Origin of the sequence: Brachybacterium sp. ACRRE, from assembly GCF_022346485.1 — a bacterium.
Taxonomy (GTDB): Bacteria; Actinomycetota; Actinomycetes; order Actinomycetales; family Dermabacteraceae; genus Brachybacterium; species Brachybacterium halotolerans.
Window position 1 is genome coordinate 1 of sequence record NZ_JAKRMO010000033.1, and the last position, 46162, is coordinate 46162.

General features: G+C 72.0%; 43 protein-coding genes, 1 tRNA gene and 2 pseudogenes. 26 read left to right on the top strand and 20 right to left on the bottom strand.

Annotated features, from left to right (window positions below; all coding sequences use genetic code 11):
• The 6 genes and pseudogenes from MHY49_RS10815 to MHY49_RS10840 form a co-directional block, all read left to right on the top strand.
• Nucleotides 1–367 (top strand): hypothetical protein (locus tag MHY49_RS10815; protein ID WP_239203983.1); only part of this gene is annotated, 367 nt, incomplete at its 5' end.
• Between the two features lie 8 nt (nucleotides 368–375).
• The gene (locus MHY49_RS10820) at nucleotides 376–849 is read left to right on the top strand and encodes an NUDIX domain-containing protein (RefSeq protein ID WP_239203984.1); all 474 of its coding nucleotides are present in this window, start codon (nucleotides 376–378) and stop codon (nucleotides 847–849) included.
• Nucleotides 846–1493, top strand: a complete 648-nt coding sequence (locus MHY49_RS10825) for a hypothetical protein (RefSeq protein ID WP_239203985.1) — start codon at nucleotides 846–848, stop codon at nucleotides 1491–1493. The genes MHY49_RS10820 and MHY49_RS10825 overlap by 4 nt, the downstream gene beginning before the upstream one ends.
• A 135-nt stretch (nucleotides 1494–1628) precedes the next feature.
• Nucleotides 1629–3002 (top strand): extracellular solute-binding protein, encoded by a 1374-nt coding sequence (locus MHY49_RS10830; protein WP_239203986.1) that lies wholly within the window; start codon nucleotides 1629–1631, stop codon nucleotides 3000–3002.
• Nucleotides 2999–3942 (top strand): annotated as a pseudogene (locus tag MHY49_RS10835) (carbohydrate ABC transporter permease). The gene MHY49_RS10830 and the pseudogene MHY49_RS10835 overlap by 4 nt, the downstream one beginning before the upstream one ends.
• Entirely contained in the window at nucleotides 3939–4874 is a 936-nt protein-coding gene (locus MHY49_RS10840; RefSeq protein ID WP_239203987.1) for a carbohydrate ABC transporter permease, read from the top strand. Before MHY49_RS10835 ends, MHY49_RS10840 begins: the two are co-directional and overlap by 4 nt.
• On the opposite strand, the gene MHY49_RS10845 is transcribed toward MHY49_RS10840, so the two are convergent.
• Nucleotides 4864–6168 carry an acyltransferase family protein gene (locus MHY49_RS10845; protein WP_239203988.1) on the bottom strand — a complete coding sequence of 435 codons (1305 nt, stop codon included), beginning with the start codon at nucleotides 6166–6168 and terminating at the stop codon, nucleotides 4864–4866. The genes MHY49_RS10840 and MHY49_RS10845 overlap by 11 nt on opposite strands.
• A gap of 121 nt (nucleotides 6169–6289) precedes the next feature.
• Between MHY49_RS10845 and MHY49_RS10850 the strand changes: the two genes are divergently transcribed.
• Together MHY49_RS10850 and MHY49_RS10855 are read left to right on the top strand one after the other, a co-directional pair.
• Nucleotides 6290–7576, top strand: coding sequence for a sensor histidine kinase (locus MHY49_RS10850; protein ID WP_239203989.1), 1287 nt, complete (start codon nucleotides 6290–6292; stop codon nucleotides 7574–7576).
• Nucleotides 7573–8232, top strand: coding sequence for a response regulator transcription factor (locus MHY49_RS10855; protein ID WP_239203990.1), 660 nt, complete (start codon nucleotides 7573–7575; stop codon nucleotides 8230–8232). The genes MHY49_RS10850 and MHY49_RS10855 overlap by 4 nt, the downstream gene beginning before the upstream one ends.
• 44 nt (nucleotides 8233–8276) lie before the next feature.
• On the opposite strand, the gene MHY49_RS10860 is transcribed toward MHY49_RS10855, so the two are convergent.
• On the bottom strand, nucleotides 8277–9497 hold the full coding sequence (locus tag MHY49_RS10860; protein ID WP_370646112.1) for a 3,4-dioxygenase subunit beta: 1221 nt from the start codon (nucleotides 9495–9497) through the stop codon (nucleotides 8277–8279).
• Between the two features lie 120 nt (nucleotides 9498–9617).
• A complete protein-coding gene (gene purU / locus MHY49_RS10865; protein ID WP_239203991.1) occupies nucleotides 9618–10556 on the bottom strand; it encodes a formyltetrahydrofolate deformylase in 939 nt (312 codons plus the stop codon).
• A gap of 148 nt (nucleotides 10557–10704) precedes the next feature.
• On the opposite strand from purU, the gene MHY49_RS10870 reads away from it, so the two are divergent.
• Nucleotides 10705–11214: a universal stress protein gene (locus MHY49_RS10870; protein ID WP_239203993.1), complete on the top strand. Its 510-nt coding sequence runs from the start codon at nucleotides 10705–10707 to the stop codon at nucleotides 11212–11214.
• A gap of 19 nt (nucleotides 11215–11233) precedes the next feature.
• Here the strand turns inward: MHY49_RS10870 and MHY49_RS10875 are convergent, their stop codons facing one another.
• On the bottom strand, nucleotides 11234–11890 hold the full coding sequence (locus MHY49_RS10875) for a DUF2249 domain-containing protein (RefSeq protein ID WP_239203995.1): 657 nt from the start codon (nucleotides 11888–11890) through the stop codon (nucleotides 11234–11236).
• A 109-nt stretch (nucleotides 11891–11999) separates the two neighbouring features.
• Between MHY49_RS10875 and MHY49_RS10880 the strand changes: the two genes are divergently transcribed.
• Entirely contained in the window at nucleotides 12000–12158 is a 159-nt protein-coding gene (locus tag MHY49_RS10880) for a hypothetical protein (RefSeq protein ID WP_239203997.1), read from the top strand.
• A 66-nt stretch (nucleotides 12159–12224) separates the two neighbouring features.
• Here the strand turns inward: MHY49_RS10880 and MHY49_RS10885 are convergent.
• Together MHY49_RS10885 and MHY49_RS10890 are read right to left on the bottom strand one after the other, a co-directional pair.
• Nucleotides 12225–13328 (bottom strand): annotated as a pseudogene (locus MHY49_RS10885) (winged helix DNA-binding domain-containing protein).
• A 411-nt stretch (nucleotides 13329–13739) separates the two neighbouring features.
• Nucleotides 13740–13813: transfer RNA gene (locus MHY49_RS10890), tRNA-Pro, on the bottom strand.
• Nucleotides 13814–13979: 166 nt separating this feature from the next.
• Here MHY49_RS10890 and MHY49_RS10895 point away from each other — a divergent pair.
• From MHY49_RS10895 to MHY49_RS10910, 4 genes are all read left to right on the top strand, one after another.
• Nucleotides 13980–14780 (top strand): class I SAM-dependent methyltransferase, encoded by an 801-nt coding sequence (locus tag MHY49_RS10895; protein WP_239203999.1) that lies wholly within the window; start codon nucleotides 13980–13982, stop codon nucleotides 14778–14780.
• Nucleotides 14781–14960: 180 nt separating this feature from the next.
• Nucleotides 14961–15404, top strand: a complete 444-nt coding sequence (locus MHY49_RS10900) for an FHA domain-containing protein (protein ID WP_200500655.1) — start codon at nucleotides 14961–14963, stop codon at nucleotides 15402–15404.
• 4 nt (nucleotides 15405–15408) lie between these two features.
• On the top strand, nucleotides 15409–16110 hold the full coding sequence (locus tag MHY49_RS10905) for a MerR family transcriptional regulator (RefSeq protein WP_200500656.1): 702 nt from the start codon (nucleotides 15409–15411) through the stop codon (nucleotides 16108–16110).
• 190 nt (nucleotides 16111–16300) lie between these two features.
• Nucleotides 16301–16882, top strand: coding sequence for a MerR family transcriptional regulator (locus MHY49_RS10910; RefSeq protein ID WP_323188839.1), 582 nt, complete (start codon nucleotides 16301–16303; stop codon nucleotides 16880–16882).
• Nucleotides 16883–17032: 150 nt separating this feature from the next.
• Here the strand turns inward: MHY49_RS10910 and MHY49_RS10915 are convergent, their stop codons facing one another.
• Nucleotides 17033–17824 (bottom strand): ParA family protein, encoded by a 792-nt coding sequence (locus MHY49_RS10915; RefSeq protein WP_200500658.1) that lies wholly within the window; start codon nucleotides 17822–17824, stop codon nucleotides 17033–17035.
• A gap of 122 nt (nucleotides 17825–17946) precedes the next feature.
• Between MHY49_RS10915 and MHY49_RS10920 the strand changes: the two genes are divergently transcribed.
• Nucleotides 17947–18987 (top strand): methyltransferase, encoded by a 1041-nt coding sequence (locus MHY49_RS10920; RefSeq protein ID WP_239204001.1) that lies wholly within the window; start codon nucleotides 17947–17949, stop codon nucleotides 18985–18987.
• 44 nt (nucleotides 18988–19031) lie between these two features.
• On the opposite strand, the gene MHY49_RS10925 is transcribed toward MHY49_RS10920, so the two are convergent.
• The 7 genes from MHY49_RS10925 to MHY49_RS10955 form a co-directional block, all read right to left on the bottom strand.
• Nucleotides 19032–19676 carry a TIGR03085 family metal-binding protein gene (locus MHY49_RS10925; protein WP_239204003.1) on the bottom strand — a complete coding sequence of 215 codons (645 nt, stop codon included), beginning with the start codon at nucleotides 19674–19676 and terminating at the stop codon, nucleotides 19032–19034.
• 74 nt (nucleotides 19677–19750) lie between these two features.
• Entirely contained in the window at nucleotides 19751–20752 is a 1002-nt protein-coding gene (locus MHY49_RS10930) for a sugar phosphate isomerase/epimerase (RefSeq protein WP_239204005.1), read from the bottom strand.
• Nucleotides 20753–20862: 110 nt separating this feature from the next.
• Nucleotides 20863–22029, bottom strand: coding sequence for a Gfo/Idh/MocA family protein (locus tag MHY49_RS10935; RefSeq protein ID WP_239204007.1), 1167 nt, complete (start codon nucleotides 22027–22029; stop codon nucleotides 20863–20865).
• Between the two features lie 77 nt (nucleotides 22030–22106).
• Complete coding sequence (locus MHY49_RS10940; protein ID WP_239204009.1) at nucleotides 22107–23228, bottom strand: Gfo/Idh/MocA family protein; 1122 nt, start codon at nucleotides 23226–23228, stop codon at nucleotides 22107–22109.
• Nucleotides 23229–23305: 77 nt separating this feature from the next.
• The gene (locus tag MHY49_RS10945) at nucleotides 23306–24043 is read right to left on the bottom strand and encodes a sugar phosphate isomerase/epimerase (protein WP_239204011.1); all 738 of its coding nucleotides are present in this window, start codon (nucleotides 24041–24043) and stop codon (nucleotides 23306–23308) included.
• Nucleotides 24044–24156: 113 nt separating this feature from the next.
• On the bottom strand, nucleotides 24157–25107 hold the full coding sequence (locus MHY49_RS10950) for a PAC2 family protein (RefSeq protein WP_239204013.1): 951 nt from the start codon (nucleotides 25105–25107) through the stop codon (nucleotides 24157–24159).
• A gap of 120 nt (nucleotides 25108–25227) precedes the next feature.
• On the bottom strand, nucleotides 25228–26475 hold the full coding sequence (locus tag MHY49_RS10955; RefSeq protein WP_239204015.1) for an MFS transporter: 1248 nt from the start codon (nucleotides 26473–26475) through the stop codon (nucleotides 25228–25230).
• Nucleotides 26476–26681: 206 nt separating this feature from the next.
• Here MHY49_RS10955 and MHY49_RS10960 point away from each other — a divergent pair, with 206 nt between their 5' ends.
• The 10 genes from MHY49_RS10960 (at nucleotide 26682) to MHY49_RS11005 (ending at nucleotide 36586) form a co-directional block, all read left to right on the top strand.
• A complete protein-coding gene (locus MHY49_RS10960; RefSeq protein WP_239204017.1) occupies nucleotides 26682–27692 on the top strand; it encodes a LacI family DNA-binding transcriptional regulator in 1011 nt (336 codons plus the stop codon).
• A 205-nt stretch (nucleotides 27693–27897) separates the two neighbouring features.
• The gene (locus tag MHY49_RS10965) at nucleotides 27898–29715 is read left to right on the top strand and encodes an ABC transporter substrate-binding protein (RefSeq protein WP_239204019.1); all 1818 of its coding nucleotides are present in this window, start codon (nucleotides 27898–27900) and stop codon (nucleotides 29713–29715) included.
• Nucleotides 29716–29724: 9 nt separating this feature from the next.
• On the top strand, nucleotides 29725–30735 hold the full coding sequence (locus tag MHY49_RS10970; protein WP_200500669.1) for an ABC transporter permease: 1011 nt from the start codon (nucleotides 29725–29727) through the stop codon (nucleotides 30733–30735).
• Nucleotide 30736: 1 nt separating this feature from the next.
• Complete coding sequence (locus MHY49_RS10975) at nucleotides 30737–31771, top strand: ABC transporter permease (protein WP_200500670.1); 1035 nt, start codon at nucleotides 30737–30739, stop codon at nucleotides 31769–31771.
• The gene (locus MHY49_RS10980; RefSeq protein ID WP_239204021.1) at nucleotides 31768–32718 is read left to right on the top strand and encodes an ABC transporter ATP-binding protein; all 951 of its coding nucleotides are present in this window, start codon (nucleotides 31768–31770) and stop codon (nucleotides 32716–32718) included. The genes MHY49_RS10975 and MHY49_RS10980 overlap by 4 nt, the downstream gene beginning before the upstream one ends.
• 5 nt (nucleotides 32719–32723) lie before the next feature.
• Nucleotides 32724–33584: an ABC transporter ATP-binding protein gene (locus MHY49_RS10985; protein ID WP_228358477.1), complete on the top strand. Its 861-nt coding sequence runs from the start codon at nucleotides 32724–32726 to the stop codon at nucleotides 33582–33584.
• Between the two features lie 124 nt (nucleotides 33585–33708).
• The gene (locus MHY49_RS10990) at nucleotides 33709–34014 is read left to right on the top strand and encodes a hypothetical protein (RefSeq protein WP_239204023.1); all 306 of its coding nucleotides are present in this window, start codon (nucleotides 33709–33711) and stop codon (nucleotides 34012–34014) included.
• Nucleotides 34011–34994 (top strand): GNAT family N-acetyltransferase, encoded by a 984-nt coding sequence (locus MHY49_RS10995; RefSeq protein ID WP_239204025.1) that lies wholly within the window; start codon nucleotides 34011–34013, stop codon nucleotides 34992–34994. The genes MHY49_RS10990 and MHY49_RS10995 overlap by 4 nt, the downstream gene beginning before the upstream one ends.
• Nucleotides 34995–35591 (top strand): hypothetical protein, encoded by a 597-nt coding sequence (locus tag MHY49_RS11000; RefSeq protein WP_239204027.1) that lies wholly within the window; start codon nucleotides 34995–34997, stop codon nucleotides 35589–35591. It abuts the gene before it with no gap.
• Nucleotides 35592–35770: 179 nt separating this feature from the next.
• A complete protein-coding gene (locus MHY49_RS11005; RefSeq protein WP_239204029.1) occupies nucleotides 35771–36586 on the top strand; it encodes an endonuclease/exonuclease/phosphatase family protein in 816 nt (271 codons plus the stop codon).
• Between the two features lie 64 nt (nucleotides 36587–36650).
• Here the strand turns inward: MHY49_RS11005 and MHY49_RS11010 are convergent, their stop codons facing one another.
• The 6 genes from MHY49_RS11010 to MHY49_RS11035 all read right to left on the bottom strand — a co-directional run bounded on the left by MHY49_RS11010 (nucleotide 36651) and on the right by MHY49_RS11035 (nucleotide 43167).
• On the bottom strand, nucleotides 36651–37484 hold the full coding sequence (locus tag MHY49_RS11010) for a GH25 family lysozyme (protein ID WP_239204031.1): 834 nt from the start codon (nucleotides 37482–37484) through the stop codon (nucleotides 36651–36653).
• 145 nt (nucleotides 37485–37629) lie between these two features.
• Nucleotides 37630–38652, bottom strand: a complete 1023-nt coding sequence (locus MHY49_RS11015) for a CPBP family intramembrane glutamic endopeptidase (RefSeq protein ID WP_239204033.1) — start codon at nucleotides 38650–38652, stop codon at nucleotides 37630–37632.
• A gap of 127 nt (nucleotides 38653–38779) precedes the next feature.
• On the bottom strand, nucleotides 38780–40162 hold the full coding sequence (locus tag MHY49_RS11020; protein WP_239204035.1) for a multidrug effflux MFS transporter: 1383 nt from the start codon (nucleotides 40160–40162) through the stop codon (nucleotides 38780–38782).
• An 83-nt stretch (nucleotides 40163–40245) separates the two neighbouring features.
• Complete coding sequence (locus tag MHY49_RS11025) at nucleotides 40246–41568, bottom strand: MFS transporter (RefSeq protein ID WP_239204037.1); 1323 nt, start codon at nucleotides 41566–41568, stop codon at nucleotides 40246–40248.
• Entirely contained in the window at nucleotides 41565–42341 is a 777-nt protein-coding gene (locus MHY49_RS11030) for a queuosine precursor transporter (protein ID WP_239204039.1), read from the bottom strand. The genes MHY49_RS11025 and MHY49_RS11030 overlap by 4 nt, the downstream gene beginning before the upstream one ends.
• Nucleotides 42342–42375: 34 nt before the next feature.
• A complete protein-coding gene (locus MHY49_RS11035) occupies nucleotides 42376–43167 on the bottom strand; it encodes a TetR/AcrR family transcriptional regulator (protein ID WP_239204041.1) in 792 nt (263 codons plus the stop codon).
• 220 nt (nucleotides 43168–43387) lie between these two features.
• Between MHY49_RS11035 and MHY49_RS11040 the strand changes: the two genes are divergently transcribed.
• A partial coding sequence (locus tag MHY49_RS11040; RefSeq protein WP_239204043.1) for an MMPL family transporter occupies nucleotides 43388–46162 on the top strand: 2775 nt, incomplete at its 3' end.

The window sequence follows — 46162 nt, forward strand, 5'->3', positions numbered from 1 at the left end:
CCGCCCGACCCGCCCTGAGGAGCAGACCATGAGCCAGTCCTGGCAGCAGGTGCCGCCGCCCCAGCCCCCGGGCCAGGGCGCTCCGCTCCCCACGCCACCGGTGCAGTACCCGGAGCGCCAGTCCCTGCAGACGCAGGCGATCGTGCAGATCGTCATCGGGGCGATGTGCGGGGCGATGATCCCGTCGATCCTCGGCATCATCGCGCTCGTGAAGCTCGACGAGCCCACCACGGCGCGCGCCCTCGTGAAGTGGGGTTGGATCTCGATGATCATCATCGCCGCGCTGATCGTCCTCGTCTTCCTGGTGACCCTCGTGGTGCCCCTGGTCATCACCCTGATCACCGTCGGCGCGGCGTCGACGAGCTGAGGGAAGACATGGCGACCCCCGACTTCGTCCTCGCGCTGCGCGAGCACATCGGCCACGACCTGCTGTGGATGTCCGGCGTCACCGCGATCGTGCTCGACGCCGAGCGGCGGCGCACCCTCGTGGTGCGCCGCGCCGACACCGGCGATTGGACCCCGGTCACGGGCATCATCGATCCCGGCGAGCAGCCCGCCCGCGCCGCCGTCCGCGAGGTCGCCGAGGAGGCCGCGCTCTCGGTGCGCCCGCTGCGGCTGATCGAGGTGCGCACGCTGCCGGAGACCACCTACGCCAACGGCGACCGCGCGCAGTACCTCGACCTCTGCTTCGTCCTCGAGCACGTCGACGGAGAGCCGCGGCCCGCGGACGGCGAGAACACCGAGGCGCGCTGGGCGGACGTCGACGACCTCCCGCCGATGCCCGGCCGGTTCCGCGACCAGATCGCGCTCGCCCTCGAGGACCGACCCGAGGCGGTGTTCCGGGCATGAGCGCCGCCGCCCGCGCCACTGCCCGCGCCGCGCGTCCCGGCGACGTGCTCGCCCTCGCGCTCACCCAGCACCCCGGGGACGAGGCCCACGTGCGCATGCTCCTGGACCAGCGCACGCTCGCGGATCGCGTGCCCGATGCCGCCGAGCACCTGGCGGTCTTCGGGGACGGCGTCCTGGTCGAGGTCCGGGTCGGCGAGCGCCTCGCGCTGCCGGGCGTCTGGGTCGAGCGCAGCGTGCTCGACCTGCGGCCGACGGGGGAGCGCGAGCCGGTGCGCGAGGAGGACCTGCGGCTGCCCGCGGCCGTGGTCGGCGGCACCGGGCAGACCTCCCTGGCCTGGGGCGAGACCCGCTGGCCGCTGCCTCTGGACGCGACCGTCGCGATCCCGTCCTCGTGCAGGCCCGGGCCCCACTCCCTCCCGGAGCTGCGGCGGCTCGCCCTGCATGCGGCCGGCCGCCGCGCCGAGATCGCGCTGACCCTCTGGCAGGACCCCGGCTTCGACGTGCCCTGGCGCGACGTGCGACTCGTCCCGCACGCCTCCTGGTGGTTCGAGATCGCGCAGATCCCGCCGGGGACCCGCTACGCCGACGCCGCCGCCCGCCAGGGCGTCGAGGCCACGCGGCTGCTCGTCGCCGCTCGCGACTGACCCTCCGGACACGCCAGCGCCCGGCCTCCGCGGCCTGCGGCGCCGCGCCTGTAGGCTGGCTCACAGCCACGCGCACCCCGCGGGAGGACCACGCGCCCCGCGGCTGCCGCCCCTCGATGTGGAGGAGCCTTCCCCATGGTCACCCCGGGACCCACCCGCCCCGACAGACGCACCTTCCTCAGGATCACCGCCGGCGCCGCCGTCGTCCTGCCGCTCGCCGCCTGCTCCTCGGACGCGGGAGCCGACACCGTGCGGATCGCCTACCAGCAGTTCGGCTCGGGCACGAACCTCAAGGACTGGCTGAGCGCGAGCGCGAAGACGTTCACCGCCGCCCGTCCGGGCCTCAGCGTCGAGCTGGTGCCGATCGTCGCCGCGGAGAACGACTACTTCACCAAGAACGAGCTGCTCATGTCCTCGCCGCGGACCTCGGCCGACGTCGTCTACGAGGACTCCTTCATCATGCTCTCCGACGTCGGCGCCGGATACCTGCGGCCGCTCGACGCGCACATCAGGACCTGGGACCACTGGGGCGACGTCGTGAAGGCCTCCCGCGAAGCCTTCACCGCAGAGGACGGACACGTCTACGGCGCCCCGCAGACCACCGACACCCGCGCCCTCTTCTACCAACGAGACGTCTTCGAGGAGGCCGGGCTGCCCAGCACCTGGGAGCCGACCTCCTGGGACGACATCCTCGAGGCCGCCCGCGCGATCAAGGACTCCGATTCCGAGGCCGCCCCGCTGTTCATCTTCAGCGGGAAGGCGCAGGGCGAGAAGGCCTCGATGCAGGGCTTCGAGATGCTGCTCTACGGCACCACCTCCCGTCTCTACGACGAGGACACGCGGAAGTGGGTCCTGGGCTCGCAGGGCTTCGTCGACGCCCTCGCACTGCTGCGCACCATGTTCGAGGAGGAGCTGACCCTCCCGGTCTCCCAGCACCTGGACCCGAACATCAGCGAGAGCATCTACTCCACGATGATCCCCGAGGGGAAGCTCGGCATCCTGCTGGACGGCTCGTGGATCACCCGGAACTGGGCCGAGGGGTCGCCCGGGGAGTGGCCGGAGTGGACCGAGAAGGTCGGCCTGGCGAAGATGCCCACGAAGGACGGTCAGGACCCGGGCACCCTCACCCTCGCGGGCGGCTGGGGGCTCACCATCCCCCAGCACTGCCGGGACGAGGACGCCGCCTGGGCGTTCATCGAGGCGGCGACCTCGACGGAGAACGCGCTGGCCTTCGCGATCGCGGACAACCACATCACCGTGCGCAAGGACGTCGCGGCGAAGAAGGAGTACCAGGAGTACGCGCCCAGCGTCGAGTTCTTCACGGATCTCCTCGCGACCGCCTACTACCGGCCGGCCCTCCCGGCCTACCCCGAGGTCTCGGCGGCGATCCAGGAGGCCATGGAGGCGGTCATGTCCGACGCCGCGGATCCGAAGAAGGCCGCGGCCGACTACGACGCCGCGGTCACGGACATCGTCGGCGCCGAGAACGTGCAGGAGGAGTCCCGATGAGCACTCTCGCCCCCGAGCGCCCCGCGACCGGGCCCGTGCGGCCCCGCCGTCGGCGCCCCGCCGGCATCGGCGACCGCCTCACCCTGCGGCGCGCCGCGCCCATGATCCCCGCCGCCGTGCTCCTGGTGCTGTTCATGGCCGGCCCCATCATCTACTCGCTCTACCTCGCCTTCACCGACAAGGCGATCCGCGGGGACGGCGCCTCGAAGACCTCCTTCGTGGGCGTCTCGAACTTCACCGACGCCCTCACCGACGGCGACTTCTGGAACTCGGTCGTGCTCACGATCCTGTTCACCCTGATCTCCGCCGTGATCGGGCAGAACCTCCTGGGGCTGCTGCTCGCGGTGCTCATGGAGAGGGCGAACCGGGTGATCAGCTTCGCGATCACCTCGATCGTGATCGCCGCCTGGATCCTGCCCGAGGTGGTCGCCGGCTACCTGCTCTACACCTTCTTCGCCGGGGCGGCAGCCTCGACGGCATCCTCGGCCTGGTGGGCATCCCGCCGCAGACGCTGCTGTTCAGCGCCCCGATCGTGGCGGTGAGCTTCGCGAACGTCTGGCGCGGCACGGCCTTCTCGATGCTCGTGTACTCGGCGGCGCTCGGTGCGATCCCCGGCGACGTCCAGGAGTCCGCCGCGATGGACGGGGCCGGGCCGATGCGCCGCTTCACCTCGATCACCCTGCCGCTGCTGCGCCCGGCGCTCGCCACGAACCTCATGCTCATCACCCTGCAGACCCTCTCCGTCTTCGGGCTGATCTTCATCATGACCGGCGGCGGTCCCGACCGGAAGAGCCAGACCCTGCCGCTGTACATGTACGAGCAGGCCTTCTCCTACGGCCAGCTCGGCTACGGCACCGCGGTCGCCCTGCTCCTGCTGCTGATCGGGGCCGCCGCCTCCCTCGTCTACCTCCGCCTGCTCCCCGAGGAGGAGAAGCGATGACCTCCACCGCAGCGGCCGACGCCGCCTCCGCACCCGCCTCCCCGTCCGCCGCATCCGTCCCCGGCCCGACGACCGCGCGCACCCGCCGCGGCCACAAGGGCGGCAAGGGGCCGCGCGAGCGCACCGCCGAGCTCGCCTCGAGCCTCGCGATGATCGTCATCGGCGTGGCGTTCCTGATCCCGCTGCTGTGGGTCGTGCTGGCCTCGTTCAACGAGAGCGCCACGCTCTCGGTCAGCTGGCCCGAGAAGTGGAGCCTGGGCAACTTCCGGGCGATCTGGAACACCGAGACCACGTTCCGGCCGCTGGTGAACTCGCTGCTGCTGTGCGGCGGGGCGACGATCGTGACCATGGTCGCCGCGGTCCTCTGCGCCTACCCGTTCTCGCGGTACCGCTTCGCGGCCAAGCGCCCGCTGCTGCTGACCGTCATCTTCGCGACCGGCCTGCCGATCACCGCGATCATGATCCCCGTCTACTCGCTGTTCGTGCAGGTCAACCTCATCGACTCGATGTTCGGCGCGATCCTCTTCCTGGGCGCCTCGTCCCTGCCGTACGCCATCTTCCTCACCAAGGGGTTCATGGACTCGGTGCCCGTGGAGATCGAGGAGTCGGCATGGACGGAGGGAGCGGGCGTGCTGCGCACCCTGTGGTCCGTGGTGCTGCCGCTCATGCGCTCGGGACTCTCGGTGGCGACGATCTTCACCTTCGTGGGCATGTGGGGCAACTTCTTCGTCCCCTTCATGCTGCTGCTGAGCCCCGATCACCTGCCGGCGGCGGTCACCCTGTACACGTTCTCCTCGCAGTACGGGCAGGTGGCCTACGGCCAGCTCGCGGCCTTCTCGATCTTCTACTCCCTGCCCGTGGTCGCCCTGTACCTGATCATGGGCCGCAGCCTGGGCACGGGCTTCGCGGCCGCCGGCGGCGTCAAGGGGTGATCGGCCGACGGGCCGCGCGCCGGGACGCGGGCAGCAGCGCCCGCGGCCTGCGGTGCCCGTTCAGCCACCGCCCGATCCAGGTGCTGCGCACCATGAGGTCGTAGGCGAGCACGAGGATCCCGGTGGTGAGGAGCAGGTTCAGCGCGACCTTCACGAGCGGGGGCAGCGGCAGCTCCGCCATCGCCAGGCCCAGAGCCACGACGATCGGCAGGTGCAGCAGGTAGATCCAGTAGGAGGCGTCGGCGAGATAGCGGATCGCGAAGACCTCGCGGTCCATCACGCGCCCGGCGAGCCCGAGCAGTCCGCGCACCCACGCCCATCCCGCCAGCGGAACCAGCACGAGGGTGCGGACCGAGGAGTCGGAGGTCCCCGATCCATCCACCAGGATCAGGGCCGAGAGCAGGGCGGCGAGGGCGAGGCACAGGGGCCAGCCCCGCGCCATCCGCTCGAGGGATCCGGTCTCTGCCTGGAGGAACCAGCCGACGAGGAACGCACCGCCGTAGGCGAGCGACGCCCCCGGCACCGGGATCAGCGTGGTCGGCTCCTGGATGCCGCCGATGATCGTCCCCTGGACGATGAGGCCCGCCGCGTAGGGGAGCGCTGCCAGCAGCAGTCCCGCAGGGCTCGAGAGCACGCGGCCGATCCTGCGGGCGGCGCGGCCCGCGCGCTCGGCCCCCAAGACCCTCACCAGCAGCGCCCGGACCAGCACGACCACGAGGATGATCTCGAGCAGCAGGAGCAGGAACCACAGCTGGCCCGGCGTAAGCAGATCGAGCAGCCCCGGCGCACCTCCGTCGGCCCCGCCCTGGGCTCCACCGCCGTCGGCCCCGCCCTGCACGGCGCCGGGCAGCGGGCGACCCAGCAGGGCACTGCCCCCGACGATCACCACGGGAAGCGAGAGCACCGCGAGGGGCCAGAAGGCGAGCAGCGGAGCCCCGATGCGCACCAGGCGGTCGCGCACGTACGCCCCCGTGCCGCGGCGCATGAGCACCATGCGGCCGAAGTATCCCGCCAGCATCATGAACAGGATCATCCGGAACAGGTGGATCACCACCATCACGGGCAGCGCCCACCACGCGGTCCGGGCGTCCTGGAAGAGCCAGGCCGCTCCGGGCACGAACCCGAGCACGGTGTGCAGCACGACCCCCAGCAGCAGGGCGCCGGCACGGAGGGCGTCCAGGTGGTGCAGTCGCGCGGAGGGAGTCTGCCGCGTGGTGGCGGTGGAGGTCGCGGTCGCTGTGGCTTTGGCTTTTGCGGACGTCGGAGACCTGGGCGGATGTGCGGAGGAGGCCATGACCACGACGCTAGGCAGGCCCGACGTCCGATGGATCCCCTCACCGGCGTCCGCGCCCTCCGCCGATCGGGGGATGCCACGACGGTGGCGCCGGGTGCGGCCGCGGGGGAGACTGGGGCGCATGCCTGTGGCGACTCCGCGTCCGACGCCGGTCGCGCGCCCGACGGGGCTCGCGGCCCCGCTGCCGATCCCCGTTCGCGGGACCGGCAGCGAGGCGGCGACGCCGACCGGTCCGCTCGGGCGGCTGCTGATCGTCTGGCTGCCGCCCCTGCTCGCCGCGGTCTCCTGGCTCGTGGGCCTGCTCGCCTCCGACGCCCTCGGGTTCCGGCACCTGATCCTCTGGGCCCTCGCCCCCACGCTCGCCACGCTGCTGCTGCGCGTGGAGCTCAACCGCAGGGCGCGCACGCGCGGAGCGGGGGAGTCCCGGCTCGTCATCCTCTTCGCCGTCCATCAGGCTCTTCTCGTGCTCGCGGTCGTCCTGAATCCCCTCGCGTGCATCTACGCCTTCGTGGGCTATCTCGATGCGCCCCGCTTCCTCGCGAGCCGGGCGATCCCGGTCTCGGTCGGGGTGACGGCGCTGATCTGCGCCTTCGGTCAGACGGGCGGAGTCTCCGGCGTGGCCGCCGCCCCTGCGCTGTTCGTGATGCTCGTGCTGGTCAACGTCCTGCTGAGCCTGGGCATGATGCACCTGGACAAGGAGCGCGAGAGGGAGGTCGTCGCGCGCGAGGCGGCCGCCCGCGAGCTGACGGTGGCGTATCGCGAGAACTCGGCGCTGCACGAGGAGCTCGTGCGCCGCGCGCGCGATCGCGGCGTGACCGAGGAGCGCACGCGCCTGGCGCGGGAGATCCACGACACGGTGGCCCAGGGCCTGGTCGGCGTGATCCGCCAGCTCGAGGCCGTGCCGCAGGACGACCTGGACGAGTCCGCGCGCCGGCGGATACGGACCGCGGAGGAGGCGGCGCGGGAGAGCCTCGTGGACGCGCGCCGTGCGGTGGAGGCGCTGGCCCCGCAGCAGCTCGAGGGGGAGGACCCCCTCGAGAGCCTCGCGGAGCTCGTCGCCCGCTGGTCGCGGACCCACCGGATCGTGGCGACCTTCGACGCCGACGCGGCGCCGAGCCTCCTCCCGCATCCCCATGCGGTGGTGCGCGTGACGCAGGAGGCGCTGTCGAACGCCGCCCGCCACGCCCGGGCCGGCGCGATCGAGATCGTGCTCGTGGGAGAGCCCGACGTGCTCGTGCTGCGGATCCGCGACGACGGCCGCGGCTTCGACCCGGCGCGGGCCGCCGCGCAGGGATGCGGGCACGGCATCCCGGGCATGCGCTCGCGGATCCGTGAGATCGGCGGGACCCTCGATGTGGACTCGGCGCCGGGCGCGGGCACCCTGCTGACCGCGAGGATCCCGCGGTGAGCCCCGTGGAGAGCCCCACGTGGGGACCCGCGGGGAGCGGTACGGTGAGGGTGCTCGTGGTCGACGACCATCCGGTGGTCCGCGACGGACTGGTGGCGATGCTCGGCGCCGACCCCGGGATCGACGTGATCGGCGCCGCGCAGGACGGCGCCGAGGCGCTCGCGACGATCGCCCGCGATCACCCGGACGTCGTGCTCATGGACCTGCGCATGCCGGGGATGGGCGGCGTCGAGGCCATCCGCGAGCAGCGCCGGCGCGGGGGAGAGCAGCCGCGACTGCTCGTCCTCACCACCTACGACACGGACCGCGAGATCCTCGGGGCGCTCGAGGCGGGGGCCGACGGCTACCTGCTCAAGGACGCGCGCGGGGAGGACCTCGCGCGGGCGGTCCACGACCTGGCCGCCGGACGTCCCGTGCTGGTCCCCGCGGCGCTCGCGGCCCTCACCGCGCAGCGCGGGACGCGCCCCGCGCTCAGCGTCCGCGAGAGCGAGGTGCTGCGGCTCGTTGCCGAGGGCTGCACGAACCGGGCCGTCGCTCGGCGCCTGCGCATCGGCGAGGCCACGGTCAAGACCCACCTCGCGCACGTCTACGAGAAGCTCGACGTCGGCGACAGGGCCTCGGCCGTGCGGACGGCGTGGGAGCAGGAACTCGTCTAGGTCCGACGAGCCCCCGCTCCCGGCATCGTCCCGGTGCGACCGCCTCAGCGCGAGGCGACGAGGACGCCGCCCACGAGGGAGGCCTCCGCGGCGGCCGCGCTCCCCGAGCCGCCTGACGACGTGGTCGAGGAGCTGTTCTGCGTCCCGCTCGCACCGCCGGCATCGGAGGCGCCGGCGTCGGACGACCCGCCGTCGGACGCACCACCGGGAGGCATGCCGCCCTGACCGCCGCCGTCGGAGGGAGGCGCGCCCCCGCCGTCGGACGGCGGCGTGCCGCCCTGTCCGCCGCGCGCGCCGAAGGCATCGGTGGACTGCCCGGGCTCGGTGCTCGGGTCGATCGCGACGGGCAGTGTCACCGTGAACCCGCTGTCGGTGTCGCCGTCGACGTCGGCGAGCTGCAGCTCCCCGCCGTCGTCCCCGAAGACGTTGTCGGAGTCGAGGGTGACCTGCGCGAGGTTCTCGGCCGAGCCGTCGTACTCGTCGAGCGCGTAGACGGTCTCGCAGACGTCCTGGGGGAGGGCGACCTGCGAGGTGGCCAGCAGGTTGTCGGTGCTGGTGATGGAGTCCGCATCGGGATAGACCTCGAAGTGGATGTGCGGCCAGCGGCCGGTGTAGCAGGCGGGGAAGATGCTCGTGAAGGTCACCTGCCCCTTCTCGTCGGCCACCTGGACGCCCCGCAGGTAGTTCTCCTCCTCGAGGCCCTCGGAGTACGGCGAGTACTCCCCGGCCGCGTCGCAGTGCCACACGTAGACGGCGACGCCCTCGTAGGGCTCGTTGTCCTTCTCGAGGTTCGTGAGGGTGAGCGTGAGCGTCATCGGGACGCCATCGGCCTTCGCGCTCGCGTCGCCGAAGCTCGAGGTGATGTCCGAGCGGACGATCCCGGACTCGGTGAGCACGTTCGCGCCGTTGGTGCCGTCGGCCGGGTAGGGGCCGTTGGTCTCCTCGGGGATCTCGCCGTCGCTCGTGCCCGAGCCGCCCCCGTCGGAGGCGGACGACGACGAGGCGGCGTCGTCGGAGGCGCCGGACGTGTAGGCCGCGAGGCCCACGGCCGCAGCCCCGAGCCCGAGGCCAGCGAGGGTCCGGCGGCGTGAGAGCAGCGTGCCGAGGTCGAAGCCCAGGCCCTGGTCGGCCAGCGGCTCCTCGGGGTGGGAGAGGTCGCGTCCCTGGTAGCTCACGCGGCCGTCGTCGGCCACCTCCACACGGGAGTCCTCGGCGTGCGAGGGATGGCGGCGGGGCTCGTCTGGCTGCGGGGTGTGCATGGTCATCGCAGGTCCTTCGGTCGTTCTTCTGGGGCGAGAACGATCCTGCGGGGCGACCCCGTGCCGGAGGCAGGTCCCGCCTGTGCCGGGGCTGTGCGCCGGCGGAGGGGCGCCGGCGCAGGGGCGTCAGCGGAAGATGACCGTGCGCATCCCGTCGAGCAGCACCCGGGACTGCGCGAACCAGGTGACCGCCCGGCGCAGCGCGAGGCACTCCTGGTCCTGGCCGATCTGCCGCAGCTGCGCGACCGAGTGCGAGTGCTCCACGCGGGTCACGTTCTGCTCGATGATCGGGCCCTCGTCGAGGTCCGAGGTGACGAAGTGGGCGGTCGAGCCGATCAGCTTCACGCCGCGCTCGTGCGCCTGGCGATAGGGGTTCGCGCCCTTGAAGCCGGGCAGGAACGAATGGTGGATGTTGATGCAGCGACCGGCGAGGGCCTCGCAGAGCTCGGGGGAGAGGATCTGCATGTACCGGGCGAGGACCACGAGCTCGATGTCGTGCGCGTCGACCGCCTCGAGCACGGCGCTCTCGAAGGCCTCCTTCTGCTCGGGCCCCGCGACGGGCAGGGAGCGGAAGGGGACGCCGTGGAACTCCACGAGCTCCCGCAGGGTGTCATGGTTCGCCATCACCAGCGGGACCTCGATCGGCAGGTGCCCGGAGCGCTGGTGGAACAGCAGGTCGCTCACGCAGTGGGCGGCCTTCGAGGCGAGGATCAGGGTGCGGCGGGGCCTGCCCGCGACGTCGAGCGAGGCCTCGAGGTCGAAGCGCTCGATCACCGGGGCGAGTGCGCCCTCGAGCGCGTCGCGCCCCGTGTCCGAGGCGATCTGCAGGCGCATGAAGAAGCGCCCCGTGTCGGGGGAGGCGAACTGCTGGGATTCGGTGATGTTCCCGCGGGCGGCGACGACGGCGCCGCTGACCGCGTGCACGATCCCGGGCCGGTCCTCGCAGGCGAGGGTGAGCACCCAGGTGGTCGGCGAGGTGGTCGGCTCCTCGGGGCTCTCGGAGCGGGGCGCAGGGCCGACGGGCGCGACGGGCGCGACGGGCTTCTCGGCGGAGGTCTCGGGCATGGGAGAAGTCTAGGGAAGAGCGGGGCGGACCCGGGGCGTCGGACCGCGGGATGGGCCGGTCGAGGGGCTGGACTTCTCCTGGGAGGCGGGGGACGATCTCGGTATCCGTGCACCGCGCTCCCGCGCGGTCGGGGGAGGGAGGTCAGTGATGATGGACGCGACCCCCACCGTCGTGGTGGGTGTGATCCCTGGACAGCACTCCCGGGTCGTCGCCGAGGCGGCGACCTTCGCCGAGCGCTTCGGTGCCGAGCTCGTGTGCGCGAGCGTCGACGCCTCGAGCTACACCCTGGAGAGACGGCCCGACGGCACTGTCACCGCACTGCCCGTCGACCCGGACGCCTTCGAGGAGATCGTCGAGGTCTTCGACCCGGCCCTGCACGAGGCGATCTCCGAGACGCTGGCCGACCGCGGCGTGCACTGGTCCACGGTCGCCCTCGCGGGCCCGCCGGCGCAGGAGCTCATGCGGCTCGCCGATCAGCTGGACGCGGCGATGATCGTGGTGGGCACCCGGGAGTCGGGCCTGCGCGCCTCGCTGCGCGAGTTCCTCAGCGGCTCCGTCGCCGTGCACCTCGCGCACCACCAGGAGCGGCCCGTGGTCGTGGTGCCGCTCGCCTCCCACGGCGAGGGCCTCACCCTGCCCTGGGAGGACGAGAGCTGATCAGGGCGCGCCTCGGATCTCAGCGCGGGGCGTCGGTGATCTGGAGCGTCGGCCGACGGCGATGCACGGTGAGGTGGCGCAGTCCCTCGGGCCCCGCGGTGAAGGCACGGCGCGAGCGGCGGGGGAGCAGCACCAGCTCACCCGGCGCGACCTCGACCCGACCGCGCTCCGTGGTGATCGTGCCGCTGCCGGCGAGGACCACGACCAGCACGTCGTGATCGGGCCCGACGTGCTCGCCGATGCCGCCTCCCGCGGGGAGGATCACGAGGTTCGAGTCGAGGTCGCGCGGATGCACGCCGATCGACCAGGCGGCCCCGCCGGCCGACCCCTCGGGCAGCTCGACCTCGGCGGTGTCGACGAGCACGCGGGGGAGCGCGGTCGAGGCGAGCCGCGAGATCCGCACGCGCCAGTCGCCGTCCTCCGCTCCCTCGTACTCCCACCCGAAGCTGCCCGGCTGGTCCCGCTCGAAGTCGTCCCGCAGGTGCAGGGGATCGTGGTCGTTGACGAGCACGAACGACTCGCCGACCCCGAGCTCCTCGAAGCGCGCGAAGATCCGACCGTGCCGCTGGGGCTTCGGCACGTCCCGCACGTCGAGGACCTCGGACCGTGAGGACCGTGCGGGCTGTGCGGGCTGCGGGGCGCGCGGGGGCTGTGGATCGGCCGACGGAGAGGGCACGGCGGGACTCCTTCGCTGAGGTGGGGCGCCGGGGAGGCGGTACGACCGCACCCTACGCGCGGCGCAGTAGTCTCGAGACGACGAAGGTCCCGGCGGCGAGGGAGGCGCGATGAGCGAGGACGACCCTGTGCGCATCGAGGGCGGCGAGCCCGCCTGCTGGCTCCAGCGCGTGTGCCCGGACTGCGGCGCGCTCACCGAGCAGCCCGGCACGACATGCTGGCGCTGCGGGCGCCGCCTCGAGGACTCCGAGGACGAGTCCGGGGCGTGACCCGCGGTCCCTCGACGCCCCAGCGTGCCCACGCGGTCTTCCGCGCGACCGGGATCGACCCGGGCGTCAGATGCCGCTGCGGAACCGCTCGAAGGCAGCTGCCGAGCGAGCGAACGCCAGGCGGTCGGACGCGGTGAGATCGTGGAACGGCTCGAAGGCGACCGTCGTGCGCCCCTCGGCATCGATTCCTCGCCATGTTTCGATCACCCTGCCGCGGGCGAGCATCATGGGGTGGAAGATGCCGTTCCGGCCGCTGGTGACGCGGCCGGCGAACTCGTCCGGCAGCACGGCGGAGCGGTCCCCGTATCCGAGCAGGTACTCGTCGTACCCGGGCAGCGCGTGCGTGGTCCTCGGCAGACGCAGTCGACCCACGCCGCGGTCCCCCGCCTCGTCCATCGCCCGTGCGGTGGCCCAGTGGGTCGCACCCCTGTGCTGGAGCTCGATGAGATCTGTGCCGGCCAGTCGGATGGCCCTGCGTGCCTCGGAGAGCGGCATCCGCGCCCACTAGGCGAGGTCCCTGTCCGTGGCAGGACCGTGTCCGGCGAGGTACCGTCCGGCGAGCTCGCGGAGGGCATCGTCGCCGGCGAGCTCGGCGGCGTCGCCGATCCACTCCTCTGCGAGGACGAGCCCCTGCCCGGTGCCGCGTGCCGGCCCCCAGCAGACGATGCCGCTCTGCGCCAGCCACCGGATGATGTGGTATCCGCGCTCCCCGCCCGTCGCGATCCCCGCAGCCTCCAGCCCGCGGAGGTACTCGGCCCGGGGAAGCGCAGTGCGGTCGCCGAGAAGCGACTCGGTGACCGAGCGCGCGCGGCGCAGTGCCCGGGCGTCGAGATCGAGCCGGCGCAGCCGCGGGGCGGCCGCAGCGATCTCCCGTGGAGCGGTGATGCCGAGCAACCAGTGCAGATCTCGTGCGGCGAGGAAGTGGAGAGTGCCGCGAAGCGACGAGGCGCGGATGAGCTCTCCGCGCTCGAGCGCGCGGTCCACGTCGTGAAGGGTCGATCCGCGAGCGCGGATGCCGAGCGCCCATGCGCCCTGCGCGAGGTCCTGAGCCTGCACGGCCAGCATCCTGGTGGCGACCTCGCCGATCGAGAGGCCCGCGCCGTGTGCCACGAGACCGTGACTGCGCAGCCGAAGGGCGCGGAGCTGTGCGGTCGTGATGGCGATGCTCATCGCACCACCGTTTCGACGACGGCGCGGCAGCGCCCTGCGAGAACGTGGAGGTGCCCGATGATCTCGGGCGGATCACTCACCGTGCGATCGAGGCCCGGCATCCTGAGCCGCACGGCGAACGGTTCGCATCCCTGCGCGCCCTGGTGCCGGTGTCGACGTGTGCTCATCGATGACCTCCACCACGCCGACGTTCGGCTCGGTTCGAGACATTACCTCTTCGACCGGTGCGTGCTCACGAACTGCGCGCAGAGCACGCCGTCGCCGCGCGGGGGTGCACGGTCGCGCAGCGCGGTCTCGTGACACGGCCCTGTGCCACGGCAGAGCGAGAGGCCCGCCCCGGCGCTGGCCGGGTGCGGGCCTCTCGGTCCATCTATGCAGTTCACCGTTGTTTCCGGCGACCGATTCTCTCGGTCGGGCTGACAGGATTTGAACCTGCGACCCCTTGACCCCCAGTCAAGTGCGCTACCAAGCTGCGCCACAGCCCGGAACCTCCGCGGCGGGAGGACCGGGATAGATGCTACCCCGGAAGATGCGTCGAGAGCGAATCCGCGAGCGCGTGACCTGCGGCACCCCGGTCGACGCCCCGCCGTTGCGCGCGTCGCGGGCGTGCATGCGATAGTGAGGCCAGCCCCGTCGGCAGGAGGTCCGAGGATGGATCAGCAGCACAGCGAGAGCCCCTCGGCGCCGCGCGAGGAGATCCCCGGCGCGCCCGTGCCCGATCTGTTCGAGCAGAGTCCCGGCCTCGACCTGCCCGAGCTGCCGTGGCGCGTCGCGCAGAGCGCGAGCGCCCTCGCCCAGCTCTCCCATCACGTGCTCGCGATCGGGCCGCGCGCCGCCCGCCTGCTCGCCCGACTGCGGGGGACGCTCGCCGAGGAGGGCGTCGCGGCTCTGCCTGTCGGCCCCGCCCACTCGTGGACCCGTGAGCGCCTGGGGTCCCTGGGTCTGGAGGTCCTCGACCATGATCCGTCCGACGTCGGCGCGACGCTGCCGTTCCCGCCCGAGCGCTTCGACCTGGTCCTCGTGGTCGATGCCCCCTACGACCCGCGCGAGGTCCATCGCGTCCTCGCGCCCGAGGGGCTGCTCCTCGCCCAGCAGCGGGGCCCCGGCGATCTCGCCGAGCTGGGCTCCGAGGGCACCGACGGCTCCGACGATTCGGGCGGCGCCGCGGACTCTCTCGCCGATCACCTGCGCCGGGTCACCGAGGTGGGGCTCGAGACCGAGCACTCGGACACCTTCCACGGCGAGGGGCGGATCGAGACGCCCGAGGGTCTGCGCGCCCTGTGCGAGGGGGAGGGTCTCCTGGTCCCGCCGACCTGCACGGCCGACGCTCTGCCGCTGCGGATCACGCTCTCCCGGTACCTGGTCCAGGCGCGTCGCCCGAGCCGGCCCGCTCCGGCGCGCACCGACTTCGGCGAGATGCTCGACGACCCTCTCGATGTCCCGCGCGTCTGACGCGGCTCCGCGTCTGACCACGACCGATGGCGCCTGTGCCCGCGATGCCCGTTTTCGCGGACCGGCCGCGCAACCCGCCTCGGTCAAGTGTTCGTCAAATCTCCACAGCATTGTCCTTGCACCTCCCGGGAGCGCTGATCCACATGGGAGGATGGTGCGACCTAGGGAAGGGGAGCTTCAGTGACCGAGAACGCCGACGGCACCTACGACAGCCTCGACAAGACCTCGACGCTGCATGCCATCCCCACGCAGGATGCGCTCGAGGAGCCGGAGCACGGCCTCAACCAGCAGGACCGTGCGGCGATCGAGAACCTGCCCGACGGCAGCGCCCTGCTGATCGTCCGCAAGGGCCCGAACCTCGGTGCGCGCTTCCTCCTGGATGCGGAGAAGACGGTCGCCGGCCGCCATCCCAACAGCGAGATCTTCCTGGACGACGTCACCGTCTCCCGCAAGCACGCCGCCTTCCTGCAGCAGGGCGCGGACTTCGTGATCCGCGACCTCGGCTCGCTCAACGGCACCTACGTCGGCATGGAGCGCGTGGACGAGGCCGTCCTGCGCAACGGCCAGGAGGTCCAGATCGGCAAGTACCGGCTGACCTTCCACCTCAAGCCCGGGAAGGACTGACCTCGTGGCGGCATCGGCCTCGCGCAGGCCGACCCCGTCCGGCAGTGCGCGCCTGAGCATCGGGCAGGTCCTGGACCTCCTGCACGAGGAGTTCCCCGATCTCAGCCACTCCAAGCTCCACTACCTCGAGGCGGAGGAGCTGATCTCCCCCGAGCGCACCGCGAGCGGCTACCGCAAGTACTCGCGGGCCGATGTGGACCGTCTGCTGTTCGTCCTGCGCGCCCAGCGCGACCGCTTCTGGCCGCTCAAGGTCATCAAGGAGCACCTGCTCGAGCACGGCGTCGACGGCGACGGCGACGTCACGTCGATCGCCTCGCGCCCGGGGCCCACCTCCCAGATCCAGCCCGTCCGCCTCGACCGGCGCGGGCTCCTGCGCGAGACGCAGGTCGACGAGGAGCTCCTCGAGGAGCTCGAGAGCTACGGGATGCTCGAGGAGGGCCTCGTCTTCTACGGGGCCTCGGAGCTCGAGATCGTGCGCGCGGCCCGTGTCCTCGCCGACGAGGGGCTGCACCCCCGTCACCTCGTGATGGTCCGCACGTCCGTCGAGCGGCAGGCGCACATGCTGCGCTCGGTCGCCCAGCCCCATTCGCGGCCGACGGACGCCGCCGCCCGCGGTCAGGCCCAGAGCCTCGCCGAGGAGCTCGGCGAATCCCTGAACTCCCTGCACAACGCCCTGCTCAGGAAGCAGATCCACCGCGGCGGGTGAGCCCCGTCGGCCTCCGGCCCCTCCCGGCGACGCGGATCCGCCGCCGGCCCCGGCCGTGTCCGGATCCTCCGCGCGCGCCCCGATTCGTCCGCGACACGCGCGGGACGGGGAGGACGCCCGCGCGAGGAGACGCTAGGCTGTCAGCGTGCTCTCACCCTTCCCCATAGGAGAGCCGCTACCGGAGGCGAATGTGAACAGCGATCAGAGCGCGGACCGCACGACGCAGTCGACAGTGCCCGCCGAGGACGCGCAGGGCGTGCTCTTCGACGAGCTCGTGGATGCGCCCGGCGAGTTCGGCTACCGCGGGCCCGCCGCCTGCAAGGCCGCCGGCATCACCTACCGCCAGCTCGACTACTGGGCTCGCACCGGCCTCGTCGAGCCCGGCGTGCGCGCCGCGAGCGGCTCGGGCAGCCAGCGTCTCTACGGCTTCCGCGACGTGCTCGTCCTCAAGGTCGTCAAGCGGCTCCTCGACACCGGCGTCTCCCTCCAGCAGATCCGTGTGGCGGTCAGCGCCCTGCGCGAGCGCGGCATCGACGATCTCGCCCAGATCACCCTCATGAGCGACGGCGCCTCGGTCTACGAGTGCACGTCCGCGCAGGATGTCTTCGACCTGGTCCAGGGCGGTCAGGGCGTCTTCGGCATCGCCGTGGGCCGCGTGTGGCGCGAGGTCGAGAGCGAGCTCTCCGTGCTGCCGAGCGTCGACCCGGCCGATGACGCCGAGATCGCCCTGCACGACGAGCTCGCCGCGCGCCGGCGGCGCCACGCGGGCTGAGCGGACCGCCAGCGGCACCACCGCAGCAGACCACGCACAGAAGAGGGCGGGCACCCGGGAAGGGTGCCCGCCCTCTCTGTCTGTGCGCGTCCGCGCGTGGAGCGGATCGGCGGAGCCGCGGGGAGGCGCCTCGCCTCTCCGCTGCCCTGGTCAGCTGTCCTGGCGGGAGTCCATCACGCGCTTGAGCAGGGCGTCGAAGTCCTCGGTGAGCCGCGCGCCGCTCGCGCCGTGGTACTCGTGCAGGGGGACCGCGCCGCCCTGAGCCTGCTGCAGGCCCACGCGCTCCTCGATCACGGGGTCGAGCACGAGATCGCCGAACAGGTCGCGCAGCTCCGCCAGGCGGTATTGGTGCTCGACGGAGCGCGGCCGATAGCGGTTCACGACGAGCCCCAGCGGCTGCAGGCGCGGCGCGAGATCGCCCTCGCGCATCTCCTGGGCGAGCTTGAGCGCGCGGTCGGCCGCGGTGACCGCGAAGAAGCCCGGCTCGCAGACCACGAGCGAGCGGTCCGAGGCGGACAGGGCCATCTGCGTGAGCCCGTTGAGTGAGGGCGGGCAGTCCACGATGACGAGGTCGTACCGGTGCGTGCGGCGGTCCAGCGCGTCGCGCAGACGCCGCACCTCCCGGCCCTTGGGGGCGGGGGAGTCCACGAGCACCGAGCGGTGGCTGCCGGGGATGATGTCCAGATGCGAGGAGGAGTCCTTGGACCACGGGGCCGGGATGATCGCGCGGTCCACGGTCTCGGTGCGCGGCGAGGACAGCACCTCGGCGACGTCGGTCGTGGTGCCCGGCTCGCCGAGCAGGCCCAGGGTCGCGTCCGCCTGCGGGTCCAGATCGATGACGAGCGCGTTCACCCCCTGATGGAGGGCCGCGGACGCGAGGCCCAGGGTCACGGACGTCTTGCCGACGCCACCCTTGAGGGAACAGACGCTCACAGTGAACACACGGCGAGTCTACCGATCCCGGGCCGCTCGGCCCGCACCGGCGCACCGACGATGTGCCTCGGGTTACCGTGAGTGGCCGCCCGCCGCATCACCCGTCGTCTCACCCGCACCAGGAGGGGCCCATGACAGCCGATCGCCAGGACCCCGCAGGCGAGCTCGTCCTCGAGGTCCTCGAGGGCTGCGGCCCCTTCGCCCGGCGCGAGGCGGAGCAGCTCGGCACCGTGGTCTCCGGGGGGCCGACGGAGCTACGGCTCGCGGTCCCGGATCTGCCGGCCGCCATCCCGCTCGCGCGCTCCTGGCGCCGGGTCGTGGCCGCCTCCGCGGTGCTCGCCCTGCCCGCGCGCCGACCGCGGGAGCTCCTGGAGACCTCCGCGCAGCAGCGCATCGGCGAGCTGATCGAGCAGGTGCGGCGCGCGAAGCCGCGCCAGCGCTTCGACGCGCTGCGCCTGCGCGCGGCCGGCGCCGACACCCCCGACATGCGCCGGCTGTCCGCGGAGATCGCGGAGCGCGCCGGGCTCCCCGTCGCGGACGACGGCGACCTCGTGATCCGGGTCCGCCGGGCCCCGGCGGCGGGGGAGTGGGAGCTTCTCGTGCGCCTCACCCCGCGACCGCTCTCGACCCGGTCCTGGCGCACGGGCGACTATCCCGGCGCCGTGAACGCGACGATCGCCGCGAGCTGCCTCGATCTCCTCGGCGTCGGCGCGCAGGACTCACTGCTGGACATGACCTGCGGCTCCGGCACCTTCCTCATCGAGCAGCTGCACGAGGTCGCGCCCCGTCGGGCCGTGGGCGTCGACCTCTCCGAGCAGGCGCTCGAGCTCGCGCGCGGTCATCAGCGGGCGGCGAGGCGCCGCGGCCGGATCGACTGGGTGCACGGGGACGTCCTCGGGACGCCGCTCGAGGGCGGCTTCACGCGCCTGGTGTCGAATCCGCCCTGGGGCACCCTGCACGGGGAGCACGAGAGCAATGAGCAGCTGCTCGGGGACCTCATGTCACGCGCCGCGGAGCTCGCGTCGCCCCGGGCGCGCCTCGCGATCCTCACCCATGAGATCCGGCGCATGCACGCGGCCCTCGAGGACCGCACGGACTGGCGCCTCGCGGACGAGCACCGCTTCTTCCAGAAGGGGCACCATCCCCGGCTGTTCCTGCTCGACCGGGGGTGAGCGGGCCGGGCGCGCACGGGCCCCGAGGGGCCCGTGGGCCGGGCTCAGAACCCGCGGTCGCCGCGACGCAGCACGAGCAGCGCCTCGGGGTCGCCCTCGATGCGCACGCGGGAGACGCGATCGCGGCCGAAGGCCCACAGGGTCAGCTCGGTCGGGCTGCCGTGCACGCGCACGGAGCCGATGGGATCCTTCGACGGCACGCGCACTCCGCCGAGCGGCGAGACGAGGGTGACGTCGACGTCGGTGCGCACGAGCGGGCGCGCCATGCGCTTCAGGTGGGTCCACAGCTCCTGGTCATGGGCCTCGGAGAGCGTGCGCGGCTCCCATCCCGGGCGTGCGCGCAGGAGGTCCTCGTGGTGGACGAGGTACTCGATGGTGTTGGCGAGCGAGTCGACGAAACGGAACGGGGAGAAGCGCGGCGGGCCGCTGCGCAGCATCTCGACGCGATCGGCCCAGGTGCGCTCCTGGAGCCGGCGCAGGGCGGCGTACGAGCGGTCTGCGATCGGGCCGACGGGCAGCTTCGGGCCGATCATGAGGTCCTGGCGCTGCTCGCGCAGGATCAGGTGCTCGAGGAGCGCGGACGCGTCCCACTCGTCGATCACGGTGGGGGCGTCGGGCCCGAAGGAGACGAGGTCGTCGGCCAGGGCCGCGCGCTCGTGGCGGGCCAGGGGCTCGGAGTGGGGGGACATGCCGCCATGATAGGCGCGGCGGATCGGCGGACGCCGGGTGCGCCCTGTGTGTCCGCCGACCGCGCGCGGGGTCCTCACTCCTGGTTGCTGAAGGCGGCGTCGAAGGCGGCGTCGGAGACCGGGTAGTCCAGGGACTTCAGGTGCTCGATGGCCTCGGCGGCGCCGTGCAGGCGGTCCATGCCCGCGTCCTCCCACTCGACGGAGAGCGGCCCGTCGTAGCCGACGGACCGCAGTGCCCGCAGGCACGCGTCGAAGGGCACGTCGCCGCGCCCGAAGGAGACGAAGTCCCAGCCGCGGCGCGGGTCGCCCCAGGGCAGGTGGGAGGACAGGCGCGTGTTGCGCCCGGTGATGCGCACGCGCACGTCCTTGCAGTGCGCGTGGTAGATCCGGTCGCCGAAATCGGTGATGAAGGAGACCGGGTCGATCTGCTGCCACATCATGTGCGAGGGATCCCAGTTCAGTCCGAAGGACTCCCGGTGGCCGATCGCCTCGAGGGTGCGCTCGGTGGTCCAGTAGTCGTAGGCGATCTCGGAGGGGTGGACCTCGAGGGCGAAGCGCACGCCGCACTCCTCGAAGACGTCGAGGATCGGGTTCCAGCGCTCGGCGAAGTCCTCGTAGCCCTTCTCGATGACGTCCGCGCCGACCGGCGGGAACATCGCCACGTACTTCCAGATGCTGGATCCGGTGAAGCCCGTCACCGTGCTCGCGCCGAGCGCTCTCGCGAGCCGCGCGGCGTCCTTCATGTCCTCGGCGGCGCGCTGACGCACGCCCTCGGGGTCGCCGTCGCCCCACACGCGCGAGGGCACGATCCCCTGGTGGCGGACATCGATCGGATCGTCGCAGACGGCCTGCCCCACGAGATGGTGGGAGATCGTCCAGACCTTCAGGCCGTAGCGGTCGAGGATCTCCTTGCGCTCGGCGATGTACTCCTCGTCGTCCCAGCGGGAGGCGTCGAGGTGCTCGCCGGAGATCGCGATCTCCAGGCCGTCGTAGCCCCAGCCGGAGGCGAGCCGCGCGACCTCCTCGAGCGTGAGGTCGACCCACTGGCCGGTGAACAGGGTGTGCGGCTGAGGCATGTCTGATGCTCCTTCGGATCGGACGGTGCGTTCTTCGGTGGATGGCGCGGCCGTGCTTCGGGCCGATGATGCTGCGCCGAGGTCGGCCGTCGGGGATTCGCCGGCGGGGATCAGCCGACGGGCGTGCTCGCCCCGTCGGCCGCGTCGGAGGCGATGACCGCGTCGAGCACGCGCTGCAGGGCCAGGCCCTCGGCGAAGTCGGGGGAGAAGGGCGCGCCGCCGGAGATCGCGCGCAGCAGGTCGTGCGCCTGGTTCGTGAAGGCGTTCTCCCATCCCAGCGCATGGCCCTGCGGCCACCAGCCCTCGAGGTAGGGGTGCTCGGGCTCGGTGACGAGGATGCGCGTGAAGCCCTGCTCGGCGACCGGGAGGGTACGGTCCAGGAACCAGAGCTCGTTGAGCGCCTCGAGGTCGAAGCGCAGCGCACCGTCGGTCCCGTAGAGCTCCACGACCAGCTCGTTCTTGCGGCCCGTCGCGAGGCGGCTGGCCTCGATCGAGGCGATCGCCCCGCCCTCGAGCTCGAGGGTCGCCCACGCCGCGTCGTCGACCGTCACCGGCTCGAGAGCGCCGTCCTTTCCGGGCCTCTCGGGGACCGCGGTGGTGAGGCGCCCGCGCACCGAGGTCGCGCGCATCCCGGTGAGGAACTGGATCTGGTCGATCGCGTGGGAGCCGATGTCCCCGAGGGCACCCGACCCGGCGGTCTCGCGGCGCAGCCGCCAGCTCATCGGGGCGCTCTCGTCGACCAGCCAGTCCTGCAGGTAGCTCGCGCGGGCCTGCAGGATCCTGCCCAGGCGCCCGTCCTCGACGAGACGGCGGGCCTGGGCGAGAGCCGGCACCCGGCGGTAGGTGTGGCCGAGCGCCGCGACCTGGCCGCGCTGCCGGGCGGCGTCGGCAGCGGAGACCATCTGCTCGGCCTCGCCGGTGTCGTTCGCGATGGGCTTCTCGCAGAGGACGTGCTTGCCGGCCTCGAGCGCGGCGATCGCGATCTCCGCGTGCAGGAAGCCCGGGGTGCAGATGTCGACGATGTCGACGTCGTCCCGCGAGATCGCGCGCCGCCAGTCGGTCTCGTACCCCTCCCAGTCCAGGCGGCGCGCCGCCTCGGAGACCTTCCGCTCGTCGCGCCCCACGATCACCCGGCGGGCGACCGGGGGACCGTCGAAGGCGGCGCCCAGTGTGCGCCAGGCCTGCGAGTGGGCGCGCCCCATGAACTCGTAGCCGATCAGGGCGATGCCGAGCGGGCGCTCCCCGCCCGCTCGAGGATCCTGGTCAGGGGTGGTCATGCGTGCTCTCCTCCGCTGGTGCTCGCTGATGGTCGCTGGTGCCCGTCCGTGCGCTGCCGTGCGCCGCCCGGCTCGGCTCAGAGCGTCGCGGCGCTGGGGTCGAAGTCGGCGGGAAGCGGCTCGGGGACGACGGTCGTGGAGGCGACGGCGACGGGCTGCGCCGTGGCCACGGCCTCGTCGATCGAGACCATCACGTCCAGCACGTGCGCGGCGAGCTCGCCGGTGAGGCGGTGGGGGACGCCCGCGCGGATCGCGCGCGCCATCTCGAGGGTGCCGAGCCCTCGCCCGGTGGCCGGGCCGCTCTCGGGCCGCGGCTTCCAGGTGTCGCCGCCCGCGCCCGCCTCCTCGCGCAGCGAGAGCATGCTCGCGCCCTCGAAGACGTTCGGGTCGGGTGCGGCGATCGTCCCGAGCGAGCCCGTGAGGTCGAGCTCGGCCGGGTAGGCGGCGCCGGAGTCGAAGGTGAGCATGACGGTCGCGGTGGTGCCGTTCTCGAAGGAGAGCAGAGCGCTGACCTGGGTGGGGACCTCGACAGGGAAGTCCTGGCCGGCCTTCGGGCCCGAGCCGATGGTGCGCGCCGGGACGGCCTGCGTGCCGACGGCCGTCACCGACGCGACGGGGCCCTGGGCGAGCACGAGCGAGGTGAGGTAGTAGGGGCCGATGTCGAACAGCGGGCCCGCGCCGAGCGCGAAGAGGAAGGCGGGGTTCGGGTGCCAGGACTCGGGGCCGGGCACGCGGAACAGGGCGAGGCCGAAGCGGGGCTCGCCGATCGCGCCGTCGGCGATCTGCCGCAGGGTCGACTGGATCCCGGCGCCGAGCACCGTGTCCGGGGCGCCGCCCACACGCAGCCCCTTCTCCTTCGCGCTCGCGAGCAGTGCGGCGGCGCTCTCCCTGTCCGTGGTCAGGGGCTTCTCGCTCCACACGTGCTTGCCGGCGGCGAGGATCTGCTCGGAGACCTCGAAGTGGGCGGCGGGGATCGTCAGGTTGACGACGATCTCGATCTCCGGATCGTCCAGGACGACGTCGGGCCCGCCGAAGGCGGGGACGCCGAACTCCTCGGCGCGCTGCGCGGCGGCCTCGGGGACGATGTCCCCGATCGCCCGCACGTCCAGGTCGGGGAAGGATCCCAGGTGCTCGAGGTACTGGGCGGAGATGGTGCCCGCTCCGATGATCCCGACTCCGACGCGTCCGGTTCCGCTCATGCTCGTTCTCTCCTCGGTTCTGCCGGCCGGTCGGCCGTGCTGATGGGTGGTGGGTGCTGCGGGTCCTGCGGGCAGGGTCAGGGCCGCTCGTCGAGATGCGCGAGCGAGGCGGCGATGCCCTCGAAGATGTCGCCCGCATAGTCGTCGAACTCGATGACGCCCAGGTGCCCGGCCTCCTGCGAGGCGGCGATGATGGCGTCGACGTCGATCTCGCCGCGGCCCAGCGGCTGCTGGGCGTCCTTGCGCCCGTCGCGCGGGCCGTCCTTGAGGTGGACGGCGCGCACGCGGTCGCCGAGCGCGGCGAGCAGCGCGACGGGATCCGATCCGCCGACGGCCGCCCAGTACGTGTCGACCTCGAGCACGACGTCCGCTCCGAGCGCCTCGTCGAGGACCTCGAGGCCCGTGCGGCCCGCGAAGACGGGCTCGGCCTCGAAGCCGTGGTTGTGATAGCCGACGGCCACGCCCTCGGCGCGCCCGACCTCGGCCGCGGCGTCGAGCAGCTCGGCCGTGCGCCGGATGTCGGCCTCCTGCGTCCACAGCGCGGGATCGCGGTGCGGCTGGATGACGGTGCCGATGCCGAGCTCGGCGGCGGTCGCGAGCAGCGCCCGCTGGTCCTCGGCGCCGAGGACGTCCGCGTGCGTCGTCGGCGCGCTGAGGCCGAGTGCGCCGAGGTGCTCCCGCAGCATGTCCGCGTGCTCGGCGAGGCCGAAGGGCTCGACGCGGGTCAGGCCCAGGTCGCGAAGACGCGCGAGGGTCCCGGCCGGATCGGCGGCGAGGGTCTCGCGCACGCTGTAGAGCTGGACGGAGATCTGCACGGGGGCTCCTTCGACGCGGTGCGGTGACGCGGCAGCAACCGGTTTCCTGTGCGCCGCGTCACCAGCCTACGAGGTCGAGGGTCATGCCACAACGACCGCCCGCGACGCGGTCCTCAGGCCTCGGGCGCGTCGTGCCCGGGGTCGCTGTCCCCGGGGCCCTCGCCGGTGGCGCCGTCGCCGTCGTCGTCGAGTCCCTGCAGGAACTTCTCGACCTCGGCCGCGATCTCCTCAGCGTCGGGGACGTCGGTGTCGTCGAGCGCGCCCGAGATCCCCATGCGGTCCACGTTCTCCTCGAGGGAGGAGACCATCTCCTGGAGCTGCGGGGACGCCTCGACCTGCTGGGCGATCGATTCGCGCACGGTCTCGGCCATCGGCTCGAGGGCGCCGGCCGGCAGCAGCGGCCCGCCCTCCTCGCCGACGGCGCGCAGCAGGGAGATCGCGGCATCGGGGTACTCGAGCTCGTGCAGGTACTGGGGGACCTGCACGGCGATCCCGACCACCGTGTGACCCGCCTCGTGCAGACGCATCGTCAGCAGTGCCGTGAACGGAGCGCGCAGCCGGAAGGTCGCGGGCACGGGGTGCGGGCGGGAGATGTCGGCGCGATCGCCGGCGAAGCGGCTGACCTGCAGGGCGCGCGTATGGGGCACGGGCGCGGGGAAGCTCTGGGCGACCAGCGTGCGCTCGACGCCGAGCTGCTCGACGACGATCCGCAGGGACGAGGCGACCCGCTCCCACTGGAACGACGGCTCGGGCCCGGTGAGCAGGAAGAACGTCTCGCCGCTGGGGTCCGTGACCTCGTGCAGCAGGATCTCCGGCTTGTCGTACTCGGCGAACTCGTCGCGCTCGAGCGTGATCGAGGGGCGGCGCCCCGTGTAGTCGTGGACCTGGTCCATGTCGAGACGGCCCACGACCCTGTTCTCCAGGGTGTTCAGCAGGTGGTCGTCCACGAGCCGCTGGGCATGGCCGGCGTCGCCGAACGCACCCAGGGTGACCACGAGCGTGCGGCCGCGCAGCGCGCGCGAGTCGACATGGCGTTCGTAGCTGAACAGTGCTGTCGGGTCCATGGTGCGCCTCCTGGTCCTGCCGCTCGGTCGATGCCGGCGCGGTCGATGCGGATGTCCAGGTCAACGTCCTCGGCGGATCCCGTATTCCGGTCCCGCGGCCCGCGGGGTGTGAGACGGGAGTCATCGGGCCGAGGGCGCCTCTTCGCGGCCGCCCACGAGCCGGATCGCGAGCGCGGCGACCGCCGCGAGCAGCGCGAAGGCCCAGAACGTGAGTCCGTACCCGCTCGCGCCGAGCGCGGCCAGGGCGAGCAGGGGACCGGTGAGGATCGCGCCCGCGCGACGCGAGTTCAGGTAGACGCCCGAGGCGAGGCCGGGCCGGTCGATCGCCTCCTGCATCCACGCCAGTCCGACGCCGGTGAGCGCCGCGATTCCCAGCGCATTGGGGATCTGCAGCGCCACGAGCGCCAGGGGAGAGGCGAGCAGCGGCACGAGCGCATAGTAGAGAGCGGCGAGAAGGGCGCCGGCGGCCAGGAGCGTCGTCGGACGGATCGTGCGGGTGAGTCGGCCGAGCAGCAGCAGCGCGGGCGCCTCCAGCGCGGCGCAGACCCCGAGCGCGACGCCGGCCCAGACCGTGGCGAGGTGCAGGTGCTCGGTGACCAGCAGCGGCATCGCCGTGACGGATCCTGCGTTCCCCGCCTGCAGCGCGGTGATCGCGAGCACCACGACGACCAGCTCGAGACGTCGGCCCGGCCTCCGCGCCGCTGCGACCCCCTCGTCGGCCCGCCCGTCGTCGGCGGACCCGCGCCCGGCCGGTCCGTGGCCGGGCCCCGTGCCGCCGGCCCGCCCCGTCGCTCCCTCGCCCTCCGCGGGCTCCGTGCGCGCGGCGGCGCGCCGCACGCTCGTCCGGATCGCGACGCTGAGGCCGAGCGACCCGAGCGCGTCGGCGGCGATCAGCAGCAGCACCGCCCGATCCCCGAAGCCGGTCATCACGCCCGTCGCGAGCGGGGGACCGGCGACCCATGCCACCGAGAACACGGCGCGGGTGCGCACCACCTGCTCGGGGCTCGACCCCTCGGAGCGCTGCAGCGCGAAGAGCATCCCCGACCACACGCCGGCGGGCCCGGCGAGCACCACGAGCACGATGCCCGCCACGGTGAGGCTCGTGGTCGCGGCGAGGCTGAGCACGGTGGCGAGCGTGAGCGCGGCGCACAGGATCATCGGTCCCGCGTAGTCGCGCCGACGATCCGCCCACGCAGGGATCACGAGCGCTGCGAGGAAGCCGCTCGCGTTCATGATCGCGAGCACGAGGCCCACCTGTCCGGGATCCGCGCCGAACAGCGCGGAGAGCAGGAGTGCGATCACGGGGTTCAGCAGGGCGAGCTGCAGTCCGCCGACGAGGGCGGAGGCGGGGATCAGGCAGCGGCTCACACCGAGAACGATACGGAGCGCTCCGTCCGGGTCGAGGTCCGGCCGACAGGGGCACCGCCGCTGTCCCCGTCCGCGGTGCCCCGGTGGCCGGGACACCGCTCTCCTGGCCGATCCGGACCCCCTCGTGGCGCGCGAGCGCATACGGTAACCCCCGAGCGGTGCCCTCCGGGCGCCGCGGACGAGGGGACGGGGAGGAGGCGATCTCGATGAGCTCGACGCTGAGCGATGTGGCACGGGAGGCAGGAGTCTCCAAGGGGACGGCCTCCAAGGCTCTCAACGGCCGGTCCGGGGTCTCCGCGGCCACGCGGGAGCGGGTGGTCGCCGCCGCGGAGGACCTCGGGTGGAAGCCGTCGTACGCCGCGCGGGCGCTCTCGCGCTCGGCGACAGGGGTGTTCGGTCTCGCGATCGCGCGCTCGAGCGAGACCGTCGGCGCGGAGAACTTCTTCATGGCGTTCGTCGCCGGGATGGAGGAGGAGCTCTCCCACAGCGACCGCGCGCTGCTCATGCAGATCGTGCCCGACGTGGACGCCGAGGCGGCGCTGCTCGAGCGCTGGGCGGCCGAGCGGCGCGTGGACGGGATCGTGCTCATGGACGCGCGGGTGGACGATCCCCGGATCCCGGTCATCGCGGACGCGGGAGTGCCGACGGCGGCGATGGCCTGCGAGGACCTGGGGGCGGGCATCGCGATGCTGCTCGTGGACGAGGAGGAGCGGATGCGCACGATGCTCGAGCACCTCGCGTCCCGCGCCGGGGGCGGCCATGAGCGCATCGCCTACATCGCGGGGCCTCCGGAGTTCCTGCACGTGGCGCGCCGTCGTCGCGCCTTCGAGGAGATCTGCGCGGCCCGCGGGATCGGGGCGAGCGTGCTCACCTCGGACTATCGGCGCGCGTCCGTCGCGCGCTGGGGTCGCGAGATCCTCGCCCTGCACGAGGACGAGGGCTGCCGCGCCGTCATCGTCGACAACGAGCTGCTGGCCGCGCAGCTGCTCGCGCAGCTCCGCGGGGCCGACCTCGCCGTGCCGCGCGATCTCGCGGTCACCGCGCTCGAGGACTCGATCCTGTGCACGGTCACCGATCCGCCGCTCACGGCTCTCGGCCGGGACGTGGGCGAGAACGGCAGGCAGCTCGCGCGCCTGCTCGTGGAGCTCGCCGAGCAGGGGCCGGCGGGGGTCGTGGTCGCGGATCCGGGAGCGGTCGTGGAGCGCGGGAGCAGCTGAGCGGATCCGCTGAGCGCCCGTGCGCTCGCGAGCGGTGGAACGCGCAGAGTCGCGCAGGTCACGGAAACCGGTTGCGATCGTTATTAGTTCGTGACCCCGGATTCGGTGCGGTCACCGACGGCACAGCCTAGATTCTGGAGCCATCGGATCAAGGCGGATCCGCGGCTCCAACGGCGGGGCCGATCCTTGAGAGGCCACGGTCACCATGTCCCACCTCGATTCATCCCAGCGCACCCTTTCCGGCTCCACCCGTCGCGGGTTCCTCGCCGCCTCCGGCGCGGCCGGCGGCGTCCTCGCCCTGGCCTCCTGCGGCGGCAAGAGCGGGGGAGGGTCCGGCGGTTCCGACGAGCTCGTCGGCGTCGGCAACAACGGCATGGCCGGCAAGGGCCGCAGCGGCGACGCCGCCGACCAGCTGTTCATCGCCGGCTTCCAGTGGAGCCCGCCCACGAACTTCAACACCTTCGCCGGAGCCCCGGCATGGCCCGCCTCCGGCAACGTCGCCCAGTACGTCTACGAGACCCTGCTGCGCTACGACATCGTCTCCGGTGATCTGAAGCCCGGCCTGGCGGCGAAGTACGAGGTCGACGGCACGTCCTCGATCACGCTCACGCTCCAGGACGGCATCACCTGGCACGACGGCACCGAGTTCACGACGGACGACGTCCTGTACACCTTCGAGCTCGGCAAGATCGACGAGAGCCTGGGCGTCGCCTCCTTCTGGGTCGAGGTCGACGAGATGACCGCCGACGGCAGCACGATCAGCATCGCGGTCAACAAGGACCGCAAGAACGTCGGCATGGTGCTCGCGACCCTCGCCCAGCAGTTCATCGTGCCCAAGGCCGTCTTCGAGAAGGCCGCGAAGGAGACCGGCAACAAGCTCGCCTCCTGGGAGACCAAGGAGTGCATGGGCACCGGCCCGTACACGCTCGAGAAGGCCGATCAGACCCAGATCATCCTCGCGCGCAACGAGAAGTACTGGGGCAAGGACTTCTACGGCGGCCTTCCCGCGCCGACGAAGGTCATCCACCCGATCTTCAAGTCCAACGAGGACGGCAACCTGAAGTTCCAGAACGGCGAGCTCGACGTGATGCAGCAGTTCATCCCGCAGATCTCGAAGATGTGGGACTCCGGCAAGCCCGTCGGCACCTACCTCCAGGAGGAGCCCTACTTCGTGGCCGGCTCGATGCCGATGTTCCTCATCAACACCACGAAGGACGGCCTCAAGGATCCCGAGGTGCGGCGCGCCATGGCCTACGCCGTGGACTACGCCTCCATCGCCGAGACCGCCATGTCCGGCTACTCGCCCGACGTCGTCGCCTCGCTGATCCTGCCCGAGGGCGCCGAGTCGGAGTGGATCGACAAGGACAAGGCCAAGGCCGACGGCTGGAGCTACGACCCGAAGAAGGCCGAGCAGATCCTCACCGACGCCGGCTACGCGAAGGGCTCGGACGGCATCTATGCCAAGGACGGCGTGAAGCTGGGCCCCTGGAAGCTCGTCACCCCGCAGGGCTGGACCGACTGGAACGCGGCGCTCGAGATCGTGGCCAAGAGCTTCACGGCCGTCGGCATCTCTGCGGCCACGAACTTCCCGCAGCAGGCGCAGGTGACGACGTCCATCCAGAACGGCGACTTCGACCTCGCCTGCTGGTACGTCGCCGGCGCGAACCCGGCCACGCCCTGGCAGCGCTTCAGCGACGTGATGAGCAACGTGGAGCTCGCCGACCTGGGCAAGACCGCGTATCGCAACTATGGACGCTGGGAGAACGACGAGGTCGACGACCTCCTCGAGGCCGCCGCCGCAGCCGCGGACGACGACTCCAAGAAGAAGGCGCTGACGGCGCTCGACGACCTCTTCCGCAAGGAGGTCCCGGCGTTCCCGCTCATGTACCGGCCGGACGAGTTCTTCGAGTTCAACGCGAGCAACTGGTCGAACTGGCCCACCGAGAAGAACGACTACGCGCCGCCGATGTTCCGCGGCGCGGGCAACGAGTGGATCTTCAAGATCCAGAAGATCGGCGGCTGAGGCACCGCCGTGAAGCTCGGACGCTACATCGCACGCAAGACGATGTGGTACCTGGTCGCGCTGGTGGCAGCAGTGTCCCTGAACTTCCTGCTGCCCCGGCTCGTCCCGGGCAACCCCGTCGACGTCATCGTCTCCAACCTCACCCGCGGCGGCTCCATCACGGGTGAGCAGCAGAAGCAGATCTACGACAGCTTCGTCACCGAGTTCGGTCTGGACCAGCCCCTGTGGCAGCAGTTCCTCACCTACCTCGGCAAGGTGTTCAGCGGCGACCTGGGCACGTCCTTCGGCTCGTACCCGACCTCGGTGAACACGCTGATCGGCGACGCCCTGCCGTGGTCGATCGCCGTGCAGCTGCCCGCGATCATCATCGGCTGGCTGCTGGGCAACCTGGTCGGCGCCGTCGCGGCCTTCCGGGGCGGCAACTGGGACCGCAGCGTGTTCACCTCCTCGCTGTTCCTCTCGGCCATGCCGTACTACTGCCTGTCGATCCTGCTGCTCTACGGCCTCGCCGTGGTCGCGGGCGTGTTCCCCGTGGGCGGCGCGTACTCGCTCGGAGAGACGCCCTCGCTCAGTCCGTCGTTCCTCATGGACGCGCTCAGCTACTACTGGCTGCCGTTCCTCTCGCTCGTGGTCGTCTTCATCGGCGGCCAGGCGGTGGGCATGCGCTCGATGGCGATCTACGAGCTGGGCGGGGACTACGTGAACTACGCCCGTGCGATGGGCATCGGCGACAACAAGATCACCCAGTACATCTTCCGCAACGCGATGCTCCCGCAGATCACGGGCCTCGCCCTGTCGATCGGCACGCTCGTGGGCGGCGCCCTGATCACCGAGCTGGTGTTCAACTACCCGGGCGTCGGGACGCTGCTGTTCACGGCGATCTCCAACAACGACTACCCGGTGATCCAGGCGATCACCCTGATCATCACGGTGGCCGTGCTGGTGGCGAACTTCTGCGTCGAGATCGTCTACGGCATCGTCGACCCGCGCATCCGCGCGGCGGCCACAGGGGAGAAGTGACATGTCCGCACCGAACGCTCCCCTCACCGACGAGAAGGCCGCGCCGCGGTCCAATCCGTTCCGCAGCATCAACCTCTCCACTCGGTTCTGGGTCGCCCTGGTCCTCGTGGCCTTCGTGGTGGTCCTGGGCATGGCCGGATGGGTCTACCCGACGGGTCCGGGCGAGAAGGTCGGGTCCCTCTACGACCCGCCCGGCAACGGCCTGCTCTTCGGCACCGACAACTTCGGGCACGACGTGGTCTCGGTGCTCATGGCGGGAACCCGGACCTCGCTGATCATCGGACTGGTCGCCGGCATCGTCGCGACCACGATCGGCGTGGCCATCGGGCTGATCTCCGGCTTCGTGGGCGGCTGGCTCGAGGAGCTCCTGATGGGCGTCACCAACGTGGTGCTCGCGATCCCCTCGATCATCGTGCTGATCCTGATCTCGATCTCGCTGCCCCAGAGCACCATCTGGTCGCTCGCGATCGTCATCGGCATCACCTCGTGGCCCTGGACGGCGCGCGCCGTGCGCGCGCAGGCCAGCAGCGTCGCGACCCGTGAGCACATCGACGTGGCCCGGCTGTCCGGTTCACGACTGCCCTCGATCCTGCTGCGGGACGTGCTGCCCTACATCCTGTCGTACACGGTGATGGCCTTCGTGCTGCAGGTCTCCGGCGCGATCCTCGCCGAGGCCGCGCTGTCGATGCTGGGGCTCGGCCCGTCGGGCGCGAACTCCCTGGGCACCCAGCTGCACTGGGCGCTCGCCTTCCAGGCCGTCGCGAGCGGCGCCTGGTGGGCGTTCCTGCCGCCGACCATCATCCTCACCCTCGTGTCCTTCGGCTTCCTGCTGCTGCAGGCGAGCCTGGACGAGGTCTTCAACCCGCGTCTGCGCCGCGGCAAGCGCCGGCAGATGAAGCAGGCCGCCGCCCGCCGCGCCGCCGATGCCCGTGCGCTCGCAGCCTCCCGCAGCGAGCAGGACGACGACGCGCAGGACCCCGAGGGCGCGGCGGTCCCGGCCGCCGGCCGCGGCATCCAGGAAGGAGGCGTCGCATGAGCGTCGCCGCACCGGCCCCGGAGACCCCCTCCCGCCACGAGGGGATCCTCGCCCGCGCCATCGACGTCACCGCCGTCTACGGCGGCGGCGAGAAGGATTTCACCGCCGTGGACGCCGTCTCCCTCGAGCTGGGGGAGGGGCAGATCCTCGGGCTCGCGGGCGAGTCCGGCTGCGGGAAGACCACGCTGGGCAACTCGCTCGCGATGATCGCGACCCCTCCGCTCTACGTCCTCGGCGGACGGCTCGAGATCGACGGGCAGGACATCGACCTCACCACCGTTCACGGCGCGGCCGACGTCAAGCGCCAGCGCCCGTACCGCGGCGGCACCGTCTCGATGCTCCCGCAGGGCGCGATGAACGCCATCAGCCCGACGGTGAGGATCCGCTCCCTCGTGCACGACGTGATGCGCGCGCACGACCACTCGGTCACCAAGGACCAGGCGCTCGACCTCGCGCGCGACAGGCTGAAGATGCTCGAGCTTCCCGTGCGGGTGCTCGACTCCTACGCCCACCAGCTCTCCGGCGGCATGAAGCAGCGCGTGATCACCGTGATCTCGACCCTGCTGAACCCGCGCCTGCTGATCGCCGACGAGCCGACCTCCGCGCTCGACGTCTCCAGCCAGCGCATGCTCGTGGAGATGCTGCTCGCGATGGTCGAGGAGGGCATCATGTCCGGCGTCGTCTTCGTGACGCACGACCTCCCGGTGCTCTCCCAGGTCTCCGACAGGCTCGCGATCATGAACGCCGGCAGGATCGTCGAGACCGGGCCGACGGAGCAGCTCGTCCACGACCCGCAGCACCCCTACACGAAGAAGCTGCTCTCCTCGGTGCTCGACCCCACCGAGGAGACCCGGCAGCGAGGGCAGGCCAGGGCGCGCGGGACGACGCCGTCGGCCGCTGCGGCCCCGAGCCCCGCGCCGGCCCCGACCCCTGAGCGAGAGGCGTGAGCGCCATGGAGCAGATCACGACGGCCGAGGCTGCCGGCGACCGGACCGATGACATGTTCAGTCACAGCGTGGTGACGGGTGAGGCCGTGCTGGCCTGCGAGAACGTCACCAAGGAGTTCAGCGTGGCGGGCGGGAAGGTCGTCGCGGTCGACGACGTCTCCCTGCAGTTCCCGGCCGGCAGCGTGCTCGCGGTGGTGGGGGAGTCCGGGTCGGGCAAGTCGACGCTCGCCCGGATGCTGCTGCGGCTGATGCCTGTCACCTCGGGCACGATCACCTTCCGCGACCAGGACGTCACGCGACTGCACGGCCGTCACCTGCGCGGGTACTGGCGCGAGGTGCAGGCCGTGTTCCAGGACCCGTTCGCCTCCTTCAACCAGTTCTTCACCGTCGGCTCGCTGCTGCGGCGCAGCCTGCACCTGGCGGAGGTCCCCAAGGACGAGGCCGACGACCTCATCGAGCAGTGCCTGGGCTATGTCGACCTCACGCCCGATCAGGCGATGGGCAAGTTCCCGCACCAGCTCTCCGGCGGGCAGCGCCAGCGCGTGATGATCGCCCGCGCGCTGATGATGAAGCCCACCGTGCTGCTGGCCGACGAGGCGACGAGCATGCTGGATGCGACCCTGCGCGTGAACGTCCTCAACGTGCTGCACGACCTCAAGCACGACCTCGGGCTCACGGTCCTGTTCATCACCCACGACATCGGCCAGGCCTGCTACCTCGCGGACCGCGTCGCGGTGATGGAGCACGGCCGCGTGGTCGAGCGCGGCACGACGGAGGAGGTCATCTTCGACCCCCACGGCGACTACACCAAGCGACTGCTCGCGGACGTCCCCGACCTCAAGGGCAGCCTCAAGCGCAGCGCCTGAGCAGCGCCCGAGCAGAGCACGCGGGCGCGGACGGGAGCACTGGGCGTGCCGCTCCTCACCGCACGCCGATAGGCTGGGTGAGGCGCCCTGGGCGGGCGTCGGACCGGGGGAGAGGAGTCGCACCGTGGGCGCGATCAGGCCATGGCATGTCATCGTCCTCGTCGTCTTCGTGATCCTGCCCCTGCTGGTGATCGCGGCGGTCGTCGCCCTCGTCCTCGTCCTGATGAGACGTTCCCGCTCCGCGCCGTCGGCCGCGCCGCAGGATTCGTGGTCGCCACCAGGGCAGGGGAGTCCGGCCCTGGCGCCCGGTGCTGCGTCGGAGGACCCCCGGGCGATCCTCGATCGGCGCCTCGCCCTCGGTGAGATCGGCCCCGAGGAGCACGCGCGACTCCGTCAGATCCTCGACGCCGAGAACGGAAGGAATCCATGACCGCGACCTCCGAGATCGATCACCTCACCTGGGACGCCCTGCGCCTCGAGGACGTCGAGCAGCTGTGCTCGCTGATCAACGCCATCGGCGAGGCCGACGGCACCGGCGAGACCATCTCCCTCGCGTCGACGCGCGAGTTCCTCGGGACGCCGGGCACGGATCTCGACCGCGAGTCGATCGCGGTGCGCGAGGGCGACCGCCTGATCGCCTACGGCTGCGTCGACGTCGCCGCGCAGCCCGATCGCGAGGGGCGTGCGCGCTGCCGTCTGCCGGGAGGAGTGCACCCGTCCCACCGCGGCCGGGGGATCGGCGGCCGGATCCTCGACGCCCAGCAGGAGATCGCCGAGCGTCTGGCGGCGGCCGAGCACCCCGGCCGGGCCGGTCACATGCACGTCGGCGGAGGGCTCGAGGGAGCGGACGTGCGCCCGCTGCTCACCGCGCGCGGCTTCGCACCCGTGCGCTCCTTCTTGGAGATGCTGCGCGAGCTGCCGGGGGAGCAGGTGGCGCCCTCGCCGTCGATCGCGGGCGTCGATCTGCGCACTCCCGGTGACGCGGACGCCGAGGCTGTGCACGCCGCGCACGTGGCCGCCTTCGCCGACCACTGGGGCTCGGCGCCCTCGTCCCCGGAGCGCTGGGCGCACATGTGGAGCGCCTCGACCCGCCGTCCCGAGTTCTCCTCGATCGCGGTGGACGGAGAGGGGCGCGTCCTCGCCTACGTGATGACCGACGTGTGGGAGGACCGCCGTCTCTACATCGCGCTGGTCGGCACCCGGCCCGAGGCCCGCGGGCGGGGGATCGGCACCGCCGTGCTCGCCCGCACACTGCGCCTCGCGGCGGCGTCGGGGGAGTTCGACGACGTCCAGCTCGAGGTCGACGGCGCGAGCCTCACCGGGGCAGGGCGGCTCTACGAGCGTCTCGGCTTCACTCGAGACAAAGAATTCACGCTGTATAGTAAAGATCTGCAGAAAGAGGCTGTGTAGATGGCGATCATCCACAGGGCGCAGCTGACGCCTTCGAAGACCGAGATCCTGCGCGACCTGCTGGCCTCCCGCGGCTGGCTCGAGGGCGAGGACCTCACGGTGATCGGGGCCTATCGATTCGATGATCCCGCAGGTCAGGTGGGTATCGAGTGTCATCTGGTGCGCACGGGGGAGACGGTCTACCACCTGCCGCTCACGTACCGCAGCGCGCCGATCGACACCGCCGGGGACGATGGCGAGGTCGCCGAGCCGGTCGCGACCATGGAGCACTCGGTGCTCGGCACGCGCTTCGTCTTCGACGCCCTGGACGACGAGGTCGCGCTCGACGCGTTCTGGCGCGCGCTGTGCGACGAGCAGCAGCAGGCGGAGCTCGACGTGTACGAGGGTGACCGGCTCGTGGAGCATCGCGCCCAGTCCGTCGATCTGCGACTGGAGATCGACGCGGGTGCGCAGGCGCCGCGGCTCGGGCAGCTCGAGGACGACGACGGTGCGTCGTTCACGATCGCGCAGAGCATCGGCGGGCTCGACGGCGTCGTCCGTCTGGTCGCCGACTGGGGAGAGGGCAGCGGGGTGATCGCCGCGTACGACGGGGACTGAGCAGCGAACGTCCGTCGCGGCTCTTCCGGTCTACTTTACATAACGTGCATTATCGGCGTTGCACGCGGCGCTCGCCGCGTAGGCTCTTCCGCACGCCCGCGCATGGGAACCCGCCGCAGAACCCGCAGACGCAGACCCCGCACACGCAGAACCCGCAGACCTCGACGAGGAGACTCCGCATGCTGTTCGGCCCGGCCGACCCGAAGCACCTGCACCTGATGTCCTTCAACATCCGCATGGCGTCCGACGACACGCGTCCGGGCGACAGCGACCACTGGCCGGACCGCGCGCCGCTGCTGGACGCCCTGCTGCGCACCGAGCAGCCCACGCTCCTGGGCATCCAGGAAGGGACATTCCCCCAGCTGCCCGTGATCCAGCGCGCGCTGCCCGGCCATCGGATGATCGGCTCCGGACGCGAGGGCGGGAGCGCCGGCGAGCACGCGGCGATCTTCTTCGATGCCGAGCGCCTGCACCTCGAGGCCTGGGACCAGCTGTGGCTCTCGGACACGCCGCGGCTCGTCGGCTCGCGCACCTGGGGCAACCAGGTCACTCGGATCCTCACCTGGGCGCGCTTCCGCGACGCCAGCACAGGAACCGTGTTCGTGCACGTCAACACCCATTTCGACCATGAGGTGGAGGAGGCGCGCGTACGGAGCGCGGGGCTCCTCGCGGGCCTCGTGACGAGGCCGGAGCTCGCCGAGCTGCCGATCCTGGTGACGGGGGACTTCAACTCCCCCGCGCTCTCCCCCGCCTGGCAGGCGCTCGTCGCCCGCGGCCCGCTCGTCGACCTCTGGGAGTCCGCCGACCGCCGGGTCACGCCCGCCTGGGGATCCTTCCCCGACTACGGACCTCCGGTCGAGGGCGCCGAGCGCATCGACTGGATGCTCGCCTCCCCGGACGTCCACGCGGAGAAGATCGGCATCGGCGCGGTCCCCGCCGGGCGCCCCGCGCCCTCGGACCATGCGCCCCTGCACGCACTGATCCGCCTGGGCTGAGCCTCGCGGCGGCCCGGGCGGATCAGGGTCGGACACCCGTCGGGCGCCCGGAGCGGCGATCGGGTCAGATCCCGCGCGGCGCGTAGTCCTTGTCGGAGACGAACGAGGTGAACGCGCTCTCCGAGCCCTGGAAGACGCTCGAGTCGCCCGCGAAGGGCGCGGAGTCGGAGAACTGCCACATGTCCCAGTCCCACCAGCGTCCGGGCAGGTTCGTCGGCTTCTTCGAGCTGTAGTACGCGATCTGCATCGGCGTGTGCGCGGGCGCGAAGTCCCCGACGTACTTGTCCCACCAGTTGGCGTTGGTGTAGATCATCGGCCGACGGCCCACGGCGCTCCTGTACGCCGAGATGAAGCCGGAGATCCACGTCTGCAGCTCCTTCTGGCTGAGCCCGAAGTTCGCGGGCACGCCGGAGACGGACTCGAGATCGAGCATGCCGGGCAGCGTCCGACCATCGGCCGACCAGCCTCCCCCGCCGTTCAGGAAGGCGTCGACCTGCTTCTCCGGACCGCCGGAGTCGGGGCGCGCGAAGTGGTAGGCACCGCGGATGATCCCGGCCTTCGTCGCCGAGCTGTACTGCTGGCTGAAGGTGCTCGAGTGCCAGGTGTTGCCCTCGGTCGCCTTGATGAAGGCGTAGCGGGAGCCCTTGGACATCTGCGCCTTCCAGTCGACGCTGCCCTGGTAGGTGGAGACGTCCTGGCCGGGGATGCCGGCGGGGATCGAGGCGGCGAGCGCCGGGGCGGTCGCGAGCCCGCCGACGGTCAGCGCGGAGACGCCGACCGCTCCCCCGCGCAGCAGGGCGCGGCGGGAGGCGGGGTGTTGGGAGTCGGAGGACGGGAGGGGACGGGAGGGGCCTGTGGCGCCGGCGGCACGCGCGTGCCGGGGAAGGTAGCGGGTCACGGGGATGCTCCTGTGGTGGGGGAAGTCGCGACTGCGGAGCGAGCCGCGCCCGGCCACCGTAGCGGCCATGGAGGCCCAGGTCACTCCCCTGGCGCCCGTGTCGCCGGATTCGCCGGAACCTCGGGACGACGATCCGGGGTCGTCGTCACGCGCTCGTCGCGGGCTGTTCGCCCTCCCGTCCACGCAGTTCACGCCGCGTGCGACGACGGCCGAGCACCGCGAGGACCGCGACCACGAGGAGGTCGAGCCCCAGCATCCCGAGCACCCAGGGTCCGCCGGCGCCGCCCTCTGCGGAGCGGTCGATGACGATCCCGCCGTCGCCGACCGTGAGCGCTGCGAAGAGCATGAACACCATGTTGTTGCCGACGTGGAAGGCGATGGAGGCCTCGATGCCTCCCGTGGCGATCGCCAGCAGCGCCCCGCACAGCCCGAAGCCTGTGTAGTAGAGCGCGAGCCAGGGATCGGTGGCGCCGTGGACCAGGCCGAACAGCACGGTCGAGAGCGCGGTGCCCAGGATGATCGCCCCCAGCGGGCGCCGTCGGATCCAGGAGCCCAGCAGCGGGAGCAGCGTCCCCCGGAACATGACCTCCTCGCCCGCCGCCTGCAGCGGTGTGGTGAGCAGGGCGATGAGCACCAGCGGCAGGGTCGAGGCGCCGATCTGCACTGTGCCCGCGGCGCGCAGGTCCGGGCTCGCGAGGAGGGCGGCGCCCAGGGCGAGCGCGATCACGAGCAGCACGATCAGCGCGCTGCGCAGCACTCGATCCCACGAGAAGGGGCGCGAGACGGTCAGGGCCGCGCGCCACGGCACGCCCGCGATCCAGCGCAGGGCGAGCAGCGAGACGGGGATCAGGAGCGCGAGGCAGAGGTTCGTCAGCAGCATCAGGGACGGGGACAGTCCGACCCCCGTCGGCGCCGTGCCCTGCAATGCCATCGTCCCGATCGCCCAGAGGATGCCCGCGACGATCTGCGTGGAGAACATGATGACCACGAGAGCGGCCAGCACGGCGATCGGTGCCCACCAGCGCGTGCGGACGTGCGCCCCGAACGGCCGGTCTGGGAGCACCGAGCCCCGAGGCGGCGCCTGCGGGGCCGGCGGGCTCTGCCCGGCCGACGGGGCGGGGGCTCGGTCCGTCGCAGGAAGGGTGTGCGGTGCATCGGAGGAGGTCATGGCTCCACCCTTCCGGAGCTCGTCCCCTCCGGCATCCGCCTCTCGGCCAGGCGCCGTCGACCGATCGCGACCCGTGCCGGGGTCCGTCCGCGACTTTCGTCGCACGGCGCCGGGTCCGAGGCGCGCCTCAGCTGGTCTGCTCGCGCCCGCTCCCCCGTCCCGCGATCACGAAGCACGTCACGGAGATCAGCGAGCCGATCACCATCACGATCGCCATCGGCAGCGAGGACTCGGTGCCGCCCAGGCCCACGAGGGGCGCGGCGAGGGAGGCTGCGATCGAGAAGCCCAGGCCCAGCATCGCCGAGCCCGTGCCGGCGACCTCGAGGGCGGCGCGCGAGGCGAGGGCGCCGCCGTTGCCGAAGATCATGCCCTGCGGGGCCACGGTGAGGAAGAAGGCGGGCAGCACGATCCATGCGGGCGTGTCGAGGAAGAGGCTGCCGATGAGCAGGGCGAAGGACGCGCACACGACCACGCTCAGCCCGATCCGGATCAGCGGGCGCGGATGGATGCTGCGGGTCAGGCGCGCCGAGAGGAAGGACATGGCCATCATCCCCATCGAGTTGATCGCGAAGCTCACCGAGTATGCGGACGAGGAGAAGCCCAGCATGTTCTGCACGACGAACGAGGAGGCCGACACGTAGGCCATGAGCGCGAAGGCCGAGAACGCGTTGACGAGCATGTAGGCGACGAACTGACGGCGCCTCAGCAGCATCGCGCAGTTGTGGGCGAAGGTGCGCAGTCCCCCGCTGTGGCGCCGCGAGGCGGGAAGCGACTCGGGGATCAGCAGCAGCGTGCCCACGAGCGAGAGCAGCGACATCGCGGCGATCACCCAGAACACCTCGCGCCACTGCCCGAAGAGCAGGATGACCCCGCCCAGCAGCGGCGCGACGATCGGGGCGATGCCGCCCACGCCCTGCATGATGTTCATGACACGGAACAGCTCCGGCCCGTCGGTGAGGTCGATGAGGACCGCGCGCCCGAGCACCATGCCGAAGCCGCCCCCGAAGCCCTGGAGCACGCGGAAGGCCAGCAGCACGCCGACGTTCGGGGCGAGGGCGCAGACGATCGACGCCGTCAGGCACAGGGAGATGCCGAGGAGCAGCGGGATCCGTCGTCCCACCCGGTCCGAGAGCGGGCCGGCGATGATCTGACCGCTCGCCGTGCCCAGGAAGAACGCGGTGATCGTGAGCTGCATGCGCGAGGCCGTCGTCCCCAGGTCGCCCGTGACCTCGGGGAAGGCGGGGATGTACATGTCGGTCGCGAGGGGGCCGATGGCGCTCAGCGTGGTGAGCACGAGGATCACCAGCGCGGTGACGCGCCCGCGGGTCCCGGCGAGCTCCTCGGAGCTGGGCAGGTGGGCGAGCTCGCGGTCCGCCGCGTCCTCGAGGACAGGAATGCCGGAGGTGATGGTGGGGACCGCGCCGGTGATGGTCGGCACGTCGCCGGTGAGCGTGGGCAGTCCGCCGGTGGCGGTGCACGAGTATTCGGGGTCGCCGGGGCGCGAGGACACGAAGGGCCTTTCGAAGGGCATGAGGAGGCGGGGAGGGGAAGGAGTCTGCGACCACACATCCCACGTGGGAGTGTCCGAGAAGCCTAGTCGCGCCGTTCCTCGCGCGCATCCTCCGCGCGGCGTCGTCTCATCGCTCGGGCACCGAGCAGCGCGGCGATCGCTGCGATCGCCGCGTACAGGGTGCCGAGCCCCGCCGCCGCGAGCCATCCGCTGTGCTCGTAGCCGACGGAGCCCAGCGCCGATCCGGCCGTCGCCCCCACGTAGTAGGCGGTGAGATAGAGGGCCGACGCGGTCGAGCGGGCCGAGGCCGGGGCGAGACGGGCGACCGTCGCCGAGGCGCTCGAGTGGCCGAGGAAGAACAGGGCCGTCATCAGGCCGAGGCCCACGACGACCCAGAGCAGCTGGGAGGGCAGGGCGATCCAGTAGCCCGCGGCCACCGCGAGGGCAGAGACCAGCAGCGCGGGCACCAGCCCGATCCGGCCGACGATCCTGCCGGCCCGCGCCGAGGTGAACGTGCCGAGCAGGTAGAGCAGGAACACGGCGTTCGCCGCGGCGGGACCCAGGCCGAGCTCGGGTCCCTGGAGCCGGAAGCCGACCACGGTGTACGCGCTGTTGAAGGCCGCCATCAGTGCGGCCCCGATCACGCAGGCCGCGAGCACCCCGGGGATCGAGAGCGACTCCCGCGCGGCGCGGAGCGTGCGGCCGACGGCCCGCTCCCCCGTCTTCCGCTCCTCCGTCTTCCGGTCCCCCGCCGCCGGCCGCCTCTGCGGCCCGGCCGACGTCGAGCCCGCGCTCGCCGCCGCCCCGCGAGGACGCAGCAGTGCGACGCCCAGCCCGCATGCGAGGCACAGCACGGCCATCACGCCCATCGCCCAGCGCCAGGACGCGAACTCGGCGACAGCGCCGGGGATCAGTCGGGAGCAGAGCCCGCCCACGGTGTTGCCGGCCAGGTAGATGCCGGTCGCGGCGGTGATGGCCTCGGGCGCGATCCTCTCGCCGATCAGGGCGAGCGCGCTCGCGGGCACCAGGGACACGGCGACGCCCTGCAGGAACCGCGCCGCCACCAGCGACCAGAGCGAGGGCATGAGCGCGCAGGCCAGGCCGATCACCCCGGAGAGGACGAGGAACACGAGCATCCGGTGGAAGAGCCCCCGGCGCAGGCCGACCGTGCTGAGCGGGATCATCCCGAGCGCCATGCCGAGCGTGGTCGCGGCGACGCTCCAGCCGGTCGCGGCCTCCCCTGCGCCGAAGCCCGCGCCGATCTGCGGGAGCAGGCCCTGCGTGTCGTACATGACGAGGAAGACCGCGAAGCCGGCGAGGAACACGGCGCCCACCACGCGGCGGTAGCCGGGGGATCCCTGGGGGTAGGGAGCGGACGGGGAGGAGGCGGTGTCGGCAGAGGTCATGAGGCGGCTGCCAGCGCCGCCTGGTAGGTCGGGTCCACGCGCTTGAGGAAACGGATGACCGCGGCGGTGATCGGGATGACCGCGTACTGCACGGCCACCTTGTAGACGAAGCCGAGCACCGTGTACTCGGCCCAGTCGCCCACGCTGGTGATGCCGATCGCGGCGGCCGCGATCGTGCAGAAGAGGAAGGTGTCCACGAGCTCGCCGGCGCCGCTCGCGGAGAACAGGCGGCCGATGAGGCCCCGCTCCCCCGCTCGTCGCTTCATGCGGCTCATGATCAGGGAGTTCACGCTCTGCCCTGCGGCGAAGCCCACGAGGCCCGCGAGGACCACGATCCACACCGGGCCGAGCGCCGTCTCGATGGCCTCCTGCTTGGCCAGCCCGTAGTCGTCGGGGAACGGCGGCAGGGCGATGATCACCTGGTAGCAGATCGCGGCGAGGATGTTCACGACGAAGCCCATGATGATCGCGCGCCGCGCCGCGCGCACCCCGTAGAGCTCGGTGATGATGTCCCCGACGATGTACGCCAGGGGGAAGAGGAAGAAGCCGCCGTCGGTGATGATGTCGAAGCCGATGCCCGGGATCGTCCCGAAGAACACGCCCTTCGCGGCGCCGATCCCCGAGAGGATCACCACCGCGCACATGATCATGGCGAGGATGTCGTAATGCGAGGAGCCCCGGTCGGCGTAGGCCACGCCGGCCGGGCGTCCAGAGTGCTCACGCTTCGCGGGGATCTGCGCGCTCTCGGCGCGCGGGGTCGGGGCGGTGCTCATGCGGTCCCTCCGGGGTCGGTGCGGGGCCGACGGATCAGTCGGCCGTCCGGCATTCTCCCCCGTCGGCGGCCCCGGCGCAGACAGCGCCCGTCGCGCCCGCCTCGCCCGGCTGCAGGAACGCGCGCAGCGTGCCCAGGATCGTCGTCGAGGCGAGGGCGGAGACGTCCTCGCCCTCGAGCTGCTCGCGTGTGATGAGGTCGATGAACACGCCGATCAGCAGCTGGGCGAGGTCCTCGAAGTCCAGCCCCTCGCGCGGGCCGACGCCGGGGGCGGTCGAGGCGAGCACCCCCGCGACCGTCGAGCGCAGCAGGCGGCGCTGCGAGACCAGCTCGTCGCGATCGGCCTGGGAGCGCAGCGAATGGGTGACGGCCTCGGTGTGCAGCAGGCACCACTGTCGGCCGAAGGGACGCATCGCCTCGAACAGGTCGAGCATGAGCGCGGCCTCCTCGGTGCGCGCGCCCTCGTCGGCCGCACCGCCGACGGAGCCGCTCGGGGCCACGGATCCGAGCGGGCCGTGCGCGGCGCGCGCCTCGTCCACGCGCTCGTGCATGATCTGGATCACCTGCTGGGTCGCGAGCGCGAAGGCGGCCCGGAACACCTCGTCCTTGCTCGAGAAGTTCGAGTAGAACGCGCCGCGCGTGAATCCCGCGGCGCGCACGAGGTCGTCGATCGTCGCGCCGTCCAGGCCCTTCTCCGCGAACACCTGCACGGAGGCGCGGACCAGTCGTGACCGGGTGTTCTCCTTGCGGCGGGTCTCGTCACCGGCGGGCACGTTCCCCAGGAGGTCCGGCACGGGGTCGACCACTTCCGGATGTCCAGCTTCCATGGGTAGCATCCTACCGATACATTCGTGTATCGAGCGGACTCTCTGCGCACCTCATGGTCGCGGTCCGTCGGCCCTCTCCGTCGACACTGCCCGTCGACACCGCCTGCCGGCACTGCCCGTCGACACCGCCTGCCGGCACTGCCCGTCGACAGTCTCCGCCGGCCCGATCCGTCGGCCCCGTCCACCCTCTCCCCGCCGCCGAACGTCAGGAGATCCCTCCGTGTCCTCCACCCTGTACCGCCTCGGACGCGCGATGGCCCATGCCCGCTGGAAGGCCGTGGGCGTCTGGGCCCTCCTGCTGGTGGTCCTCGGCGGGCTCGCCGTCGGCCTCGGCGGCTCCTTCTCGAGCCAGTTCGAGATACCCGGCACCCAGGGCCAGGAGGGGCTCGACGAGCTCGCCGACCGCTTCCCGCAGATGAGCGGCACGAGCGGCCAGCTCGTCTTCCTCAGCGAGGACGGCACGAAGATCGACGACCACGAGGCGCAGATCGACCGGGTGATGGACAAGGCGGCCGACGTCGACGGGGTCGAGGCGGCCCCCTCCCCCTTCGACGAGAACAGCCCTGGCACCCGCAACGACGGCGACACCGCGATCATCGGCACCGTGCAGCTCTCGGGCAGTCCCGGCGGATTCGCCGACGGCGCCTTGGAGAAGCTCCAGAAGATCTCGGACGACGGGAACTCCGGCGGCCTGCGCGTCGAGCTCGGCGGGCAGATCCTGCAGAGCTCGGACATCCCGATGGGCTCGAGCGAGATCATCGGCCTGCTCGCCGCGCTCATCATCCTCGCGGTGACCTTCCGGTCCGTGGTTCCCGCCTTCGTGCCGATCGTGAGCGCCGTGGTGGGCGTCGGGGTCTCGATGCTCGCGGTGATGGCGCTCTCGGCGGGGATGGAGATCCCCTCGGTGACCATCTCGCTCGGCGCGATGCTGGGCCTGGCCGTGGGCATCGACTACGCCCTCTTCATCCTCTCCCGCCACCGCGGGCAGCTCAGACGCGGCATGGATGTCGTCGAATCGATCGGCGAGGCGATCGCGACCTCCGGCAGCGCCGTGATCTTCGCGGGCCTCACCGTGGTGATCGCCCTCGTCGGACTCTTCGTCACGCGCATCCCCTTCCTCACCATCATGGGCATCGCCGCGGCGGCGACGGTCGCGCTCTCCGTGGTCGTGGCCCTCACCCTGCTGCCGGCGATCATGGGCCTGCTGGGCGAGAACCTGCGCCCCCGCCGCGTGCGCCGCCTGATGGCGGAGAACGGTGGCGCGCTCCCGGAGCCCGAGGAGGGCGAGGACGAGGGCGCGGGATCCGCCGCGAAGCGCGCCGGCGGCAGCCGCTGGGTCCGCATCGTCACCAAGGTCCCGGCGCTCACGATCATCGTGGTGATCCTCGTGGTGGGCTCCCTCGCGATCCCGATCAAGGATCTGCGCCTGGGCCTCCCGGACCTGGGCACGGAGAAGCCCGACACCCAGGCCCGACAGACCTACGACCTGGTCGCGGACGAGTTCGGCGCCGGGTACAACGGCCCGCTGCTGGTCACCGCCGACATCATCAACTCCGACGACCCCCTGGGCGTGGTCGACGACCTGAAGAAGCGCATCGGCGATCTGCCGGACGTCGAGGAGATCCAGCTCGCGACCCCGAACGAGGGCGCGGACATGGCCGTGGTCGTCGTGATCCCCGAGGGCTCCCAGACCGACGAGTCGACCTCCGAGCTCGTGCGGACCCTGCGCTCCGACTCCTCGACGTGGGAGAAGGACCTCGACATCTCCGACGTCCGCGTCACCGGTCAGACGGCCGTCGCGATCGACATCACCGATCGGCTCTCCGAGGCGCTGCTGCCCTTCGCGGTGTTCGTGGTGGGGCTCTCCCTGATCCTGCTGATGGTCGTGTTCCGCTCGATCTGGGTGCCGATCAAGGCCTCGCTCGGCTACCTGCTGAGCGTCGGTGCGGCCTTCGGCGTGGTCTCGATGGTCTTCGAGTACGGATGGGGCAACGAGGCGCTCGACATCCACGTGGTGGGCCCGGTGATCGCGTTCATGCCGATCATGTGCATGGGCGTGCTGTTCGGGCTCGCCATGGACTACGAGGTCTTCCTCGTCTCCCGCATGCGTGAGGAGTACGTGCGCACCGGGGACGCCCACGGAGCGATCGAGCGCGGCTTCTCCGCGAGCGCGCCCGTGGTCATCGCCGCGGCTCTCATCATGTTCTCCGTCTTCGCGTCCTTCGTGCCCGGCGGCGCGTACATGCTGCAGCCGATCGCGGTCGCGCTCGCCGTCGGCGTGCTCGTGGACGCCTTCGTGGTGCGCATGACGCTCGTGCCCGCCGTCCTGGCCCTGTTGGGCCGCTACGCCTGGTGGCTGCCCAAGTGGCTGGACCGCCTGCTGCCGGTGGTCGACACCGAGGGCGAGGGTCTGGGCGCGGTGCTCGAGCACCGGCGCTGGACCGAGGAGCACGGCGACATGGCGCTGCGCATGGAGGACACGATCGTCCCGCTCGTCGGCGAACCGGGGGTGCTCGGCCCGCTCACCGGAGCGGTCGATCCCGGCGCGCTGCTGGTCGCGCGCAGCTCGGACGACGCCGCCCGCGAGACCTTCCTCGACCTCGTCTCCGGGCGCATCGCGCCCAGCTCGGGCGTCTTCGCCGTGCACGATCGCCTCTCCCCCGCCGACGTCGGCGCGATCCAGGCGCGCGTGCACCGCATCGGCCCCGGCGAGGACGTCGCCGGGCGCATCGCGGAGATCGGCCCGCGCCGCGCCGCGCGGGAGATCGTGGTCATCGACCTCGTCACCGACCTCGCCCACGCGAGCGTGATCACCCAGGGACGCGCCGTGCGCCGGCTCGAGGAGCTCATGCGCCAGGGCATCGCCGTGGTCACGGGATCCCGAGTGGACCTCGGCCTCGAGTCCTCGCAGCCCGAGCAGACCGTCGTCGACGCCCTCGAGGACCCCTCCCGGCACGTGGCGCTGCGCGTGCACCGCAGCGCCACGTGCCGGGAG

Excerpts from the sequence above, each read along its gene's own strand:
- MHY49_RS10820 (WP_239203984.1), top strand. The coding sequence starts at position 376 with ATGGCGACCCCCGACTTCGTCCTCGCGCTGCGCGAGCACATCGGCCAC.
- MHY49_RS10825 (WP_239203985.1), top strand. The coding sequence starts at position 846 with ATGAGCGCCGCCGCCCGCGCCACTGCCCGCGCCGCGCGTCCCGGCGAC.
- MHY49_RS10830 (WP_239203986.1), top strand. The coding sequence starts at position 1,629 with ATGGTCACCCCGGGACCCACCCGCCCCGACAGACGCACCTTCCTCAGG.
- MHY49_RS10840 (WP_239203987.1), top strand. The coding sequence starts at position 3,939 with ATGACCTCCACCGCAGCGGCCGACGCCGCCTCCGCACCCGCCTCCCCG.
- MHY49_RS10845 (WP_239203988.1), bottom strand. The coding sequence starts at position 6,168 with ATGGCCTCCTCCGCACATCCGCCCAGGTCTCCGACGTCCGCAAAAGCC.
- MHY49_RS10850 (WP_239203989.1), top strand. The coding sequence starts at position 6,290 with ATGCCTGTGGCGACTCCGCGTCCGACGCCGGTCGCGCGCCCGACGGGG.
- MHY49_RS10860 (WP_370646112.1), bottom strand. The coding sequence starts at position 9,497 with ATGACCATGCACACCCCGCAGCCAGACGAGCCCCGCCGCCATCCCTCG.
- purU (WP_239203991.1), bottom strand. The coding sequence starts at position 10,556 with ATGCCCGAGACCTCCGCCGAGAAGCCCGTCGCGCCCGTCGCGCCCGTC.
- MHY49_RS10870 (WP_239203993.1), top strand. The coding sequence starts at position 10,705 with ATGATGGACGCGACCCCCACCGTCGTGGTGGGTGTGATCCCTGGACAG.
- MHY49_RS10880 (WP_239203997.1), top strand. The coding sequence starts at position 12,000 with ATGAGCGAGGACGACCCTGTGCGCATCGAGGGCGGCGAGCCCGCCTGC.
- MHY49_RS10895 (WP_239203999.1), top strand. The coding sequence starts at position 13,980 with ATGGATCAGCAGCACAGCGAGAGCCCCTCGGCGCCGCGCGAGGAGATC.
- MHY49_RS10920 (WP_239204001.1), top strand. The coding sequence starts at position 17,947 with ATGACAGCCGATCGCCAGGACCCCGCAGGCGAGCTCGTCCTCGAGGTC.
- MHY49_RS10925 (WP_239204003.1), bottom strand. The coding sequence starts at position 19,676 with ATGTCCCCCCACTCCGAGCCCCTGGCCCGCCACGAGCGCGCGGCCCTG.
- MHY49_RS10930 (WP_239204005.1), bottom strand. The coding sequence starts at position 20,752 with ATGCCTCAGCCGCACACCCTGTTCACCGGCCAGTGGGTCGACCTCACG.
- MHY49_RS10935 (WP_239204007.1), bottom strand. The coding sequence starts at position 22,029 with ATGACCACCCCTGACCAGGATCCTCGAGCGGGCGGGGAGCGCCCGCTC.
- MHY49_RS10940 (WP_239204009.1), bottom strand. The coding sequence starts at position 23,228 with ATGAGCGGAACCGGACGCGTCGGAGTCGGGATCATCGGAGCGGGCACC.
- MHY49_RS10950 (WP_239204013.1), bottom strand. The coding sequence starts at position 25,107 with ATGGACCCGACAGCACTGTTCAGCTACGAACGCCATGTCGACTCGCGC.
- MHY49_RS10960 (WP_239204017.1), top strand. The coding sequence starts at position 26,682 with ATGAGCTCGACGCTGAGCGATGTGGCACGGGAGGCAGGAGTCTCCAAG.
- MHY49_RS10965 (WP_239204019.1), top strand. The coding sequence starts at position 27,898 with ATGTCCCACCTCGATTCATCCCAGCGCACCCTTTCCGGCTCCACCCGT.
- MHY49_RS10975 (WP_200500670.1), top strand. The coding sequence starts at position 30,737 with ATGTCCGCACCGAACGCTCCCCTCACCGACGAGAAGGCCGCGCCGCGG.
- MHY49_RS10980 (WP_239204021.1), top strand. The coding sequence starts at position 31,768 with ATGAGCGTCGCCGCACCGGCCCCGGAGACCCCCTCCCGCCACGAGGGG.
- MHY49_RS10985 (WP_228358477.1), top strand. The coding sequence starts at position 32,724 with ATGGAGCAGATCACGACGGCCGAGGCTGCCGGCGACCGGACCGATGAC.
- MHY49_RS10995 (WP_239204025.1), top strand. The coding sequence starts at position 34,011 with ATGACCGCGACCTCCGAGATCGATCACCTCACCTGGGACGCCCTGCGC.
- MHY49_RS11000 (WP_239204027.1), top strand. The coding sequence starts at position 34,995 with ATGGCGATCATCCACAGGGCGCAGCTGACGCCTTCGAAGACCGAGATC.
- MHY49_RS11005 (WP_239204029.1), top strand. The coding sequence starts at position 35,771 with ATGCTGTTCGGCCCGGCCGACCCGAAGCACCTGCACCTGATGTCCTTC.
- MHY49_RS11015 (WP_239204033.1), bottom strand. The coding sequence starts at position 38,652 with ATGACCTCCTCCGATGCACCGCACACCCTTCCTGCGACGGACCGAGCC.
- MHY49_RS11025 (WP_239204037.1), bottom strand. The coding sequence starts at position 41,568 with ATGACCTCTGCCGACACCGCCTCCTCCCCGTCCGCTCCCTACCCCCAG.
- MHY49_RS11030 (WP_239204039.1), bottom strand. The coding sequence starts at position 42,341 with ATGAGCACCGCCCCGACCCCGCGCGCCGAGAGCGCGCAGATCCCCGCG.
- MHY49_RS11035 (WP_239204041.1), bottom strand. The coding sequence starts at position 43,167 with ATGGAAGCTGGACATCCGGAAGTGGTCGACCCCGTGCCGGACCTCCTG.